43 protein-coding genes, 1 pseudogene and 1 riboswitch (1 of these 45 only partly in view) are annotated in these 57,671 nt (G+C 63.7%); of the genes and pseudogenes, 30 read left to right on the top strand and 14 right to left on the bottom strand.

The window, feature by feature from the left end:
* Positions 1 to 221 precede the first annotated feature (221 nt).
* The gene (dnaA, locus tag ACQCSW_RS01070; protein WP_111908388.1) at positions 222 to 1,643 is read right to left on the bottom strand and encodes a chromosomal replication initiator protein DnaA; all 1,422 of its coding nucleotides are present in this window, start codon (positions 1,641 to 1,643) and stop codon (positions 222 to 224) included.
* 469 nt (positions 1,644 to 2,112) lie between these two features.
* Between dnaA and rpmH the strand changes: the two genes are divergently transcribed.
* From rpmH to ACQCSW_RS01030, 8 genes are all read left to right on the top strand, one after another.
* The gene (rpmH, locus tag ACQCSW_RS01065; protein WP_003800212.1) at positions 2,113 to 2,250 is read left to right on the top strand and encodes a 50S ribosomal protein L34; all 138 of its coding nucleotides are present in this window, start codon (positions 2,113 to 2,115) and stop codon (positions 2,248 to 2,250) included.
* 41 nt (positions 2,251 to 2,291) lie between these two features.
* On the top strand, positions 2,292 to 2,702 hold the full coding sequence (rnpA, locus tag ACQCSW_RS01060; protein WP_426989128.1) for a ribonuclease P protein component: 411 nt from the start codon (positions 2,292 to 2,294) through the stop codon (positions 2,700 to 2,702).
* Positions 2,695 to 3,090: a membrane protein insertion efficiency factor YidD gene (gene yidD / locus ACQCSW_RS01055; protein WP_426989127.1), complete on the top strand. Its 396-nt coding sequence runs from the start codon at positions 2,695 to 2,697 to the stop codon at positions 3,088 to 3,090. Before rnpA ends, yidD begins: the two co-directional genes overlap by 8 nt.
* A gap of 16 nt (positions 3,091 to 3,106) precedes the next feature.
* Entirely contained in the window at positions 3,107 to 4,081 is a 975-nt protein-coding gene (yidC, locus tag ACQCSW_RS01050; protein WP_354252040.1) for a membrane protein insertase YidC, read from the top strand.
* Positions 4,081 to 4,647 carry a protein jag gene (locus ACQCSW_RS01045; protein WP_426989126.1) on the top strand — a complete coding sequence of 189 codons (567 nt, stop codon included), beginning with the start codon at positions 4,081 to 4,083 and terminating at the stop codon, positions 4,645 to 4,647. The genes yidC and ACQCSW_RS01045 overlap by 1 nt, the downstream gene beginning before the upstream one ends.
* Before the next feature lie 20 nt (positions 4,648 to 4,667).
* The gene (rsmG, locus tag ACQCSW_RS01040) at positions 4,668 to 5,318 is read left to right on the top strand and encodes a 16S rRNA (guanine(527)-N(7))-methyltransferase RsmG (RefSeq protein ID WP_111908383.1); all 651 of its coding nucleotides are present in this window, start codon (positions 4,668 to 4,670) and stop codon (positions 5,316 to 5,318) included.
* A gap of 86 nt (positions 5,319 to 5,404) precedes the next feature.
* Positions 5,405 to 6,472 carry a ParA family protein gene (locus ACQCSW_RS01035; protein ID WP_426989125.1) on the top strand — a complete coding sequence of 356 codons (1,068 nt, stop codon included), beginning with the start codon at positions 5,405 to 5,407 and terminating at the stop codon, positions 6,470 to 6,472.
* A 66-nt stretch (positions 6,473 to 6,538) separates the two neighbouring features.
* A complete protein-coding gene (locus tag ACQCSW_RS01030) occupies positions 6,539 to 7,849 on the top strand; it encodes a ParB/RepB/Spo0J family partition protein (protein WP_426989124.1) in 1,311 nt (436 codons plus the stop codon).
* 772 nt (positions 7,850 to 8,621) lie between these two features.
* Here ACQCSW_RS01030 and ACQCSW_RS01025 read toward each other — a convergent pair.
* The 6 genes and pseudogenes from ACQCSW_RS01025 to ACQCSW_RS01000 all read right to left on the bottom strand — a co-directional run bounded on the left by ACQCSW_RS01025 (position 8,622) and on the right by ACQCSW_RS01000 (position 19,856).
* A pseudogene (locus ACQCSW_RS01025) lies at positions 8,622 to 9,339 on the bottom strand (integrase core domain-containing protein).
* 4,468 nt (positions 9,340 to 13,807) lie between these two features.
* A complete protein-coding gene (gene trxA / locus ACQCSW_RS01020) occupies positions 13,808 to 14,134 on the bottom strand; it encodes a thioredoxin (RefSeq protein ID WP_426989123.1) in 327 nt (108 codons plus the stop codon).
* Positions 14,135 to 14,170: 36 nt separating this feature from the next.
* Positions 14,171 to 15,127, bottom strand: a complete 957-nt coding sequence (gene trxB, locus ACQCSW_RS01015) for a thioredoxin-disulfide reductase (RefSeq protein WP_426989122.1) — start codon at positions 15,125 to 15,127, stop codon at positions 14,171 to 14,173.
* 247 nt (positions 15,128 to 15,374) lie between these two features.
* Complete coding sequence (locus tag ACQCSW_RS01010) at positions 15,375 to 16,928, bottom strand: ABC transporter substrate-binding protein (RefSeq protein ID WP_426989121.1); 1,554 nt, start codon at positions 16,926 to 16,928, stop codon at positions 15,375 to 15,377.
* 181 nt (positions 16,929 to 17,109) lie between these two features.
* Positions 17,110 to 19,263, bottom strand: a complete 2,154-nt coding sequence (gene murJ, locus ACQCSW_RS01005; protein ID WP_426989120.1) for a murein biosynthesis integral membrane protein MurJ — start codon at positions 19,261 to 19,263, stop codon at positions 17,110 to 17,112.
* 92 nt (positions 19,264 to 19,355) lie between these two features.
* Positions 19,356 to 19,856 carry an NUDIX hydrolase gene (locus tag ACQCSW_RS01000; protein ID WP_111908377.1) on the bottom strand — a complete coding sequence of 167 codons (501 nt, stop codon included), beginning with the start codon at positions 19,854 to 19,856 and terminating at the stop codon, positions 19,356 to 19,358.
* A gap of 207 nt (positions 19,857 to 20,063) precedes the next feature.
* Between ACQCSW_RS01000 and ACQCSW_RS00995 the strand changes: the two genes are divergently transcribed.
* The 15 genes from ACQCSW_RS00995 to ACQCSW_RS00925 all read left to right on the top strand — a co-directional run bounded on the left by ACQCSW_RS00995 (position 20,064) and on the right by ACQCSW_RS00925 (position 38,782).
* The gene (locus ACQCSW_RS00995; RefSeq protein WP_426989119.1) at positions 20,064 to 21,572 is read left to right on the top strand and encodes a CCA tRNA nucleotidyltransferase; all 1,509 of its coding nucleotides are present in this window, start codon (positions 20,064 to 20,066) and stop codon (positions 21,570 to 21,572) included.
* Positions 21,569 to 22,153, top strand: coding sequence for a histidine phosphatase family protein (locus ACQCSW_RS00990; protein ID WP_252600859.1), 585 nt, complete (start codon positions 21,569 to 21,571; stop codon positions 22,151 to 22,153). The genes ACQCSW_RS00995 and ACQCSW_RS00990 overlap by 4 nt, the downstream gene beginning before the upstream one ends.
* Before the next feature lie 603 nt (positions 22,154 to 22,756).
* Entirely contained in the window at positions 22,757 to 22,900 is a 144-nt protein-coding gene (locus ACQCSW_RS00985) for a hypothetical protein (RefSeq protein WP_426989118.1), read from the top strand.
* 63 nt (positions 22,901 to 22,963) lie between these two features.
* A complete protein-coding gene (locus ACQCSW_RS00980) occupies positions 22,964 to 24,430 on the top strand; it encodes a glycosyltransferase family 87 protein (protein ID WP_426989117.1) in 1,467 nt (488 codons plus the stop codon).
* Positions 24,423 to 25,862, top strand: a complete 1,440-nt coding sequence (locus ACQCSW_RS00975; protein ID WP_426989116.1) for a phytoene desaturase family protein — start codon at positions 24,423 to 24,425, stop codon at positions 25,860 to 25,862. The genes ACQCSW_RS00980 and ACQCSW_RS00975 overlap by 8 nt, the downstream gene beginning before the upstream one ends.
* Before the next feature lie 55 nt (positions 25,863 to 25,917).
* Positions 25,918 to 27,906 (top strand): penicillin-binding transpeptidase domain-containing protein, encoded by a 1,989-nt coding sequence (locus ACQCSW_RS00970; protein ID WP_426989115.1) that lies wholly within the window; start codon positions 25,918 to 25,920, stop codon positions 27,904 to 27,906.
* A gap of 99 nt (positions 27,907 to 28,005) precedes the next feature.
* Positions 28,006 to 29,688: an ABC-F family ATP-binding cassette domain-containing protein gene (locus ACQCSW_RS00965; protein WP_426989114.1), complete on the top strand. Its 1,683-nt coding sequence runs from the start codon at positions 28,006 to 28,008 to the stop codon at positions 29,686 to 29,688.
* Between the two features lie 45 nt (positions 29,689 to 29,733).
* Positions 29,734 to 30,507: a DeoR/GlpR family DNA-binding transcription regulator gene (locus ACQCSW_RS00960; protein WP_426990591.1), complete on the top strand. Its 774-nt coding sequence runs from the start codon at positions 29,734 to 29,736 to the stop codon at positions 30,505 to 30,507.
* Complete coding sequence (locus tag ACQCSW_RS00955; protein WP_426989113.1) at positions 30,504 to 31,700, top strand: MFS transporter; 1,197 nt, start codon at positions 30,504 to 30,506, stop codon at positions 31,698 to 31,700. Before ACQCSW_RS00960 ends, ACQCSW_RS00955 begins: the two co-directional genes overlap by 4 nt.
* A 28-nt stretch (positions 31,701 to 31,728) precedes the next feature.
* A complete protein-coding gene (locus ACQCSW_RS00950; RefSeq protein WP_426989112.1) occupies positions 31,729 to 33,225 on the top strand; it encodes a bifunctional phosphatase PAP2/diacylglycerol kinase family protein in 1,497 nt (498 codons plus the stop codon).
* A 172-nt stretch (positions 33,226 to 33,397) separates the two neighbouring features.
* Positions 33,398 to 34,360: an ABC transporter ATP-binding protein gene (locus ACQCSW_RS00945; protein ID WP_426989111.1), complete on the top strand. Its 963-nt coding sequence runs from the start codon at positions 33,398 to 33,400 to the stop codon at positions 34,358 to 34,360.
* A 14-nt stretch (positions 34,361 to 34,374) separates the two neighbouring features.
* Positions 34,375 to 35,262, top strand: a complete 888-nt coding sequence (locus tag ACQCSW_RS00940) for an ABC transporter permease (RefSeq protein WP_426989110.1) — start codon at positions 34,375 to 34,377, stop codon at positions 35,260 to 35,262.
* A 20-nt stretch (positions 35,263 to 35,282) separates the two neighbouring features.
* The gene (locus tag ACQCSW_RS00935; RefSeq protein ID WP_426989109.1) at positions 35,283 to 36,632 is read left to right on the top strand and encodes a sensor histidine kinase; all 1,350 of its coding nucleotides are present in this window, start codon (positions 35,283 to 35,285) and stop codon (positions 36,630 to 36,632) included.
* A 49-nt stretch (positions 36,633 to 36,681) separates the two neighbouring features.
* Positions 36,682 to 37,317 carry a response regulator gene (locus ACQCSW_RS00930; RefSeq protein WP_426990590.1) on the top strand — a complete coding sequence of 212 codons (636 nt, stop codon included), beginning with the start codon at positions 36,682 to 36,684 and terminating at the stop codon, positions 37,315 to 37,317.
* 145 nt (positions 37,318 to 37,462) lie between these two features.
* Positions 37,463 to 38,782 (top strand): M18 family aminopeptidase, encoded by a 1,320-nt coding sequence (locus tag ACQCSW_RS00925; protein WP_426989108.1) that lies wholly within the window; start codon positions 37,463 to 37,465, stop codon positions 38,780 to 38,782.
* Between the two features lie 24 nt (positions 38,783 to 38,806).
* Here ACQCSW_RS00925 and ACQCSW_RS00920 read toward each other — a convergent pair whose 3' ends face one another.
* Entirely contained in the window at positions 38,807 to 41,047 is a 2,241-nt protein-coding gene (locus ACQCSW_RS00920) for a PKD domain-containing protein (protein WP_426989107.1), read from the bottom strand.
* 457 nt (positions 41,048 to 41,504) lie between these two features.
* Between ACQCSW_RS00920 and ACQCSW_RS00915 the strand changes: the two genes are divergently transcribed.
* The 7 genes from ACQCSW_RS00915 to ACQCSW_RS00885 all read left to right on the top strand — a co-directional run bounded on the left by ACQCSW_RS00915 (position 41,505) and on the right by ACQCSW_RS00885 (position 50,658).
* Entirely contained in the window at positions 41,505 to 42,320 is an 816-nt protein-coding gene (locus tag ACQCSW_RS00915; protein ID WP_426989106.1) for a glycosyltransferase family 2 protein, read from the top strand.
* Position 42,321: 1 nt separating this feature from the next.
* A complete protein-coding gene (locus tag ACQCSW_RS00910) occupies positions 42,322 to 43,320 on the top strand; it encodes a glycosyltransferase family 2 protein (protein WP_426989104.1) in 999 nt (332 codons plus the stop codon).
* Positions 43,317 to 44,627, top strand: coding sequence for a glycosyltransferase family 2 protein (locus tag ACQCSW_RS00905; protein WP_426989102.1), 1,311 nt, complete (start codon positions 43,317 to 43,319; stop codon positions 44,625 to 44,627). Before ACQCSW_RS00910 ends, ACQCSW_RS00905 begins: the two co-directional genes overlap by 4 nt.
* Positions 44,628 to 44,717: 90 nt before the next feature.
* Positions 44,718 to 46,934, top strand: a complete 2,217-nt coding sequence (locus ACQCSW_RS00900; protein ID WP_426989100.1) for a hypothetical protein — start codon at positions 44,718 to 44,720, stop codon at positions 46,932 to 46,934.
* 16 nt (positions 46,935 to 46,950) lie between these two features.
* Complete coding sequence (locus ACQCSW_RS00895) at positions 46,951 to 47,757, top strand: glycoside hydrolase family 16 protein (RefSeq protein WP_426989098.1); 807 nt, start codon at positions 46,951 to 46,953, stop codon at positions 47,755 to 47,757.
* Positions 47,741 to 49,648 (top strand): hypothetical protein, encoded by a 1,908-nt coding sequence (locus ACQCSW_RS00890; RefSeq protein WP_426989096.1) that lies wholly within the window; start codon positions 47,741 to 47,743, stop codon positions 49,646 to 49,648. Before ACQCSW_RS00895 ends, ACQCSW_RS00890 begins: the two co-directional genes overlap by 17 nt.
* A complete protein-coding gene (locus ACQCSW_RS00885) occupies positions 49,645 to 50,658 on the top strand; it encodes an aminoglycoside phosphotransferase family protein (RefSeq protein ID WP_426989094.1) in 1,014 nt (337 codons plus the stop codon). Before ACQCSW_RS00890 ends, ACQCSW_RS00885 begins: the two co-directional genes overlap by 4 nt.
* Positions 50,659 to 50,674: 16 nt before the next feature.
* Here the strand turns inward: ACQCSW_RS00885 and ACQCSW_RS00880 are convergent, their stop codons facing one another.
* The 6 genes from ACQCSW_RS00880 to ACQCSW_RS00855 all read right to left on the bottom strand — a co-directional run.
* Positions 50,675 to 52,126: a lipopolysaccharide biosynthesis protein gene (locus ACQCSW_RS00880; RefSeq protein WP_426989092.1), complete on the bottom strand. Its 1,452-nt coding sequence runs from the start codon at positions 52,124 to 52,126 to the stop codon at positions 50,675 to 50,677.
* Positions 52,123 to 53,289 carry a glycosyltransferase gene (locus ACQCSW_RS00875; protein ID WP_426989090.1) on the bottom strand — a complete coding sequence of 389 codons (1,167 nt, stop codon included), beginning with the start codon at positions 53,287 to 53,289 and terminating at the stop codon, positions 52,123 to 52,125. Before ACQCSW_RS00875 ends, ACQCSW_RS00880 begins: the two co-directional genes overlap by 4 nt.
* A 148-nt stretch (positions 53,290 to 53,437) precedes the next feature.
* On the bottom strand, positions 53,438 to 54,547 hold the full coding sequence (locus tag ACQCSW_RS00870; RefSeq protein WP_426989088.1) for a glycoside hydrolase family 16 protein: 1,110 nt from the start codon (positions 54,545 to 54,547) through the stop codon (positions 53,438 to 53,440).
* 3 nt (positions 54,548 to 54,550) lie between these two features.
* Positions 54,551 to 54,705: riboswitch (cyclic di-AMP (ydaO/yuaA leader) on the bottom strand.
* A gap of 148 nt (positions 54,706 to 54,853) precedes the next feature.
* A complete protein-coding gene (locus tag ACQCSW_RS00865) occupies positions 54,854 to 55,489 on the bottom strand; it encodes a NeuD/PglB/VioB family sugar acetyltransferase (RefSeq protein ID WP_426989086.1) in 636 nt (211 codons plus the stop codon).
* The gene (locus tag ACQCSW_RS00860) at positions 55,486 to 56,613 is read right to left on the bottom strand and encodes a DegT/DnrJ/EryC1/StrS family aminotransferase (RefSeq protein WP_426990589.1); all 1,128 of its coding nucleotides are present in this window, start codon (positions 56,611 to 56,613) and stop codon (positions 55,486 to 55,488) included. The genes ACQCSW_RS00865 and ACQCSW_RS00860 overlap by 4 nt, the downstream gene beginning before the upstream one ends.
* A 235-nt stretch (positions 56,614 to 56,848) precedes the next feature.
* Positions 56,849 to 57,671, bottom strand: partial view of a LuxR C-terminal-related transcriptional regulator gene (locus ACQCSW_RS00855; protein ID WP_426989084.1) — the 3' end only. Its footprint extends 1,844 nt past the window's final position; only the last 823 of its 2,667 coding nucleotides appear in the window; its start codon lies off the right edge, out of view; the stop codon is at positions 56,849 to 56,851.

The raw sequence follows: 57,671 nt of genomic DNA, 5'->3' as shown, positions 1-57,671 counted from the left end.
GTGGATAACTCGATCCGGCCGCAGGATCCAGCGGTTAAGCCCTGTTCATGGATTGTGGGCGAAGCACGTTTTAAACAGGCTGTGGATGGGGACAACAATTTTTGGGTTCTCGCTGATCCACAGGCGCCTTAAGGGTTTTAAGCCCATTAAGCGCGGTTGTCCCCTTAAGTATCCACAGGGTTATCCACATGCACCTGTTAATAAGGTATGGAGGGAGCGGCTCAGGAGTTGCGCTGGTGCTGCTTGATCCTGTTGGTGAGTTCGGTGACCTGGTTGTAGATCACACGACGCTCAGCCATCAGCTCACGGATTTTGCGGTCTGCGTGGATCACCGTGGTGTGGTCGCGGCCGCCGAGTTCCTGGCCGATCTTCGGCAGGGACATGTCCGTGAGCTCGCGGCAGAGGTACATGGCGATCTGCCGGGCGGTCACCAGAGTGCGCGTCCGCGACTTGCTGCAAAGTTCCTCCATGCTGAGCTTGAAATACTCGGCCGTCTGGATCAGGATCTGACTCGACGTGATTTCCTGGGCGCCGTCGTCGGTGATGAGGTCCTTCAGGACCATCTCCGCCAATGCAACATCGACCGGCTGGCGGTTCAGGCTGGCGAATGCCGTCACCCGGATCAGCGCACCCTCTAGTTCGCGGATATTGCTGGAGATCTTGGAAGCGATGTATTCCAGGGCGTCGTCCGGGGCGGAGAGGCCTTCGCTGAGGGCCTTCTTCCGCAGGATGGCAATGCGGGTCTCGAGTTCGGGCGGCTGGATGTCGGTGAGGAGGCCCCACTCGAAGCGGGACTTCATCCGGTCCTCGAATCCTGCCAGCTGCTTGGGCGGCAGATCCGAGGTGATGACCACCTGTTTGTTGTTGTTGTGCAGCGAGTTGAACGTGTGGAAGAACTCCTCCAGTGTCCGGTCCTTGCCGGCCAGGAACTGGATGTCATCGATCAGCAGCACGTCCACGTTGCGATACGTGGTCTTGAAGCTGGCGCCTTCGTCATCGCGGATGGAGTTGATGAAGTCGTTGGTGAACTCTTCGGAATTCACGTACCGGACCCGGATTCCGCTGTACAGGCGGCGGGCATAGTGGCCGATGGCGTGCAGGAGGTGGGTCTTGCCCAGCCCGGAATCTCCGTAGATGAACAGCGGGTTGTAGGCCTTGGCGGGCGCTTCGGCCACCGCGACGGCAGCTGCATGGGCAAAGCGGTTGGACGAGCCGATCACGAAGGTATCGAAGACGTACTTGGGGTTCAGCCGGCCGAATTCGTGGGAAGTGCTTGGCAGCATCGGCTGCGGCTTCTGTTCGATCAGCTGGTCCGGGGAGTAGGAAGGTTCGACGACGGGTTCCGGCTCTTTGTGGAGCGGGACCAAGTCGGTGTCTACGTCGATCGCGCAGCGGATGTCTTCGGAAAAGACGTTGTGCAGGGCGTCGTCCAGAGCGTCCTTGACCTGGGTCTGAAGGACTTCACGGGTCAGTTCGTTGGGAACGGCCACCAGGAGGGTGGATCCGATCAGGCCCTGGGCCTGCGCCAGGATGACAAAGCCCCGCTGCCGTGGTGAAACGCGGTCGTCCTGCTCGAGCAGGCTCACAACGCGACGCCAGGAACTTCCGACAGTATTGGCGTGGTTGGCTTCGTCTACTGTCATCAATTAGTTCCTCAAAACTTGCGTGTCTGCATTACGTGCAGCCCCAAGTCCCGAACCAGGATGCTGGTTCAGCTTCATCCACAGGGTTATGCACAGTCCGTGGATAATCGGCTACTGAGCCACTCTAGGGGATCAAAAGGCTAGAAGATAGCTGGGAAGTAGCTTGTGGATAATTACACGGTTGTGGTTCGAAAACAGGCCTTGTGAGCCACTTCATCCACAGGCTGTGGGGCCAGGTTAACCACAGACGGAAACAGGGACCCAGGGGTATCCCGGTTTGACTCTGGCAGGCATTTTGCCCTAACGTTGTGAAGTCCTTTGTGTACGCTTTTTGGCCCCTTCTGAATCTCTCCGACGCACCGCGTTTGAGCAGCCGGGGGAAGCGTGCACATACAAAACTTAGCGTCGGCCAGTTCTTCCCCTTTTACTGATCGGGTGGGCGCACCTTTGATCCACTGGAGTAACTAACGTGAGCAAGCGGACTTTTCAGCCGAATAACCGCCGTCGAGCCAAGAAGCACGGCTTCCGCCTTCGTATGCGTACCCGTGCCGGCCGTGCCATCCTGGCAGCCCGTCGTGGCAAGGGCCGCACCGAACTGTCGGCCTAGATAACTGACTCGTCGGTTAACTTTTCTTTGCGAGTTTAAAGGTGCTGGCCACCCGTAACCGTTTGAGGACTGCAACCGATTTTTCAACAACCGTACGTTCCGGTGTCCGCAATGGACGCCGGAACGTAGTGTTATATGCGGCAGCCATTGCTGCCGACGAACCCAGCCGGATCGGGTTCATCGTTTCCAAAGGTGTCGGGAACGCTGTGGTCAGGAACCTCGTTAAGAGGAGACTAAGAGAAGCCGGTGCTGTCTCGCTGCGCGAGTACGGTACCGGGTTCGCCATAGTGGTCCGGGCGCTGCCTGCGTCCGCTGCCGCCAGCTGGGATCAACTGCTGGCGGACTACGACGCCGCACTGGAATCAACAATGAGCCGGTTGGGCAGCCGCCTTCCGCGGGCTGCTGTAAACGGTTCAACCGGTACAACACAGGAAGGGACACAGCGTGCGTAAGGTAACTGCCGCCGTCGTCCTTTGTCTGCATCCCGTTGCTCTCGATGTGGGCACCTTCGTCTGGAACCTGCCCAGAAACATTCTTATTTTGCTGCTGATGGCCTACCGCAAGGTGATTTCCCCCTTGTACGGCCAAGTCTGCCGTTTCTTTCCTTCCTGCTCGGCGTATGCCCTTGAGGCGATCACAGTCCATGGCGCAGTGAAGGGCAGTTGGCTTGCGGCCCGCCGCCTTGTGCGCTGCCATCCCTGGAATGCCGGTGGTGTGGACCATGTCCCCGCCGGCCACCGCCACTGGCCCGATCACCGGACCCCCACAATTGTTGTGCTGAACAACCCGGACAAATACTTGGCTGCTCGGACTGATGGAGAAGGCCGCGCTGCGGCCTGACGAATAGGGATATCGTATGGACTTCTTTGGAACAATAATGGCCCCGTTCAAGTGGCTGGTTTCCATCATCATGATCGGATTCCATGATGGCCTGAGTACCATTGGCCTGCCTGCCGCCAATGGCTGGACGTGGACGCTGTCCATCATCGGGCTGGTGCTGGTGATCCGTGCCGCCCTGATCCCGGTCTTCGTCAAGCAGATCAAGGCCCAGCGCGGCATGCAGCTTCTGCAGCCGGACCTGAAGAAGCTCCAGGACAAGTACAAGGGAAAGACTGACCAGCTCTCCCGCCAGGCCATGGCCCAGGAACAGATGGCCATGTACAAGAAGCATGGGACCAACCCGTTCTCGGCCTGCTTGCCGATGGTGATCCAGATGCCGTTCTTCTTCGCGCTCTTCCAGGTGCTTTCCGGGATTACGGCTGCACGCCAGACTGGCATCGGCATTGGTGCGATGAGCCACGAACAAGTGGTGCAGTTCGACGAATCCAGCATTTTCGGTGCCCCGCTGTCAGCATCCCTGTTGCATGGCGGCGGCGGCGACCAGGTGGTTGTGTGGATTCTGTCCATCGTGATGATCGTGGCCATGACGGCCTCGCAGTTCATTACGCAGAAGCAGATCATGGCCAAAAACATGTCCGAAGAGGCCATGGCGAGTCCATTTATGCGCCAGCAGAAAATGATGCTGTACATCCTGCCGCTGGTGTTCGGTGTGGGTGGCATTAACTTTCCCATCGGTGTTCTCATCTACTGGACCACCACCAACCTCTGGACCATGGGGCAGCAGTTCTTTGTCATCCGCCGCATGCCGACCCCGGGATCCCCTGCCGCCAAGGCACTCGCCGAACGCAGGGCTGCCAGGGGCCTGCCGGCCCTGCCGCTTCTGGGCGGGAAGAAGGCCGACGCCGAAGCGGAGGCAGCAGCCGCAGCTGCGATCCTTGAGCAAAAGGGACAGCGCGTCCAGCCGCAACGTAAGAACAGGAAGAAGAAGTAATGTCAGCCGAGAGCACCGAACACGTCGTTTCCGACGAGGTCATTGACGATCAGGACGAAACAGAGACTGACGCCGACGCTTCCCCCAAGGGATCCGCTGCCAGCCGCCTCGAAGAGGAAGGCGACGTTGCTGCCGATTATCTGGAGGAGCTCCTGGATATCGCGGACATCGACGGCGACATCGACATCGAAGTCCGGAACGGCCGCACGTACATTTCCATCGTTGCCGAGGAAGAAACCGATGGTCTCGACAGCCTCGTCGGTGAAGACGGCGAAGTCCTGGAAGCCCTTCAGGAACTGACCCGGCTCTCTGTCCTCTCCGCAACGGAGAACCGCTCACGCCTGGTGCTGGACATAAACGGCTACCGTCAGCAGCGCGCCGGCCACCTCCAGAAGATCGCCGAGGATGCGGCAGCTTCGGTCAAGGAGTCCGGCAAAGCCGTGGCACTGGAGCCGATGAGTGCCTACGAACGCAAAATCGTCCACGACGCCGTCGCTGACCTGGGACTCGTCAGCGAGTCCGAGGGCGAAGGCGGCGGGCGTCACATCGTTGTATCCGCTGACTAGAGAATGCTGATCCGCTAATCATGGTTGACATCACGGCAGCAGAATTGCTGGCGGCTGAGAAGATTTTCGGCGACCGCCTCGACCTGGCAAAACGCTACGTAGAGCACTTGGCCACGTCCGGAACGGAACGCGGGCTGATCGGGCCGCGTGAGATCCCACGGTTGTGGAGCCGGCACGTTCTCAACTGTGCCGTCATCGAAAGCGAGATCGCGCACGGTAGCCATGTTGCCGACGTCGGAAGCGGAGCCGGACTTCCCGGACTCTGCCTCGCCATCGCGCGGCCGGACCTTGAACTGACACTGATCGAGCCGCTGGAACGCCGGGTGATCTGGCTCCAGGAAGTGGTGGACGATCTGGGCCTGACAAACGTCACGGTGATGCGGACCCGCGCTGAACTGGCAGTAGGCATGGTTGATGCTGATGTTGTGACTGCCCGGGCTGTTTCCGCGCTGAGCAATCTCGCCGGCCTGACCATCCCCCTGCTCGCCGGCAAGGGCGAGGTTGTGGCCATTAAGGGACGCAGTGCAGGCGAGGAAATCGAAAAAGCCGCGAAGGTCATCCGGAAGCTCGGTGGCGTCCAGACGTCTGTAGTGACCGTCGGTGAAAACCTCCTGGAGGAACCCACCACGGTGGTACGGATCGTCGTCAACAAGTCCCGAAAGATCTCCTAGTCCGGGCCCGGTAGCCTTGGTCTGCAGGGCGAAGCGGTTAGGCTAGACAACGGCAGCAAAAGCCGAACGAGAGTGAGTGTGTCCCAGTGACCAGTAGCGAAGCCTCCACACAACGGATACCCCCGTTTGTGTCTTTGGGGTCAGCACGATCAGTTGCTGGCATGGGTTCCGCGCCGGGACGAGGGGAAAGTCACCCCAATCCGGTTGCAGAAATGGCAACGTTTGCCTCTGTTTCACGTGAAACAACAACGGGTGGCAGGATCAACGTCATGGACACCATGGACGACTCCAGTCCTATCGCCCGGGAGCTCGCGCACGAGACCAGGCGCCGCGAACGGCTGGTCGGCCGGAAACTTCCCAAGCCGGAGAAGACGCGTATCTTCACGGTGTCCAACCAGAAGGGTGGGGTCGGCAAAACCACCACCACCGTGAACATCGCCGCTGCCTTGGCCGCAGCCGGCCTGAACGTCCTGGTCATTGACATCGATCCCCAGGGCAACGCGTCCACCGCCCTCGGCGTCGAGCACCACGCCGATGTGGACAGCATCTACGACGTCCTGATCAACGATTTCCCTCTTGCTGACGTGGTGGCCCCCTGCCCGGACATCAGCAACCTGATCTGTGCTCCTGCCACCATTCACCTGGCCGGCGCGGAGATTGAGCTTGTCTCGCTTGTAGCCCGCGAACAGCGGCTCCGGAGGGCGATCGATGTGTATGCCAAGACGCGGGCGAAGAACGGCGAAGAACGCCTCGACTACATTTTCATTGACTGCCCGCCGAGCCTCGGGTTGCTCACGGTTAATGCCTTCTGCGCTGCCGGTGAGGTCCTTATCCCCATCCAGTGTGAGTACTACGCCCTGGAGGGCCTCAGCCAGCTCCTTAAAAACATTGAGATGATCCAGAAGCACCTGAACGCGGATCTGGTGGTCTCCACTATCCTTCTCACGATGTATGACGGCCGAACCAACCTTGCAGCCCAGGTGGCAGCGGAGGTGCGCCTGCACTTCCCCGAGCAGGTCCTTGGCGCTGTAGTCCCCCGCTCTGTGCGGATTTCAGAAGCACCGAGCTACCAGCAAACCGTCATGACCTACGATCCTTCCTCCAGTGGAGCCCTGTCTTACCTGGAAGCCGCAGCCGAAATCGCTGAACGCTAGAATCTTCAAGAACTGCAACAACCGGAGTCCGGCAAGGTCTGACTCTTCCATCGGAGGGATTTATCCATGAGCGAAAAGCGACGCGGCCTAGGCCGCGGTCTTGGCGCACTCATTCCAAGTTCCGCCGGTAGTGCGTCGGGCAACGGCAGCGCTGTGTCGCGGCCTGTGGATCTCTTCTTTCCGGAAGGCCGTAAGAAAGTCGTTTCCTCCGACGACGCTTCAGGGAATGGTGGGGCAGCTTCGGATGCTTCCACATCTTCCGAGTCGGTTGCTTCCGAGTCGGTTGCGCCGGCTAAGGCCAACGACGCATCGGTAACCAAGAAAGCAGCCGCGCCGAGAACGGCCTCCCCCGCGAAGCCGCCCGCCAAGGCAGCAGTCACGCCGCCGGCCGCAAAAGCTTCGGCCAAGGCTCCTGCGAAAGCTCCCGCAAAAAGCCGTGCAGCTGCATCGGCGGTGGACGGTGCGCCCGCGCCGGTTGAAGCCGTGACTGACGTGTCTGTATCCGAGGCACCTGAAGCCCAGAGCAGTAAGCCGGATAACGGTGTAGATCTTGTGGAAGTCCCCGGCGTACGCTTTGCCGAGATTTCGGTCACCGACATCCATCCGAACCGTAAACAGCCACGCTCGGTCTTCGATGAAGATGATATGGCGGAGCTCATCCACTCTGTGCGTGAAATCGGCGTCCTCCAGCCAATTGTGGTTCGTACTTCAACCGAAGAGGGTGGAGAACCGTACGAGCTGGTGATGGGTGAGCGTCGCTGGAGGGCAGTACAGGCGGCCGGGATGGAAACCATCCCGGCCATCGTCCGGGACACCACTGATGATGACCTCCTCAGGGACGCACTGCTGGAGAACCTGCACCGCAGCCAGTTGAACCCGCTCGAGGAGGCGGCGGCCTACCAGCAGTTGCTCGAAGACTTCGGAACCACTCACGAGCAGCTTGCGGATCGCATTGGTCGTTCACGTCCCCAGGTTACGAACACGCTGCGTCTGCTCAAACTTCCACCCCTGGTTCAGCGTCGTGTGGCGGCCAGTGTTCTTTCCGCCGGCCACGCGCGTGCGTTGCTCGCCCTGCCGGATGCGGCAGCCATGGAACGCCTCGCCCAGAAGATCGTGGCTGAGGGCATGTCTGTTCGGGCAACCGAAGAGGCCGTCACTCTGTACCATGATCCAGCGAAGCCTGCCAAGAACAACATCCCTCGTCCGGGAGCCCGCCATGAGCGCCTGGACTATCTGGCATCCTCGCTGTCGGACCGATTGGACACCAGCGTCAAGATTTCCCTGGGTGTCCGTAAGGGGCGCGTCAGCATTGAATTCGCCAGTGTTGAAGATCTGAACCGCATCATGGAAGTCCTTGCGCCAGGATCTGAAAACTAGCGTTCACCGTTCAAAGAAGGGCCTGTTTCACGTGAAACAGGCTCTTCTTTGTGGTTGGAAAGATTCCAATCTTGCATCCCCTGAGTTGATACTGGTAGCGGCCATATTGGTAGTGAAGCATCCCCGTACCCGGAGTCCCCGGTTCGCATGGTGTAGCACCGGAGCCTGATGGAACAATTCCTGGCGGTGGGACGTGAACTTGGCACCGTCGACGGCCTTGGACTCCTCCAACGAATGGTGTCATTTGTTGCGCTCCCGCGGCAGCGGTGGACTTCTGTGGCGTCAGGATTGCTGGGCCACTGGAGGTGGGCCCAGGCTGAGATGTAGGTGGTCGGCGTCGCGAAGGATCAAGACTGCCGTCAGGCAGGAGTGCAGCTTTTGAAACAGCGCTGGACGCTTAGAAGAGACTCACGATGCTTTGCACCAGGATGTTCTTGTTGTTCCGAAGCAGGTGAAGAACGCGTAGATTCGGACAATTCCTCCCAGCTGGTGTTGGTGCCCAACCCGCGAAGCGGCGGGAATGCCGTGTTCGTGCCCTTGCCCCCACGCTGTTCCATGGAGCTGGTGTACCTGTTACTACCCGTGCAGGTGTTGACCTGAGGCTCTGCCTGGCTGGTTGACTATGATGGTGACGCCAGAATGGGCGTCTCCCCCGGACTTGTGGACTGGCTAGTTTGTGGCCTCCAAGCGTTCCGGCAGGGTCCGGTTCAGTTGGGGAAGGTGACTCCCACCGACCGTTTCACGTGAAACAGCTATAGGCCGAGTTCGAGATCTAGGTGTATTGACCTGAGAGGTTAGTGACGCGGCTGACGGGTGGCTGACCTTTGAGTGAGGTGTGGCCTCGGTGATGATTGTAGTGATGGAGCCAGTCGGTGAAGGCGGCAACACGCTCGGTTTCTGATGTGTAGGGTTTGGCGTAGGCCCATTCATCGAGCATGGTGCGGTTGTAGCGCTCGACTTTGACGTTGGTCTGGGGCCTGTACGGGCGGGTGCGTTTGTGCTTGATGTCCGGGCCCAGTGCGTCTTTGAATGCGTAGGAGCGGTAGCAGGAGCCGTTGTCGGTCAGGACCCGTTTGACGGTGATCCCGCAGGATTCGAAGTAGGCGTTTGCGCGTTCCCAGAATCCGGCGGCGGTTTCCTTTTTCTCGTCGGTCAGGATCTCGGTGTAGGCGAGCCGGGAATGGTCATCGATCGCGTTGTGCAGGAAGGCGTAGCCCGGTTGCCGGTTCGCTGCCGTGCCGGTCTTATTCCGGTTTCCGGCGGCCCTGCCGATGCTGCGGTGTCCGCCGCGGGGAGCTGACGGGCCGGCTGGACCGGTCATTCATCCCCTGCTCGCCGTGGACCCGGTAGCGGCCAGCCCAGCGTGAGGCGGGCGTGACCGATACCTGGAACCGTTCCGCGGCCCGGCGCAGCGGCCACCCGTCATCGACGACGCACTGGGCCAGCCGGAGCCTGCCCTTGGGCGTGAGGAGCGCGTTAGCATGGGACATTGAAGACCTTCTTGTGGATCGGACTCTTAGACAAGCCCCACTCCACCCGGAGCTCTTCTTTTTGTCACCTAACCACGCCGAGCGTTCCTAACGTCCGTGGTTAATACATCTAGGCGTCGGCTCTAGGTATGACGATCATGAGGTTGAGGTGGCCCAGGCTCGCGACGTATGATCTAGCCAACAGGTCACCTGACTTAGTGCTTGCGGAGGCGGTGAGGTGAGTTCCCTTTGGCAGTATCCGCGGGTTCCACCTCCGGTCAGAGTCGAGCAGGGACAGTCCTACGGAGATTGCGGATCAGGCCCGGCCGGCGCCCAGTGGTCTTCCAAATCGTTTCACGTGAAACATAGAGACGAGACGAGTGTGCCATGGCCCGGATATCCTGAAGGCGCCATCGAACTGGATGCATGTCAGATTGTGTCAACTCCAGCCCCGGTGCCCTCCATCTCGATCGCCGAGGGAACTGACGTTTTGTAGTCCTTGGCGTTCGCGGCTCAGATCCGGCGGTGGCCTTTCCGCTCCTCAAGGAAGACGTCCCCCACTTTACTGGGCGGCGATGGGTCCACGGCAGGCTACATGCTGCTGGCCCGGTGGATGCCTGGCCAGAACTCAGGAGGCCCATAGCAAGGGGTCAGAGGGCCAACATGCGGTGGAGGGACATGGCCGGAGGCCATCGTGGTCACGTCCGTCGTAGCTCGAATCTGGCGATTGTGGTCAGCGCCGGGCAGCCGACCTGAGCAGAACGGTTCCAAGCGCATCCGAGGACCGGTGAGATGGCAGCCAGCGTCGAGCCCTGAGTTTGGGGCAGCTCAGAAGTGACGGGCTAGGGTCGCGCTGCGGTCTGCGGTCTGCGGTCCGCATCCGTAGCTTCGGCTGAAACGGCAGGGGGCCTTGGACTCCCCCAATGCGGCCCGTCGTCGAATAGTGCTCTGCGGAGATGGTCTGCCTCGGCAGAATGGAATCTGCAGGGCGTCTCAGTTCACACCAATTTTAGGAATGTGCATCAATCCCCGGGCTGACCAATAGAGTCGCCGGCTACCTCATCCGGGATGACCATCCATCACCGGTCTTGTAACACTGTGGGCCGTCACAGCGCGTCCCTGGAGCAGCTCTTCGATTTGGCCTCGCCCCCGGAGGACGCAAGCCCGCAGCAAACCCAGTCCCGGAGTGTCCGGGAGAAGAATGAATTTGATGGTGGTCTAAGTCATCTGGCTGCGCGCCAGCTGGTGACGGGCTGGACTGCCCGAAAACGGTAGGTACCCAAGGGAGTAGCGACGCCAATAGCGCCTACCTCAGTCGATTGGCAGTCTGGACGTGAACCAGCATGCGGCCAGACTGGAACCACTCTGGCGAAAGGCCAAGAGTAGGGCAGAACGAGTGTGAGTCGCGGGCCTTCCTTGCATCATCTAGCGAGCCAACCTCACCACCACAGCAGCTGAAGCCAGCACGGCTGCGGGTCCGTTAGGTGTGTACAGCGCGGTGGATATCGCGGTGGATATCACTGTGGATAACTTTGTGGATAGACTGCTTGGTGGTAGGCATCACGAAGAGATTCGGCCCACACCAGCGCATTCAGAAACCAGCAGTCAGCAAGTGCATTCGATAGCGTCCGCCGACCTGTTTCACGTGAAACATCGGCACGCCCCGGCCGGGCGCTCTTTCGGGACGGAAAGCGACGCCAATAGTTGGATTTCCGGCAATATTTCCAGACCTACATGAGCGTCCGACTCTTCCGTGTTGTTTGTCTCGGGGCAACTTCCGACTTCGGTGTGATCGCTGATCTCAAGTTCGGACTCAGCCGTACTTCATCCAGGATTTACAGACCGGTGGATAAGCCTGTGGAAATCGATGTGGATAACACTTGGGGATAACTTCGAAGTCGGTGGATTACCAACGCGGCGGAACCCCCAGTCGAACCCAATAGTTGCGCTTCTGATGGATACGCTTCCCTCATCTGCTGACATCAAGTGTCACCTGGTCGAAGTCCACGCAGGCGGAGTTGGCCGGACAAGTAGCGCTCTGCCGTTTGACGTCGAGGGCCGGCCTAGGCCCTTTGGTTGGTGACATGCCCACTGGGTTCGTGTGCAACTGGGTGCCGGGCGTCGGGATCAGACGCCTACCTTGTCCGTGCGTCGACTATGTATGCCGCCCCGGCCGGAAACTGCGCCGGCTGACTTGTTGATGACAACGGTAGGCGACTCTGGCACCGTCATCTGTTGACTGGGCGACTGTCGTCGGCATCTGCGAATCGGGATGTGAGTGAGGTATGAATCCATAGCGCCAAGGCTACGGCGGCTGAGTGGCGGCCACATTCGTCTATTCTAGGTTCACGCGGGCGGTCCCCCGCCGGCGCAACAGACCGCGTTGATTGGACTGTGCTCATCTGTCACGCAAGCATGCATACGTCCAGGTGGGAACTGTGGATGGTGCCTAACGGTGTGGAGCCTTTCCTCGGGGTGGACGATATGCCTTCGGGTGCCCGGGTGTGCATGGATTTACGGTCTTGTCGTAAAGGGCTCGAAGTGGTGTTCACGATCAACTGCTAGCGGGCTGCCGAGGCTACCTGCCAGCCCTGGTGGGCATCGGATCCCGCGAGGGAGGGAGCATTTGTCGCTGGGTTCGTTTCACGTGAAACAATACGTCTGTGACCTCGTCAATCAGGACACCGTAGCCGGCACTGAACGTGTTTCACGTGAAACAGCGCGGCCTATAGAGGCGTCGGTGTTCTATGCCTCCTACTCAGGCCTTCCTCTCGTGGTGCGCGGGGAATCTCCGGGTACGGTCTCCTTGAGACGATCACGGGCGTTGTGAATGGAATGAGACCCCCACACTGGCATGTCAGGGCCGTCGATGAGCAAAGCCCAGGGCAATGTCAGGCATGGACGGACTACCCATGTGCTGCCTGTTCGGGCCAGGCGCATGGATGTACTCTGCGCTCGAGGCGACGACGCGCACGAATGGCTTTGCCCGGGAGTGCGACGATGGGCGGGCAGATCACGCGAGTGGAGGCCTCTCCGGTGCGTCCCCTGAATCCGTCCCGACGGCATCTGCTTTGTGCCGGCCGGTCTCCCACGCAGTGTGAGTATGCCCTGTTTCGCGGAATTTTGGGTTGCACGTGGCTGTGGGGTCGACATGGACAGACAACACTGGTCTGGTTGCAACGGGTCTGTCCACAACTGAGCTAACTACAATTGAGGCAGGTGCAATGGCCGCCGTGCTGAAGTTGGCGATCAGGATGGCGCGAGTTGAGGAGCAGGTCATCGTTTTCTGGGCGTCACCGCCATCCAACCCAGGATCTACTCCAACTAATCGGATACTCCGGCCAGCAGCGGCCCGGCTCCCCCGACCAGCTGCGCCGAGCCTGATCCAACCACCGGAACCGCCGCTTCTCGCTGCGGCAGCTCCGAGAATCGGTGTTTGATTCAATCCAGGGGCGGCCATCGTGACTGGAGCGTCCAGAATCCGGCCAAGTGTTCGGTTGATTCGATGCTCACCCCTAGTGTTGCCCGAGGGATTTTGGAATCTGGCCGTTTAGGGCTCTAGGCCGCGCAATTAAACTGGTTTACGTTGTCAAGTATTCTAGTGAATGTCCGCTTGGGAGGCAGATACTGTCCGGAGTGAACGAACGGGGCGCAGTACACAGGCAACCCGCGAACCTCATGCATGTCATCATTACAGGAATTGGCGACGAGAAGGCCATTTGCCAGCAAGAAGGAGTCGTCCCCTGCGGTTTTGGGCGGTGTTTCACGTGAAACAAAGCACGGGGTTCGGATCTGTGCGCAGAAGAACTCCCTCGCTGGGCTGGAAATTGGAATTGATTGAACTACTGTCAGCGAACCGGGGCGCTATCTCCGTGCATCAACTGAAGCGCCACTCGGATTGCATCATCAGCAAAGTAGCATTCACGACGGCGCCGGTAGTTTTGTCCGTCCTGCGAACGCTGACTCGCCCTGCGTCGCTCCGCTCAGCGAATGTCATTGTTTCACGTGAAACAGAGGAAGGGTTCACCGTCCGGGCGGAGAACTGGAGAAAAGCGTGTGGGACTGGAAAGTGGGTTCAGTTGGTCTGCTGTCGGCGAATTGAAGCAATCTTGCCGTGCGTCAACTGAAACGCCACTCAGATGGCACGGACAGCAAAGTCTCCACATCGGCGTGCGCCATTCGTCGCTTCGCGTTCCGATCGTCAATGTTTCACGTGAAACAAATCCTCCGGATCTGGAGACCCGGAGTTGGGTTAGCGGAAGATCGACTGCCCGGACTTCTGTTGCCAACCGGTCCTCACGGGAAGTTTCATAGTCTCGCTCTGGTCTCCAGGAGGAACTCTGATCAATTAGTGACGTCAGGGAACGGATCATGGTTGAATACGACTACACCCGAGGGGTTCGGTCTTAAATACCCGGGCCACCGCTTCGAGAAGCAGTGGCCACGGGCCGGTTGTCACCGGTCATGTTGGACCGGAGTCCGTAGGCTCTTAGGACAGGACGTCCGCAAATTCCTTTTCGAAGAACTGCTTCGGCCTCGCACCAATAACAGTGCTCTTCACCTGGCCGTCCAGGAAAAGGTAGACGGCAGGGATGGACGTGATGCCGTACTCGGCCGCGATGGCGGGGTTGTCATCGACGTTGACTTTGACGACATTAACCTTCTCGCTGTATTCGACCGAAATCTCGTCGAGGATGGGTCCCAGCTTGCGGCAGGGGCCGCACCATTCAGCCCAGAAGTCCACAATCACTGGCTTGTCGGCGGACAGTACGTCCGCACCAAAACTTGCATCTGTTACGTCTTTAGCGTTGCTCATAACCTTGTCTCTCTCTTCGAATGGCGGTTACGCGGATTACGCGTGAAGGTCTGCGAGGTAGTGTTCGACGTCGATCGCAGCAACACATCCGGAACCGGAGGCCGTGATGGCCTGACGGTACGTGGGATCAACAACATCGCCGGCGGCGAAGACGCCCGGGATGCTGGTCTTAGAACTCCGGCCTTCGACGGCGATGGTGCCGGCCGCCGTGATCTCCAAGGCGTCCTTGACCAGGTCGGTGCGGGGGTCGTTTCCGATGGCAACGAAGACGCCGGTGACGGCGAGGTCGGACACGGTCCCGTCCTGCAGGTTCTTGATCTTGAGCGCGGTGACTTTGTCCGCTCCTATGACGTCGTCAACAGAGCTGTTCCAGATGAACGAAATCTTGTCATGGGCCAGGGCGCGGTCCGCCATGATCTTGGAAGCTTTGAGTGTGTCGCGGCGGTGCACAACGGTGACGGACTTGGCGAACTTGGTCAGGAAGAGGGCTTCTTCCATCGCCGAGTCTCCCCCGCCGATAACCGCAATGTCCTGATCCTTGAAAAAGAAACCGTCGCAGGTTGCACACCAGCTGACACCGTGGCCGGAGAGGCGCTTTTCGTTCGGGAGGCCCAGCTCACGGTAGGCGGATCCGGTGGAGAGGATGATCGCCCTCGCCCGGAAGGTCTCCCCGGTGCCGATGGTGACAGTCTTGATGTCGCCGTCGAGGTCCAGTGCTGTGACGTCCTCGAACTGGATTTCGGTTCCGAACCGGGCGGCCTGCTTCTCGAAGTTCTCCATGAGGTCCGGCCCCATGATGCCTTCGGGAAAGCCTGGGTAGTTTTCGACGTCGGTGGTGTTCATCAGTTCGCCGCCGGCGGTGACTGATCCTGCCAGAAGCAAGGGCTTCAGGTTGGCGCGCGCCGTGTAGACGGCGGCCGTGTACCCGGCCGGGCCCGAGCCGACGATGATGACATCACGTACTTCGGACGCGGTGTTTTCTGCGTTGCTCACTGAACGGTGAACCTCTTCCTTAGTCGATGCGCCGGCTTTCGCGGCCGGCCACATGGCACAACTGAATCTTGGGGGTGAATATTCCGGGCGCCGCGCGCACGGAGGAACCATCAGCGGTCATGACCCTGTCACCTGGACGGGACGCCCTACCAGATTACCGTCTGAAGACAGCTGAGCCGCGTCTGTTACTGCGGAGCAATGCTCCGGGCAGAACAGCCGCGGCTCAACAGGAACGACGCCGGTGGCCCTACTGGATCTTGATCTCCGTCAGGCGTATGCCAAAGCCGTAGCGGGTCTTCGGTGCGGCCAGCTTGGGAAGCGTCTTGATGGACACGATCACGTACTGTGCTTCCACCGGCTCGGCCAGCGGCATGGTCAGATCTGTTGAAGTGAAGCTGTTGGTCCCCACCAGCTTGGCGCCGTCCAGTGACGGACGGTCATTGGTGAAGACACTGAGGTTGCCGCCCGAGGCTCCGAGCTGAGTCAGGGTGATGGACGAAACCGTCGCCGGGTTCTTCAGCTTGACGAACAATGGCACGCCATCGTTTGCGAGACCGCCCCAGCCTTCGGTGGCAAATTCCATGTCTGACCAGTAGCTGGCTGCGTTGCCGTCAAATGCCTTCACAAGATCCACGTCGTACGTGGCTGCGAAGTCAAAATTGCCTTGTCGGGTGATGTTGTCGATGGCCGGCGGTGCTGCTGGCGGTGCGGAGCTCTGGTTAGGGGAAGCCGACCCGGTGTTTGGCTGGGTGGAGCCCGTCGAGTTGGAGGATGGGGCGGCTTGCGGGCCCGTTTTGAAGAGACTGCCCAGGTTGGTGACCGCAAAGACCAACCCTGCAATCAGCACCACGGCAAGCAGACCGCCCACCAGCCAGCGCATGGAGCGGGGCTCACGCTCGGGCTCTTCGTCGTCGTAATAGTCATCCGTCCCGCCGGAAGGAGGTACTGCCGCCGCAGGAGACACTTTCCGGGCAAGCGACGGAAACTCACGCGCTGCACGATCGGAGCGCTCGGGCGTTCCGGAGCCCACGGCTTCGTCGTAGCCTGCGTCCTGGGGGCCGGTGGAGTAGTCGTCCTCAGACCACAAAGAAACCTTGGGCGTATCGGAGCCCGCGCCGGTCCTGGGCTCAGCGGGTCCGGGAACTGACCGGTTTTCTGCAGCCTGCACTGGCTGCGGCGCAGTTACGTGCTGATGTGCAGCAGTGGCCGCGGCGGCCCCTGCACCAGCGGCCCCGGCCTTGGCAGACCCCGATGCCGGACGGACCGCCGGGCGGAGCGGCGGACGGGCAGGAACAACCGGGGCTACAAGCGGCGGAACTACCGGCGCGGCAGACCGGAATGGGTCAACCTGGCTGGGGTGATTGTCCGAGTAGTTGATGTACCCGGCGTCGATGTTCTCTTCGTCCTCGTACGGTTCCGGTTCGTGGGAACGCGCCTGGCCGAAAATTTCGCTGCCTAGGGTATCCGTGAAGAACGGCTCGACGTAAGGCGCGTCGGAGGCAACCACTAGGTCCAGCAGGTCTGCCGCGGATGTGTGGTTGGTGATCAGGTACGTGGTGGCCTCGGTGACCCCGAGGTCCAGGACCTGGACGTTACCCGGGCGTTCACCGGTAGCCACCTCGCGGGCGCTCTGGGCCACTTGCTCGGTGTTGTCCGGGCCGGCGACCAGAATGCTGACCGGTCGGTTGAGAACCTGGTCCACCCCGTCCAGCACCAGATCCTGGTCGTGTGAGGTCAATACCGTGGCTGTGACCTTGTAGCGGCCGCCGAGTACTGATCCAACGTCGATCGGGTGGGACACGTGTTCCTCCTAGACTGTCCGGGAATGCCGGCGTAGATGATGCCACCGCCGGTCAGAAACCGGTCAAAAGCCGGCCGGCGAGCCGGTCTGCGCTTGCCTGCAACTACCCCTGTTCACTGTCGATCCTAGCCGATCGGCCATGGCCGCCGTGGTCGACAGGCAACCAAAAACCGCGCGAAGATCACTTTTTTCGAGGCCGTCGTGGCTTGAAATGGGGGTTCTGTCCGGCCTGGCCCTGGAACGTGCGCCGGCCGGGAAGGGGAATCTCGTCGCGCAGCAGCCCGCCCCGCGCTGTGCCGGGCACGTCCTCGGCGGGAAGGTATCCCGTGGCGGGTTCAGTGCCCCCGCCAGCGATCCCGTCAGTTTCCCCGTTGGCGCCCTCACCTGGACCCGAAGCGGCAGGCACTCCGGGATTCCCTCGAAGAGTTTCCGGCGCCCAAGGCGATGCCTGGGGTTCCGGCACGGGTCCTGCGCGGAATGACACGGCGTCGAATTCGCCGGAGATCCGGGGAATCAGGCCGGTGTCCACCGCGACCGTGGCGCGTTCCGGCGTCGGACGTTCCGGTCCGGTAACCTCGGCACCCGCAGCCGACGGCGGCGTTCCCCCGGCGCCGCCCGACGGTCCGGTACCGCGCCCCAGCCGTCCCAACAGGGGGCGCATGAGGTCGCGGAGTTCCGCGACGTGGAAGATCTTGAGCAGGAAGAGGTAGGCAACCAACATGATCGGTCCGACGACGATGACGGTCACCAGCGCGGCGGGCCGGCCGCTCCAGGCGAAGCCGTCCGCGCTGTAGCTGCCCATCAGCCACAGGGCACCGGCGCCCGCGATCGCGGAACCGAGCGCTGCATAGCCCATCCGGATATACGCGTTGGCGATCCGCGGACCGTCGAGGTGGCCCAGGAGCCGGCGCAGGAAGTATGCGCTGATGATCACCGAGAGAACGTTGCCCACCATGTACAGGAGGGCGATGGCGTAGATGATCTGGCCCACGGGCAGGAACTGGATCCCAAAGGCACCGGCCACGTAGACCACGGCGAGCAGCAGCTGGATATGGAAGGGTGTGCGGGCGTCTTCGTTGGCGTAGAAAACCCGCGACATCATGAAGTTGGCGCTCATGAACGGGGTGCTGAGCGCGAGGATGGTGAGCGTCTGGGCCAGCATGACGCCGTCCTGGCGCGGACCACCGGAGAAGAACATGCCCAGCGGCCCGGCCAGCGCAAAGAGTGCCAGCGCGCCAAAGACGGTGGCCACCGCCATGGTGCGGAGGCCGTGCGAGAGGGCGTCGCGAAGTTCTGCGCGGTTGCCATCCTGCGAAGCGCGGGTCATCCGGTTAAACAGGACAGTGGCCAGCGAGAGCGCAATGATGGAGTGCGGCAGCAGGTACAGCTGGCTGGCCACCTCCAGGACCGCGTTGCCGGGCAGCATCTCTGCCGCCGGATCCCCCGCCTCCTTCAGCCGGAGCCGCTCGGCACCGGGAATTGTGGCGATACGCATGACGTACAGGAACGCTAACTGCCCGACGGCGGCGGTCAGGAGCGTCCACACGCTCAGCTTCGCTGCCTCGCCCAGCCCCACTCCCCGCCAGCCAAACCGAGGCCGGAGACCCAGCCTCAGGCGGATGACCGGGATCAGCAGGATGGCTGTTTGGGCCACGACGCCTATTGTCGAGAAGCCGGCCACAAGCAGTGTCTGGGAGGGGCCCCAGTTGTCCAGCGTGTGCGGATTCATTTTATTCTCGCCGAAGATCCAGATGAACATGCCCAGGCCGCCAATGGCCACCAGGTTGTTCATGATGGGGGCCCACATGGCTGGCCCGAACGCGCCGTTGGCGTTGAGGACCTGCGTCAGCAGGGCATAGAGGCCGTAAAAGAAGATCTGGGGCAGGCACCAGAAGGCGAACGCAACTGCCAGGGCCTTCTGCTGCGGCGAATAACCCTGTGTGGTCAGCTCAATTACCCACGGAGCAGCAAGCGTGACCAGCGCGGTGAGGCCCAGCAGCAGGAGCACGGCGAGCGTCAGGAGCCGGCTGATGTAGTCCGCTCCCCTGTCCGGGGCCTTGCTCGCCTTGATGATCTGCGGCACCAGCACCGCGTTGAACACTCCACCGGCCACCAGCAGGAAAATCAGGTTGGGCAGGTTGTTGGCATTGATGAACGTGTCGTTAACCGTGGAGCCGAGGCCCAGTGCGGCACCCAGCATCCAGGTCTTGCCGAAGCCCAGGAACCGGGATACCAGGGTGCCTGCAGCCATGATGGCGCTGGACCGGGTTTCGCTCGCGGTTTCGCCCGGGGCGGCGCGGCCTGCTTTTTCGGAGGGGGGATTGGTAGCTGACATCGAGTTCATCGTCTCACCCGGACGCCGTTTGTACCGCAACGGACAGGCTGTATGCCGGTGCAGGCATATACGCAGTTCCGGCGGAGGCGGCCTTAGAGGTGTTCGGGCAGGACGTCCCGGGCCAGATCCGCGATGCGGCGCTCATTGGGGAACGAAAGCTTCCGTGCGAGTTCCTTGATGGGGACCCATGCGACGTCCACCGCTTCGTGGTCCGGATCGTTTTCGATGGTGAGTTCGCCGCCGGTGGCGCGCAGCAGGTAGTGGTGGACGGTCTTGTGGACACGGTGCCCGCTGACAGTGAACCAGTAGTCGATGCTGCCCAGGGGCGCCAGGATGTTGCCCTCGATGCCGGTTTCCTCGGCAATTTCGCGGACTGCGGCCTGCTCGTTGTCTTCTTTGCCTTCCGGATGGCCCTTGGGCAGGCACCACTCCAGCCGTCCGCCCCTGTTAAGGCGGGCGATGATCGCAACCCTTAGTTCGCCGTCGGACGTGTCCACCACAACGCCGCCGGCCGAAATTTCTTCCACTGTAGGAAGCGAGGCCGGGGCCGAGTGCAAGGCAGGCGCGACGTGGGCACCAATTGCCGACGGCAACGGTGCGTTTGTCCTCCTGCCGGGAGCGCTCGGTACGGGATGGGCCATGGAGTCCACTCTAACGACTCTTGTCCGATCTTGATGACCGGAACATGACATCAAGATGGACTGCGTATGACGCACTTTGAGGGGCTGCACGCGAATAGGCGCGATCTTGAGGAGATTTTGGCCTGCCAAGCCGCTGGTTTCTGACAAGCTTAAGTAACTATGGCGCACGCACATCACAAGATTGATTCCAACACCGTCGATTTCCAGGTGGACCCGGTGGTCCTGGAGCTCGGGCAGCGCTTTGTCGACGCCGGCTATGAGCTGTCCCTGGTAGGCGGTCCGGTACGGGATCTCTTCCTGGGACGCACCTCGCCCGACCTGGACTTCACCACGGACGCCACCCCGGACCAGACGGTTGCCCTGATCAAGAAGTGGGCTGACAACTTCTGGGAGATCGGCCGAGCCTTCGGGACGATCGGCATGCGGAAGGCCGGCTTCCAGATCGAGATCACCACCTACCGGGCCGAGGCTTACGATCCGGAGTCGCGCAAGCCCGTGGTGGCCTTCGGCAACTCACTCACCGACGATCTCCTGCGCCGCGATTTCACTATCAACGCCATGGCGCTGCGGCTCCCGTCCCTTGAACTCATTGATCCGTTCGGCGGCGTCCGGGATCTCAACGCCTCCGTCCTGGCGACGCCCGCTTCACCCGAGGCCTCCTTCTCCGATGATCCTCTCCGTATGATGCGCGCCGCCCGGTTCGCATCGCAGCTGGGCATTTCCGTGCACGACGACGTGCGGCTGGCCATGAGCCAGATGGCCGAGCGGATCAAGATCATCTCGGCCGAACGCGTCCGTGATGAGTTGGTCAAACTCATCTGCGGCGCCCACCCCCGGGTCGGTGTGGACCTGCTCGTGGAAACCGGCCTCGCCGAATTCGTGCTGCCTGAGGTGTCAGCCCTGCGGCTGGAATCTGACGAGCACCACCGCCACAAGGACGTCTACCAGCACTCCCTTCAGGTCCTGGAACAGGCCGCTGCCCTGGAAACGGATGCCGACGGCGCCGTGCCGGCCCCCGACTTTGTGCTGCGGTTCGCAGCGCTGATGCACGACGTCGGCAAGCCGGCTACGCGGCGCTTCGAACCGGGCGGCGCGGTCAGCTTCCGCCACCACGACATGGTGGGGTCAAAGCTGACGGCCAAGCGGATGAAGACCCTGCGGTTCGACAAGGACACCATCAAGGCGGTCGCCCGGCTGGTGGAGCTGCACATGCGTTTCTACGGCTACGGTGATGCCGGGTGGAGCGACTCGGCCGTGCGCCGCTACGTCACGGACGCCGGCCCGCTGCTGGACCGGCTGCACCGGCTGACCCGCTCGGACGTCACCACGCGCAACCAGCGGAAGGCTGAGCGTCTCGCCTTTGCCTACGACGACCTGGAAGACCGGATCGCCGTATTGCGCGAGCAGGAGTCCCTGGACGCGGTCCGGCCCGATCTGGACGGTGCCAGAATCATGGCCATCCTGAACCTCAAACCTGGTCCCGTGGTGGGCCGTGCCTACAAGTTCCTGCTGGAGGAACGGATGGAACACGGACCGCTGCAACCGGACGACGCCGAAGCGAGGCTGCTCGCCTGGTGGGCGGAGCAACACGAGGCAGCACCCCCGGTTCCGGAAGCAGCAGAGCCTCCCGCCGCCGTCGAACTTTCCCCGAACGAGGAGTCCAAATGATTAACCCGATGACCGCGCCCCGCCCCCAGCTCTGGATCCTGCGCCACGGCGAGACCGAGTGGTCCAAGAGCGGGCAGTACACAGGGCTCACCGACCTGCCCCTGACCGTGGAAGGCGAGCAGCAGGCCGTGGAGGCCCGGAAGGTGCTGGACCAGGTGGACTTTGACCTGGTCCTGACATCCCCGCTGCGCCGCGCCCGGCGGACCGCGGAGCTGGCTGGTTACCCTGACGCGCAGCATGAGCCGCTGGCGGTGGAATGGAACTACGGCGACTATGAGGGCATCAGTTCGGACCTGATCCGCAAGGACAACCCGGATTACCTGATCTGGACGCATGGTGTGCCCAACGGCGAGACCTTGGACGAAGTGGCAGCCCGCGCTGACAAGATTGTGGCCAGCGTGCTTGAATCCGGGCTGGACAACGTGCTGATCGTGGCGCATGGGCACTTCTCCCGGATTCTCACCGCGCGCTGGCTGGAACTCCCGCCTGCCGAGGGCCGCCATTTCATCCTGGGAACCGCGAAAGTCTGCACGCTCGGCTGGGATAAGCGGACCCCGGCCATTGTCCGCTGGGGACTCTAATGGCGCATTCATAAACTTTCTTGAAAAACTTTGCGAATTAAGTGGCGCATTGCCGCATTCGTAGGGTAATTTTATTCCTGACCCCAGAGCGTCTTTGCCGGGGTCGCGGCGCGCGTTGCCAGGCCAGTCAGCCGAGGCAGCGGCATAACAGAAAAGGAGGTTGGGAAAAATGATTACTTTGACTAGCGGATGGAAGATGACCATTATCGCGAACCCAGCCTCTGATGCTTTTGCGCGCCGTCGTAACGGAGTGCCTGCCTCCTAGCCTTCCCGCAACTGATCCCGCCCACGCGGCGGCGTCACTTGCAATGAGGTATATCCAGGCCCATCCTCCTTGGACGGCTCGCCTTAGGCGACGCCTGCTGGACGTCTCCTGTCGGCGTCCCTTCCAGGCTGGTCCGCGCGGCGACGCAGCATCCCCATAGTTCGGAACTCAGCTTCTTTGTTGGGGTCTGCACCGCCGCTGGAACACGGTCCGTCTTCGCCTTCGCGAACTATTCATAAACACCGGGTATTTCCCTGCCTAACTATGCCGTTATTTATTCGACATTCAATGGCTTTATTTGTTATGCCCAATTTCACGCCCGAAAGGAGGTGACCACCATGATCAAGAGAATCAAGAAAGCATTCTTCTTCCTTCGGAGATCTGTCCGGGATGACCGCCGGGAATTCAACGGGCAACTCCTGGACCGGCGACGCGAAGACGTATTCGTCCTGTTGCACCAGCAGATGGGCGGCATGAACTGAGGCGGGGGGGCCGGGGATGAAGACCACGGTCCGGCAGGGCACGTCCCGGGTAAGCTCTCAGACATGCAGGAGACGAAGCCACCGGCGCACCCACCGCGCGCCCGCTTGGTTGTTCCGAGCCGCAGCGACCTGTTGCTGAAGAACTTCACGGAACTGATCGGCGGGCCGATGGGTGCTCGGTCGGCGCCCGGCCTCATCTCCCCCGGCGTTTTTACCGTGGAACGTGTCCTGATCATCCTGACCGTAGTGGCGGCGTTGGCCGGCATCGCGATCAAGGGTTACTGCCGGGCGAACGGCTGGTCGAGTCCCGGCCAGTTCTATTCCACGTGTTATTCCGACTTCCCGGAGTTTTTCCGCAACCGCGGCCTGGGGGACGGCACCTTCCAGATCCTGAGCCCGGGATCACTTTTTGAAGATCCCGTCCTGATGGGACTTATTGCCGGAGTGACTGCCTGGCTGGTCCCCGGCGAGGGCGCCGGTGACGCGCGGATCCTCGGTTACTTCGACGTTAATGCCACCCTGGTTGCTGCCGTATGGATTGTCACTGTGCTGGCGACGGCCCGGATGTCACAGCGGCGCCCCTGGGATGCGGCCATGGTGGCGTTGGCACCTGGCATCGTGCTGGCCGGAACCATCAACTGGGACATGTGGGCCGTGGCCCTGTTGGCGCTGGGAATGCTGTGTTTTTCGCGTGAAAGGCTGATCCTGGCCGGCACCCTGATCGGCCTCGCCGCAGCGACCAAGCCTTACGCCGCCCTGGTTTTCGGAGCCATCCTGCTGCTGGCACTGCGGACCGGGCGTATCCGCGGGTTCCTTGTCACGGCCGGCGCCGGCGCAGCTGCCTGGCTGGCCGTTAACGTTCCTGTCGCCGTCTCCAATCCGTCCGGTTGGGGGTATTTCTTCAGGTTCACGGAGACAAGGGAAGCCGGCTACGGGTCGTTGTGGTTCGCCTACAACCTGGTGGCCCGGCGGCTGCGCTGGCCTGTGCTGGATCCCGCAACCATCAACTGGCTGGCCCTGGCCGTGTTCCTGTTGGCCTGCGCCATGATTGCCGCGGTGGCGCTGACAGCAGCACGCCGGCCGCGGCTGGCCCAGTTGGCGTTCCTCATCGTGGGTGCTTTCATCCTGACCAGCAAGGTCTATTCGCCACAGCATGTCCTATGGCTCATCCCTCTGGTGGCGCTGGCCAGGCCGCGGTGGCGGGATTTCCTGGTCTGGCAAGGCGTGGAGGGGCTGTATTGGGCTGCTATCTGGATGTACTTGGGCCAGGTGGCCAGCCAGGGCCCGACGCAGCACAATATTGATATGCCCTATTACGTCCTGGCGGTGGCAGCACATATGCTTCTAACGGCATATTTGATGATTCGGGTTGTGTGGGACATTTATGATCCCAACTATGACCCTGTTCGCCGCCACCACCTCGATGATCCGCACGGTGGGCCATTTGACGGGCAGCCCGACTGGTTGCGGTTCAGCCCCCGCCATCGCTCACACGCGGTCCTCCCCTGGCGGGCGAAGCACCATGCCTGACGTCGCCGTCGTTGGGTCCGGACCCAATGGGCTGGCTGCAGCAGCCGTGATGGCGCGCGCCGGCCTCTCCGTCGAAGTCCACGAGGCGGCAGAGACGATCGGAGGCGGTACCCGCACCGCCGAACTGATGCAGCCGGGGCACCTCCATGACATCTGCTCGGCCGTGCACCCCATGGCGCTGGCGTCCCCCTTCTTCCGTGACTTCGAACTGGCACGCCGGATAGACCTGGTGGTCCCGGAGCTTTCTTTCGGATCACCGCTCGACGGGGGACGGGCGGCCCTCGGCTACCACAGCCTCGAAAGGACGGTCCAGGGCCTGGGCAGGGACGGCGACGCCTACCGCCGGCTTGTTGGCCCGCTCGTTGACCGCATTGACGGCGTGATGGACCTGACGCAGCAGCAGCTGCTCAGAATCCCCATGGATCCGCTGGCGGCGGCGCTCTTCGGGCTGCGGACACTGGAGCAGGGATCGCGGCTGTGGAACACACGGTTCAACGAGGACCTTGCGCCTGCATTGCTCAGCGGCGTGGCCGCCCATGCGGTCTCGCAGCTGCCCTCGCTGGCCTCTGCCGGTGCAGGGCTCATGCTCACTGCCCTGGCCCACGCCCAAGGCTGGCCGATTCCGCTGGGCGGATCAGCCTCCATCGCGGCCGCGCTGGAAGCAGACATACGTGCCCACAGCGGAGTGATCCATACGGAAGCGCCGATCGAGAGCCTCCAACAACTCCGAGGCGCAAGGGCCACTCTGCTGGACGTCGCCCCCCGGGGCCTGCTGAACATTGCAGGCGACAGGCTCCCGGCCAAGTACCGGCAAGCCTTGGAGACGTTCCGCTATGGGAATGGTTCCTGCAAAGTGGACTTCATCCTGTCCGGTCCCGTTCCGTGGGCGGCAAAGGAGCTGGGCGACGCCGGTACGGTACACGTCGGCGGGACGCGCGAAGAGCTGGCGAGTGCGGAGAATGAAGTGTCTGCCGGAAGGCACCCGGAGCGCCCTTACGTGCTGGTTGCCCAGCCATCGCGTTTCGACAGTGGACGCGCGCCGGCAGGGAGGCAGATTCTGTGGGCATACTGCCATGTGCCCGCCGGATCAACCCGGGATATGGGCGAGGCCTTGACCGCACAGCTGGAGCGCTTCGCCCCCGGATTCCGGGATGTGGTGGTTCAGACGCACGTGACCACCGCCGCGGAACTGGCCAGCTACAACCGGAACTACGTGGGCGGGGACTTCAGCGCCGGGATCATGGACGTGCGCGGACTTATCCAGCGGCCGGTGGTCTCGCGCGTTCCGTGGCGCACGCCCGTGCCCGGCGTGTATCTGTGTTCGTCCTCCACACCGCCAGGCCCCGGTGTGACGGGGATGCCAGGGTACTTCGCCGCGAAACATGCCCTGAAGGACATATTTGGACTTAAGGTCCCCTCCCTCGGCCTCTAAGCCGGGTACGGATCTGTGACAGCCGGCGTGGTCCAAATCGGGGCATAATAGCGCGGTGGGGAACTCAAGAAAACTATCACTTGCCATAGCTGGACTCATTCTCGGCGCCTCCCTGGTTGCCTGCGACGACGGCAGAGGGGATGCTGAAAGTGCGGCCAAGCAGTTTGCGTCCGCGCTTTCCACGCTCGACGTCGGCTCGGTCGCCTTTGATGGCAAAGACTCCGGGGTGGCCAAACAACAGGTCCAGGATGTGTTCAAGGCCCTGGAACCGGACAAGCCCACGGTGGCCGCCGGCGACCTCACCCTGGACGGCGACACTGCAACCGTTCCGCTGAATTACGCGTGGAAGCTCGGCACCGGCGAGTGGAAATACACGGTCTCCGCGGAGTTCACGAAGTCCGGGGACAAATGGCTGGCTGTCTGGAACCCGGCAACCCTGGTTCCGGGACTCGCCGACAACGAAATCCTCAGCAAGGGCACCCAGTCGCCGCAGCGCGCCGACATCCTGGGCGCCGGTGACGCGAAGCTCGTTACGTACCGTCCCGTGATCAACGTGGGGATCGACAGACTGCTGGTGGGGTCCGCGGACGCCGCCGCGTCAGCCACCAAACTGGCCGAACTGGTGGGTGTGGATCCCGCTGCCTATGCCCATCAGGTTGCGGCCTCCGGCGCCGAGGCGTTCGTCCGGGCCATCACCCTCCGTGATGAGGGCCGCACCATCACCGATGCGCAGATCACGGGCATTCCCGGTGCCCGCGCCATCCCGGAAAGCCAGCCGCTGGCACCCAGCCGCTCGTTCGCAAGGGCAGTCCTCGGCACTGTCGGTGAGGCTACGGCGGAACAGATCGAGGCGTCGGAAGGCGTCCTGACCGCCGGAGACGTGACCGGCATCGGCGGGCTCCAGCAGCAGTATGACGCACAACTCCGCGGCACCGACGCCGTGGTGATCCGTGCGCAGCGGGCTGACCTGACCCGCGAACAGATCCAGGCCGCCGGAACGGATCCCCGCAAGGTGGTGTTCGAGATGGCCCCGACTCCCGGCACTCCCCTGAAAACCACACTGGATCCGAACCTCCAGTCACTCGCCGAGAGCACGCTTGCCGGTGTAGGCCCGGCGTCGGCAATCGTGGCGCTCCGCCCTTCCACGGGGGCGGTTCTCGCGGCGGCCTCGGGTCCGGGAAGCAACGGCTACAACACCGCAATGCTGGGCCAGTACGCGCCCGGGTCAACTTTCAAGATCGTCGATTCGCTCGCCATGCTTCGGAACGGCCTGACGCCCGATTCGAAGGTGGAATGCACACCCACCCTCACCGTGGACGGCCGGACGTTCAAGAACGCGGAAGGTTACCCGGAAACCTCACTGGGGTCGGTGGCACTCCGCGATGCCTTTGCCCACTCGTGCAACACGGCGTTCATCGCTGCGCGCGATACGGTCACGCAGGCCCAGCTTGAGGCTGCCGCCGTCGCCATGGGCGTGGCCGTGCAGGCCCCCTCGCTGGGTGCCGCGGCGTTCCTCGGGTCCGTTCCGGGCGAGGCTGCCGGCACCGAACATGCCGCCTCGATGATCGGCCAGGGCAAAGTTCTCTTGTCCCCGCTGGCGGCCGCCATCATGGCCGGCTCCGTGGGCAAGGGATCCCCCGTCTCCCCGCAGCTGGTGCTGAATCCCGACGCCGGCGCCGCCCCGGCAGACACCTCCGGCGGGACGACGGCGGATGCAGGTTCGCCGCCGTCGAGCGTTACGCCGGAAGCGCCGTCCCAGGCGTCCGGCCAGCCGATCACTGCCGCTGAGGCCGCGGCGCTGTCCGACATGATGCGGGCGGTGGTCACGTCGGGCCACGCCGGCTTCTTGTCGACCGTTCCGGGTGCCCCGGTGGGCGCCAAGACCGGCACTGCGGAGTTCGGCAAGGAGACCCCGCCCAAGACGCACGCCTGGATCGTGGCTGTCCACGGTGACCTGGCCGTGGCCGTGTTCGTCGAGGACGGCGGCCTCGGAGCCACCACGTCCGGGCCGCTGCTCAAGCAGTTTCTGGCTGCCGCCGGCTGACCCTCGGAGATTTTGTCCAGATAATGCGCGCGAAATGGCCTCTAAGGCAGATTATCTGGACAAAAACTCGTGTGGGGCGGCCATGGGAAGATTGTTGGCGTGGCCCACATAGACATTTCCGGTATTGACTACTTCCTCTCCGATGGCACGCAGCTGCTCAACGGCGTGACTTTTAAGGTCCCGGACGGTACGAAAGCGGCCCTGATCGGCCCCAACGGCACGGGTAAGACCACCCTCTTCCGGATCATCTCCGGCGACCTCGTTCCGGACGAAGGTGTGATCGGGCGCTCCGGAAACATGGGCATCATGCGCCAGTTCGTGGGCCAGGTCCGGGACGATTCCACCGTCCGCGATCTGCTGGTATCGGCCGCCCCGCCGGCCCTGGCCGCCGCGGCCAGGGAGGTGGACGAGGCTGAGCTTGCCATGCTGGAGCACGACGACGAACCCACCCAGATGCGGTACGCGCAGTCGATCGTAGACTGGGGAGATGCCGGCGGTTATGACGTGGAAACTGTCTGGGACGAAGTCTGCATGGCCGCCCTCGGACTGCCCTTTGACCGCGCACAGCACCGCCCGGCGTCGAGCCTTTCCGGCGGCGAGCAGAAGCGGCTGGTGCTGGAGGCACTGTTCGCTGGACCTGACGAACTCCTGCTCCTGGACGAACCGGACAACTATCTCGATGTGCCTGGCAAGCGCTGGCTTGAGGACAAGCTCAACGAGTCCAAAAAGACAGTCTTCTTCATCAGCCACGACCGCGAGCTGCTCAACAATGCCGCCGGACGCATCGTGACCCTCGAACCGGGCATCAACGGCGCAGGTGCCTGGGTGCACGGCGGCGGCTTTGGCTCCTACGTGGACGCCCGCGCCGACCGGAACGCCCGCTTCGAAGAGCTCCGCAAGCGCTGGGACGAGGAGCACGTGAAGCTCAAGGAACTCGTCAACATGTACAAGAACAAGGCGGCATTCCGGTCCGACATGGCCAACCGCTACCAGGCCGCCCAGACGCGCCTGGCCAAGTTCCTCGAGGCCGGCCCGCCCGAAGCTTTGCCGATCGAGCAGAACGTCCGCATGCGCCTGAAGGGCGGCCGGACCGCCAAGCGGGCCGTCGTGGCTGAAAAACTGGAACTGACCGGGCTGATGAAGCCGTTCTCCACCGAGGTGTGGTTCGGTGACCGTGTGGGTGTGCTCGGTTCCAACGGCTCCGGCAAGAGCCACTTCCTGCGCCTGCTCGCTACGGGCGGGACGGACCCGGAACGGGAGCACCTACCCGTGTCCGACGTCGATATCGCCGAAGTGCCGCACGAGGGCACCGTGAAACTCGGCGCCCGTATCCGGCCCGGCTTTTTTGCCCAGACCCACGTCCGTCCCGACCTCCTGGGCAAAACCCTGCTGGAGATCCTGCACCGCGGCGACGAGCACCGGTCCGGCTTGGGACGCGAGGCCGCTGCCGGCGCATTGGACGGCTACGGACTGGCATCGCAGTCGGAGCAGAAGTACGAGTCCCTCTCCGGCGGCCAGCAGGCGCGGTTCCAGATCCTGCTGCTGCAGCTCTCCGGCGCCACGCTCCTGCTGCTGGATGAGCCCACGGACAACCTGGACCTGCATTCGGCCGAGGCCCTGGAAAAAGCCATCGACCACTTCGAGGGAACGGTCCTGGCAGTCACCCACGACCGCTGGTTCGCCCGTACCTTCGACCGGTTTCTGGTCTTCGGTTCCGACGGCCGCGTCTACGAATCCCCCGAGCCCGTGTGGGACGAAAAGCGGGTTGAGCGGGCCCGCTAAGCGTCGAAATACGTTCATATGATCAAAAATTGCTATCATATGAGCATGAAGACAGAAGGGCGGCATCGCCTGATCGGGGAGCTGCTTCGCCGCAAAACCGAGGTCTCGGTGGAAGAGCTGACCCAGGCCTGCGACGCATCGGGCGCCACCATCCGCCGCGACCTCGAGCTGCTCGCATCGCATGGCGTGCTGCGCCGGGTCCACGGCGGTGCCAGGAGCCTCATTGCCGGCGGCGAAAACCCCGGCTATGGCCAGCGCGAACTCGAAGACCAGGCCGTGAAGGTCAGGATCGCCGCCGCCGTGGCCGGCCTGCTGGGAGAACGCGAACACGTGTGGCTGGACAGTGGCACCACAGCCACGGAAATTGCCCGCGTCCTCCGCGGGCGCGAACTGACGCTGATGCCCATGTCCATGCGCTCCCTGACGACGGTCACAGAGGACGACCCGCACGCCGGCCAGCGTCCTGCCTTGCTGCTCCCCGGCGGAAGCCTGGTCCCCGGCGAGCTATCCTTCCGCGGCCCGCTCGCGGAAGCCAACATCCGGTCCCTGCGCTTCGACACGGCGGTGGTCACGCCCTGCGCCTTGAACTTCAGGGACGGTCTCCTGGCCCATGATTTGGAAGATGCCGCAGTGAAGCGGGCCGGACTCGAATCGGCGCGGCGGGTGATTGTTGCTTGTACCGGTGCCAAATGGAATGCCACCGCGATGGCCCTGGTTGCCCCCTTGGACGCAGTGAACGTGATAGTCACGGACAAGGACCTGAGTGCGGACGAACTCGCACACCTCAACAAGCTCTCGGTGGAAGTAGTTAAAGCATGAGCATCAAAACCAGCACGACGGCCGGACCGTCCCTCAAGGCAGCAGCCGCCGCCACTTTTGTGGTCTTCGGAATCAACGGCTTTGTCTTTGCCAGCTGGGCCGCCAGGATCCCCGCCGTCACCGAGACGCTGCACCTGACCTCCGGCCAGATGGGCACGCTTCTGCTGTGCATAGCCGTCGGCTCACTGCTGGCCCTTCCGACGGCGGGACTTGTGGTGGGGAAGATCGGCACCGCCAACGCGGTGCGCGCAGGCGGACTGCTGTCAGCCCTGGCCGGGGTGGGCATTGCACTTTCCCTGTCGGCGGAATCGGTCCCGGGCACCGCCGTTGCGCTGTTCTTCTTTGGCATAGGCGTCGGGCTGTGGGACGTCTCCCAGAACATCGAAGGGGCCGACGTCGAGCACAAGCTTCGGCGCACCATCATGCCGCAGTTCCATGCGGCCTTCAGTGGCGGAGCCTTTGTGGGGGCGCTGATCGGTGCGGGCCTGTCAACGATCGGCGTCGGCCTGCCATTGCACTTGCTGGTCATCGCTGGCGTGGTGGTGGTAGTCGCCCTCGTGGCGCCCCGCTACTTCCTTCCGCACATGGCTCATGCCCTCCCGGTGGAGGGTGAACCGACGGCGGTGAAGGGGACATCGGCGTGGCGTGACAGCCGCACCCTTCTGATAGGCGTTGTGGTCCTGGGCGCAACACTCACGGAAGGCGCCGGAAACGACTGGATCGCCAAGGCCACCGTTGACGGCCTGGGCAGTTCGGAATCCACCGGCGCCCTGATGTTCGCCTTGTTTGTCCTGGCGATGACGGCGATGCGGCTCTTCGGCGGCCGCGTGATCGACACCTACGGACGCGTCGCAGTGCTCCGGGCCAGTATGGGCGCAGCCACGGCGGGTCTGTGCCTGTTTGTCCTCGCGGGGAACATCTGGCTGGCCGGGGTTGGTGCTGCGCTGTGGGGCGTGGGCGCTGCGCTGGCCTTCCCCATGGGCATGTCCGCGGCCGCCGACGATCCGAAGCATGCAGCCGCGAGGGTTTCGGTTGTATCCACTTTGGGGTATGTTTCCTTCCTCGCCGGCCCGCCGCTGCTGGGCTACCTGGGCGACCTCACGGGAATCCATCTGGCGCTCCTCGCGATCCTCGCCCCGATCCTGGTGGCCTTGCTCCTCGCCGGCGCCGCGAGGCCCCTGTCCTCCACGTAGGGAACCTCACCGGTTATAGGGTGGGGAGATGTACGGAGTGTGGCGCAAAGGACCAGGGTGGATCAGCCGATTTGACCGGCACCTTGTGCGCGGCGTGTCGTCGTTCCCGGGGGGAAACCACGATGAGTTCTTTCGCCGCCTCTCGGCGTCAGCCACTCACGGCAAACTGTGGATGGGGGCTGCCGCGATCATGGCCGCGTTTCCCGGCAAGCCCCGCCGGGCCGCCATGCACGGGCTGATCGCCCAAGCGGTGGCATCGGCTGTGACCAACGTGGTGTTCAAAACCCTGTTGCCGCGGGCACGGCCGCTCCCTGAGAACCTGCCGGTTTTCCGGTTCGTCCATCCGCAGCCCACCAGCTCGTCCATGCCATCGGGGCACTCGGCGTCCGCCATCGCCTTCGCGCTCGGCGCCGGGATGGTTAAGCCGGCTGTCGGTGCGGCACTTGCGCCGGCGGCACTGGGGGTGGCCTACTCACGTGTCCACACGGGGGCCCACTGGCCATCGGATGTGTTCTTTGGCTCGGCGATCGGCGCAGGGGCGGCGCTGGTGACCCGCAAGTGGTGGCCCGTCCGCCCACCGTTTCCCGAAGTGGCCCGCACCGCAACCCAGGCCCCGGAGCTGCCGGGCGGTGAAGGTCTCAGCATCGTGGTGAATACCCTGGGCGGCTCATTTACCGAACAAACGGCAGACGCACTCCAGGAAGTATTCCCAAAGGCGCATATAAAAACAGTCGAGCCGGGAGAGGGCCTGGGCGAGGCCATCCAGGCCACCGCCTCCCGCCCCGACACCCGGGCCCTGGGCATGTGGGGCGGAGCCGGAACGGTTGGCACCGCGGCCGCGGCCGCCGTCGATCATTCCCTTCCCTTGCTGGTGCTCCCGGGCGGAACACTCAACCACTTCGCGCGGGACACGGGGACTGCCAACCTGAAGGACGCTGTGGCAGCTGCAGCCGCGGGTGAAGCCGCGCGTGCCGACGTCGGCGTTGTGACCGTGGAGCGAGGGCTGGCGGGCAACCCGGAAACAGCTGACCTGGTCATGCTGAACACGGCCAGCATCGGTCTGTACCCCAACCTGGTCCGGCGCAGGGAGCAGCTGCAGCCGGCCCTCGGCAAACCGCTGGCCGGCGTGGTGGCAATGTTCCGGACCTTCGCCGTGGGAACACCCACCACCCTGACCGTGGACGGTGTCCGGCACAAACTCTGGATCGCCTACATCGGACGCGGGCGCTACTACCCCAGGGACCACGCGCCCTTGTCGCGGCCCGTGCTGGACGATGGCGTCCTGGATGTCCGCATGATCACCGCCGACGAATCCTTTGCCCGGCTACGGCTCCTGTGGTCAGTGCTGACCGGCACGGTAGCGACGTCCCGGATCACCCATCTGCGGGAGGCTACGGAGGTCCGCATTGAGTCGGAGGGCTCCCCCATGGCGCTGGCGGTCGACGGCGAAGCGCTGGCGGGCGTGCGCAGCGTCCGGTTCCGGGTGGAACCGGGCGCGTTGACGTATTACTCGCCCCGCACCTAAAGCGGCTGCATCCCGGAGGGGACCCCTAATCATCCGTGCGGACTACCCTGATTCGCCCCTGAATCATCCCTGAGACCGGCGAAATCCGGCCGTGCCGTCGGTAGCGTGGAGCGTACACACGAAAACTTCCCCGCATCCCAGCCACCTGGCTGCTGTTCTAAGGAACATTTCCATGATTGAGGCAACAGGCCTGACCAAGGTCTACGGCAGCAAAACGGCGGTTGACGGCGTCAGCTTCACCGTCAAGGCAGGGCAGGTAACAGGCTTCCTTGGCCCGAACGGCGCCGGCAAATCCACCACCATGCGCATGATCATGGGACTGGACCGCCCGACGTCGGGCACGGTCACCGTCAACGGCCTGCGCTACGCCGATCACAAGGCCCCCCTCCACGAGGTGGGTGCACTGCTGGACGCCAAGGCGGTCCACACCAGCCGCAGCGCCTACAACCACCTGCGGGCCATGGCGGCGACGCACAACATCCCCACGTCCCGCGTGCACGAAGTCATCGAGATGACCGGCCTGGAGGCCGTCGCCAGGAAGAAGGCAGGCGGCTTCTCGCTGGGCATGGGGCAGCGCCTTGGCATTGCCGCCGCCCTTCTTGGCGACCCACAGACCCTGATCCTGGATGAGCCGGTCAACGGCCTCGATCCGGAGGGTGTGTTGTGGGTCCGCAACCTGGTCCGCTACCTCGCCGGACAGGGTAAAACCGTCTTCCTGTCCTCACACCTCATGAGCGAAATGGCCCAGACGGCAGACCACCTGATCGTGATCGGCCGCGGCAGGATCATTGCCGACGCCCCCGTGCAGGACATCATTGCGGGCACCAGTCAGGTCAAGACCCTGGTCCGCACGTCCGCAGCCACCCAGCTGTCAGCCCTGCTGTCCGGCGATGGCGTGACGGTGGACCAGGGCCAGCCCGAAACCCTGGAAGTGACCGGCCTGGACGCGCGGCAGATCGCCCAGGTGGCACTGGATAACCGGGTCCTGGTCTACGAACTCACCCCGCAGCAATCGTCTCTGGAAGACGCCTACTTCGACCTCACCAAGGACGAAGTGGAATACCACTCACACCTGACCGGTGGCCCCGCCGGCGAGTTCGCTCCGGAAACCGCCCCGGCAACGGCAGGAAAGTAAGGACGATGACCACCATGACTGATACCCAAACTTCCCGGGTCCGTTCCACCGCTGGTACCAGGGGGGTGACCTTCGCCGGTGTGCTGCGGTCCGAATGGATCAAGCTGTTCTCCCTGATGTCCACCCGCGTCCTGCTGCTCCTGACCCTTGTGGCGATTGTCGGCGTCGGCGCCCTTGCCGTCCTGATCCGGTTCTCCTTCCTGGATTCCATGGCGCAGCAGGCGCGGGCACAGGGCCAGACCCTGACGCCGGAAATGATGGCGCAGTCCGTCCCGCCGGGGTCAGGTTTTGACCTGTACAACCTGCCCAATGCCGGACTGCAGATCGGCATCCTGGTGCTGGGCTCGTTGGCTGTCCTGTTCATCTCCTCCGAATACGCCACGGGAATGATCCGTTCCACCATGAACGCCGTCCCCCGCCGCACGCCGGCCTTTGTGGCCAAGGCGATCCTGCTCGCCGTGATCTCTTATGTCATCACCACCATCGCCGCCGTGGCCACGTTCCTGATTGCCGTGCCGGTCTTCCAGGGACTGGGCTTGGACCTGGATTGGTCCACGGACGGCGTGCTGTACAGCGTCTTCACGGGCGGCCTCTACGTTGCCGGGGTGGCCTTGATCGGCCTGTCGCTCGGCGCACTGCTGCGCAACTCCGCCGGCGGCATCACCGTGCTGGTGGGCCTGTTCTTCGTAGTGTCCATCGCGGCGAGCTTTATGACCTTCATCCCGGGTGACTTCTGGAAGTACGTGCCGCAGTACCTCCCCAGCGACGCCGGCGGACGGTTCCTGTCCATTGGCCACACCGACGGCGTCATCGATCCGTGGCAGGGCGGCCTGATTTTCCTGGGCTACGTTCTGCTGTTCCTGGTTCCGGCCATGATTGTGCTCAAGAAACGCGACGTCTAGGCGGACACTAGGCTCAGAGCATGAATGAGGCGTCTCTCGTCAGGGACGCGCCGGCCAGCCAGGCCGACGCGTCCTTTGCCGAAATCACGGCCAAGCGCCGCGGCTTGCTCCGGCGGTACCTTTACCATCGTCCCCGGGTGATGGACGGTGTGGTGGTGTTCAGCTACGCGCTGCTGGTGGCGCCGACCGTGGTGGATGCGATCATGTCCGGCGCCTGGCTGGCGGCGGCGCTCCTCTTCGCGGTCGCGGGGGGCCTGTTCTTCCGGCGCTCCCACCCCGTGGCGCTGGCAGCCTTCGTCGCGGTCATGGAAGTGGCGGTCACGCTGCTGCACCCGTGGGGCTCCAATGTATCGGCGGGGTTGTGGTTCTCGCTTTACGCTGTGGCCGTGGTGCACACGCGCCGGTTTGCGCTGGTGGCCATGGCCGCCGCCACGGCGCCGCTTGCCCTGCTGTACCTGCTGGCCGCCGTTGGTCCCATGGAGAATTCCTTCATCCACGATGCCGGCGGCAATCCCGGGGACTTCCACCTCCTGACCAGCATCGCTACCGGCGCCACGATCGCCCTGTCCAACGTCATCGCCACCGGGATCGGCATCTCGGTGCGGCAGCGGCGCGAGCATGAGCAGGAGATCGCCGCCTGGGCGGCGCGGACGGCCAGCCTGGCGTCCGTCAATGAACGCAACCGGATTGCCCGCGAAATGCACGACGTCGTGGCGCACTCGCTGACGGTGATGGTCAGCCTCTCCGACGGCGCCGCGGTCGTGGTCCGGAAAAGTCCCGACCGCGCGGGCGAGGTGCTTGGTGAGCTGTCGCGGACTGGCCGGACCGCGCTGGCTGACATGCGGCGTGTCCTGGGTGTACTTCGGGACGACGCCGGCGGGACGGCGCCACGGCAGCCAATCGCTTCCGGCGACAGCCTGGCGAAGCTCCTGGAGGGTTTCCGGACCGCGGGCCTGCCGCTGCACTACTCGCACACCGGCCCGGCGCTTCCCGATGACGCGGCCTTTCAGCTGACGGTCTACCGGATAGTTCAGGAGTCACTGACCAATGTGCTCCGCTACGGCCGGTCGCTGGGTCGGGTGGACGTGGGAATCGTCCGGACCGGCTCCACGGTCACCATTGAAGTGCTCGACGACGGCGCGGGAGTCCCAGGTCCGGGCACCTCCGACGGCGGCGGGCCGGGTTCAGGCGGGCCCGGTTCCGGCCAGGGGCTGGCGGGCATGGCCGAACGGGCGCGCATTTACGCTGGCACCGTGGTGTCCGGGCGGCGGGGCCGCGGCTGGCGGGTGTGTGCCGTCCTGAGCTGGCCGGCCGACGAGCCCGCGGAACCTCACAACCATCCACCCCAACTGCAAGGTACACGTGACTGATACACAACCGATAACCGTCCTGCTGGTGGATGACCAGCCGCTCCTCAGGATGGGCTTCCGACTCATCCTCGAGGGCGAGGAAGACCTGCATATTGTGGGCGAGGCCTCCGACGGTGCCGAGGCGGTGCGGCGGGTCCGCGACCTCAACCCCGACGTGGTGCTGATGGACGTCCGGATGCCCGTCCTGGACGGCATCGAGGCAACCCGCGCCATCACGGCCTCCGGATCCTGCGCCAGGATCATCATCCTCACCACCTTCGATGTGGACGAATACGCGTTCGCCGGGCTCCAGGCAGGCGCGTCCGCCTTCCTCCTCAAGGACGTGGCGCCGTCGGACCTGGTCAGCGCCGTCCGGGTGGTGGCCAGCGGGGACGCCGTGGTGGCCCCGCGTGTAACGCAACGGCTGCTGGAGACCTATGTCCGCGGTGCTGCCATGCCGGCCCCCTCCGCCGCACCGCGGGACCCCCTGCTCGAAGACCTCACCCCGCGCGAAACCGAAATGCTCGAAGCCATGGCGGAGGGCCTCTCCAACGCAGAAATCGCGCACCGGTATTTCCTGTCCGAAGCGACGGTGAAGACCCACGTGCGCCGGATCCTTACCAAGCTCCACCTGCGCGACCGGGTCCAGGCAGTGGTGTACGCCTACGAGACCGGCCTGGTGGTCCCGAGCAATCCGGATTACTGACGCTGGCGCGGTCGACTGACGCACAGGTTCCGCACAGCATTCGAATCCATGAGCAACGCCACGGCGGCCGGGATGGTGCTGGCGGTATCGCAGATCGCGCTGACCTGCACCGCCGGGCTCAATGTGACCATCTAGACTCGGAACCATGCCTTCCCTCTCCAGTGCCGACGACTCCAGTGCCGTTGACCACATCCAGGACCTTGGCGCGTACGTCAGCGCATCGCCGTCGAGCTTCCACGCCGTCCACGAGGCCGCCCGGCGGCTGGACGCCGCAGGGTTCACGGGCCTGGACGAGCGTGAGCCCTGGGCCGGCGGGGCTGGTTCGTTCTACCTGGTCCGCGACGGTGCGCTGATCGCCTGGGTGGTCCCGGAAGACGCCGGACCCACCACCGGGTTCAACATCCTGGGTGCGCACACGGACTCCCCGTCCTTCAAGCTCAAGCCCAAGCCCACCACGGGAGCGTCCGGCTGGCTGCAGGCCGGAGTGGAGGTCTACGGCGGTCCGCTGCTCAACTCCTGGCTGGACCGCGAGCTGCGGCTGGCAGGCCGGCTGGTCATGCTGGACGGTACCGAGCACCTCACCGCCACCGGGCCCATGCTCCGCTTCCCGCAGCTGGCCATCCACCTGGACCGCGCCGTGAACGACGGCCTGACCCTGGACAAGCAGCGGCACATGAACCCCGTGTGGGGCCTGGGCGACCCCGCCGACGTCGACCTCCTCGCCGTGCTCGCTTCGCACGTGCCTGGCGGCGTTTCGGTAGATCCGGCCCGGATCGGAGGGTACGACGTCGTCATTGCAGACACGCAGGCGCCTGCGGTTTTCGGGGCCAACGGTGAGTTTTTCGCCTCCGGGCGTCTGGACAACCTTTCGGCTACGCACGCCGGGCTGGCGGCGCTGATCGCTCATGGCTCTTCTTCCGTGTCGGGTGGGCCGGTCGCCGTCCTCGCGGCGTTCGACCACGAAGAAATCGGATCCAACTCCCGTTCCGGAGCCTGCGGACCCATCCTCGACGACGTGCTTGTGCGGATCTCCGACGGCCTCGGCGCAACGGTGAGCCAGCGGCGGCAGGCGCTGGCGGCGTCGTTCTGCGTTTCCGCGGACGCCGGCCATGCCGTCCACCCCAACTACCCGGAGCGGCACGATCCGGCTAACCACCCGGTCCTGAACGGCGGCCCGCTGCTGAAGATCAACGCCAACCAGCGGTACGCGACCGACGCGCCCGGCGCGGCATTCTGGGCAAGGCTGTGCGGGAAGGCGAAGGTGCCGTACCAGGAATTTGTGTCCAACAACGTGATGCCCTGCGGCTCCACCATTGGCCCGCTGACCGCCACACGCCTGGGGATCCGGACTGTCGACGTCGGCGTGCCCCTGCTTTCGATGCACTCCGCCCGCGAGCTCTGCGGCGTGGCGGACCCGCACAGGCTGGCTGCTGTCACGGAGCTGTTTTTCCGGACTGCGGCGTAGCCAGCCAGTGTCAGGCTCGCCGGCTCAGCTAGCGGGTTTCAACGCGGTGCGCCACACAGCCACGCCTCGTGCTGCCCTCATGGTCCACGTCGCTGTGCCGCTGGCCCCCGCTGTCGCTTGGACCATGTCCGCTTCTTCGGCCAACTGGTTGGCGGCTGCCTCCCAGCGCTCCGTCCAACCCGAGGGAGGCGAGAAGACGGGAGTGCCGCAGTCACAGGCTGCCCCGCCGATCAGCATGGCCCCGTTGCTGGCGGTGTTAATGCTGCCCACGGTAATGCTGGTGGCCGTGTAAGTGGTATCGACTGCGGTGATCACGGGGGAATCAAGCGGGGTGGTGTTGTTCACGCCGCGGTAGGCCGTGATGCCGGCCCCCCACTTCGCTGCGGAACTGAGAGTCCAGGAGTAGCTGGACGGGTCCGCCGCGCCCACCACGTGGTAATAGGCAAACGCACGTGCATTGGTCCTGATGGCCAAGCCGTTCACCATCGGTGTCCAGCCCGCGGGGACCGAGGCCATGGTGGGACTCAGGTCGGCGGTGATCGCCGCGACCAGAACATCCCCCTCATGAGTGCCTACGGGAGCAGCCAGGGTTACAACCGTTGTGGCCGCGGAGTTGGTGGTGCTGGAGCCCACCACGGAGATCGCGCCGGCGGGAGGGGGAGGAGGTGCCACTGAACTGGCGGTGATGGTTGTGGTGGCCGAGGTTGATCCGGAGCTGTTGGCGGCTGTGAGTTCCGCTGTGTAGGTGCCGGCGGCCGCGTAGGTGTACGAGGGGTTCTGCACGGTGGACGTACCGCCGTCGCCGAAGGTCCAAGCCCAGGAGGTTGGCGTATTCGTGGAGGTGTCAGTGAAGCTGACGCTCAGCGGGGCGGTGCCGGAAGTGGGCGTCGCAGTAAAAGATGCCACTGGCGCGGATCCGGCAGGGGGCGGGGGCGGCGTTACCGGTCCGAGCGGCCGGTCCGAGAACCAGTAGCGCTTGGCGACGTGGTCGCTCGCCAACACCACAATGCCGGTGGAGTTGTTCACGCTCTGTTTTGAGGTGGTCACGTTGTTCATGTTCGACGACGACGCGCTCTGGATGACAGGCGTCCCACGGCCGGCCGCGAACACCGGATTATCCATGGACGCCGTCTTCTCATAGATGCTTCCGGCAACACCGGAATAAGCGCACCCGCTGACAGACGTCGGTGGTGCCGTCTGGAATGCCCGCACCAGATTGTTCTGGGTATCCAGCACAATCTGAGGGCGCGTCACGCAGTCACCGGCCACAGAGATCGTGGACTGGGTAAAGGATGCGGTTCCCGGCTTGAAAACCAGCAGGTACAGCTGGGGGAGGGTCGGATCGGAGGAGGTGTCGTTGAGGCTGGTCTTAACCGCCGCGAACACCCTGCCCGACGGATCCGCCTGCAGCGACTTGAGGTTCAGGTGGTCATCGGCCTGGCCCTTACCCCTAACCGCCGGTTGGAGCTTCCAAGAGTCCGCGGGAGCGTCGCCATCCTTGTGGGTGGCCCACCAGACGGTGCCCGTGAGGTGATCGCTCCATATCACGCCGATCTGGCTCTTGCCAAAGGCCACCACGGCAGAGATGTCATCAGGTCCCGGATTGGGGCTCGCGACGGGGATGACGAAGGGGGAGTCCCAGGACGCCCCGCTGTTCGCGGAATAGTTCATATAAACCGTGTTGGTAAAGCCCGAAGTTGAGTCCCCACCGACCTGCGTCCAGGTGGCCCAGACTCCACCCAGGCTATCAACGTCGACAGTCATGGATTCGCTGGAGTTGTCGGTGATCTGGGTGGGAAAGCCACTGTCCAGCGTGTACTTGCCGGCTGAGTAGCTGAACCGGTAAAGCTTTGCTGGCTGTCCCGAGAGTGAGGGATTGGGAGTCCCGTCACCAGTTATCGTCACCACATGGGATGCGATGTACAGATGGCTGCCATCCCATATCGTGTCCGCCAAGGTGTTGCCGCGGGTGTCGTTCACTACCCCGGTGTTAATCCAGGTGCCCGTGGGGCGGTCCAGCCGATAGATGCTCCAGCCTGTACCGGATTTCCACATGTCCGCCCACCAGGAGCCGTCGTTCCACCACAGTTTGCTCTGCGGTTTATCCGAGGTCGGCGGGTTAGCCACACCGTAATAGCTCAGGCTCTGAGTGCCATAGACCGGGTCCGCCGCAGCCACCGGGGATGTAGCCAGAAGGGAGCCCGCTACGATCATGGCCACGACGAGTGTTTGACCCAGCCAGCTGACGGGTGGTCGAATCTTCATTGCAGACTCCTGGGCACCTCGCTATAACCGGCCTGAAGTGCGTTGTTTGCGCTGGCCCAAACCAGCGAGCGAACCCCAGCTAGACGGCCAGCCTAAACCCGAAGAAGGGGCTGAGACGGAATCCCCTATACCTAAAAATGTGGTCTGAATAATAACCCCTATACCTAATATTTGGACCGGCGGATAACCCCCGTACTTGGATCGGATGCGGTGATCCGCCCCCTCAAAAGTGAGTACCTACTACTGGTGACAGCCTCATCAGTACCCCAATAGGCTCTTGCTTGCGGCCAGAGTCGAAGGCTAAATGAGAGCTGGGGCCAGAGACCAGACCCATGACCGGATAAAGCGCTATAGTCGCGCTCGACTTCACGGCCGAGCGGGGCATTGACTAATCCGCAAACGTCATGAAGTGGTGAGGCATTTGTCCATTTCCATCCAGCTCCCAATTACATTTACGATGTCAGCCGTCGAAGCCGCCAAGGCCTCAGTCAGCGTCGTCATTCCGACCCTGAACGAAGCGAAGAATATTCCATGGGTTCTCCGCAGGATGCCGTCGTACGTTGACGAAGTGGTCATCGTCGATGGCCGTTCCACCGACAACACGGTGGGCGTAGCCCAAGCAATCCGCGACAACCTTGTCATCGTCAATGAGCAACGCAAGGGAAAGGGCGTGGCCCTTCGCTCCGGGTTTGCTGCAGCCTCGGGAGACATCATCGTCATGCTGGACGCGGATGGCAGCATGGATCCCCAGGAGATTGGCTGGTTCGTTTCCCCGCTTCAACACGATTACGACTTCGTCAAGGGCTCACGCCACGTCACCGGGGGAGGCTCCGAAGACCTCACCCGCCTCAGGAAGGCAGGCAACCGCGCGCTGACCGGGCTGGCCAACGCGGTACTGCACAGCAACTACTCCGACCTTTGCTATGGATACATAGCGTTTCGACGGGAATGCCTGGAGATCCTGCAGCTGGAATCCGACGGCTTTGAAATTGAGACCGAGCTGATTGTCCGGGCGGCCCGGGCCGGTCTTCGGATCGCGGAAGTGCCCAGCATCGAGCTTGACCGGATCTCCGGAGCCTCTAACCTGCAAACCTTCCGCGATGGTTGGCGGGTCCTCCGCACGTTGGCCCGAGAATGCACCATGTGGGAGGCACCCACGGCAGGAGCCAGGCCGGAAGCCCTTCGCCGGGTGAAATACGCGTACGCCAATGTCAGCGTTCCGCGGACGCCTACCGACCCCCAGACAATTCTCTCCCTGGTTCGGGGAGGCTAGCATGCTGGATCGTATTGGACGTCCGAGCGTTTCGATTGTTATTTGTGCCTATACGGAGAGGCGTTGGGACCTTTTGCTGGACGTCATCGAGTCCGTCCGGGCCCAAACAGTCACCCCCCAGGAGATCCTGGTAGTGATTGACCATAACGAGGACCTCTACGAGCGGCTCATTGAAATTGTCGACGACGTGACGGTGGTGGAGAGCAGCGGCCCCCGCGGGCTTTCCGGAGCACGCAACACCGGCGTCGGCCTGGCGGACTCAGACATTGTGGCCTTCCTAGACGATGATGCCGAGGCCGCGCCGGACTGGCTTGAACGGCTGCTTGTCTTTTACGACGATCCTGACGTGCTGGCCGTCGGCGGACGCGTCGAACCGGTGTGGGAAACGGGCCGGCCGGGCTACTTCGGGGAAGAGCTCGACTGGATCGTCGGATGCAGCCACCGCGGAATGCCCAAGGTGGCTTCCGAAGTCCGTAATGTCATTGGGGCAAACATGTCTTTCCGGCTTGAAGTCCTCCGTCAGGTTGGCGGCTTCAACATCTCGCTGGGACGCCAGGGCACCTTGCCCTTCGGCTGCGAGGAGACCGAGATCTGCATCCGCTCGAAGATGGGCTCACCCGGATCGCGGATCGTCTACGAACCCGCGGCCTTGGTACGGCACCACGTGCCGGCGGACAGGGGAACCTTGCGCTACATGCTGTCGCGTTCCTGGTCCGAAGGGATCTCCAAGGCCCAGGTCAGCCGGGTGGTAGGCCACAAACGTGCTCTGGGACCGGAACGGCGTTACGTGCGCAGCATCCTGCCACGGGCCGTATTTGCGGGAGTGCGCGATTGGGGCCGGGGCGACAACCCACAGGGGCTGGGTCGGGCGGGCGCTGTCATTGCGGTCCTGGCATGCACCGCAGCCGGGTACGTACGCGGACGCCGGATAGCCCACGTTGAGGGCCGCCCGCGGTCCGGGACTGCCCTCGTAGGCGCACCGTGGAGGGAAGTTCAGTGAGTGAGCGTGTTGACGAGCTTATGCCTGTCGAGGAGCGGACTGCCTTTCAGTTGGCACCGGCTATGGACAGTGCCGCCCCGCCGGAGTGGTCGGGAGCCCGGTGGATCGGCGCCGTTGATCTGGATCGACTCTCCGATCACACCCAATTGCAGTTGCTCAACCACGCAGGCTACGACCGTGCACGGCTTTTGGTGCGCCAAGGGACCGCGGTCCGAGGCTTCGTGGATGTGGAGGCCACCGGAGGGATGCTTGAGAGGGCGGTTCTGGAGGAGGCTGTCGCGGGCCTTCCGGCCGTTACACCAGTGGCCCCCGGAGTGTCATCAACTCCTTCCGTCACGGTTGTCGTCTGCACGCGGGACCGGGCCGCACTGCTCCGGGGGGCCCTGACTGCCATCCTGGATCTTGGCTACCCAAATTTCGATGTCCTGGTGGTGGACAATGCGCCAAGGACTGCCGAAACCGCCAATATGGTGCGCGACGAGTTTGACGACCCCCGAATAACGCTCATCACCGAGCCCGCCCCGGGGCTCTCCAAGGCACGGAATGCGGGCCTCCGTCGCGCACAGGGCGACATCGTCGCCTACACCGATGACGACGTCGTTGTCGACGAGGCGTGGTTGCGCGAAATCGCCGCTGGTTTCGATCGCATGCCAGGCGCGGCCTGCGTCACGGGACTCGTGCCGGCCGGCGAACTGCGGTCGCCGGCGCAGGGATACTTCGATGACCGCGTCAGCTGGTCCAAAAGCGTTGCGCCCAAGATCTACTCGTTCGCCGACCCGCCCAAAGGGCTTCCGAAGTTCCCCTTCTGTCCGGGCGCTTTCGGAACGGGTGCGAATTTCGCGCTGGATCGCCGCACGGCACTGAGCCTGGGCGGCTTCGACAACGCTTTGGGAGTCGGAACCCGCACCGGCGGGGGTGAAGACATTGACATGTTCACACGGGTGATCCTTGGGGGATTCAGCCTGGTGGTTCAGCCGTCCGCGATTGTCTGGCACCGCCACCGTGGTGGCCTGGACGAATTGCGCGCCCAGGCGCGCGGCTACGGCAGCGGACTCGGTGCATGGCTCACAAAGATTCTCCTGAACCCCAACACGGCCCGGCTGGCACTGGCCCGCGCCCCGGGCGTCGCCTGGGAGTTGCTGCAAAGCGCAAGCACATCGCGACAGCCTGCAGCCACTAAGGGCCAAAGCCATGATTCCTGGGATCGGCAACTGGCCCAGGTGTTGCGTCTTGAGCTGATCTCTGTGGCCTGTGGACCGCTCAATTACCTTCTGGGGCGTAGGCCTTTCGAAAAACGGGGCTTATGACCCGCTGCCTGCTTCGCCGAGCCATCCCCTCGGCCGGAATTTGCACAATCCCATATCTGACCGTTGTCCGGTCAAGGAGGTCTTAGTCCCATGGCGCTGCTATTGAAGGATCCGCTCCCCGCCCCGAAACCACGTGTCTCGCAGCGACACAGACTCACTGCACCAAGGGCCTTGGAATATACCTTGGCGGCCTGTGGGCTGGTGGCCGCTGGCCTCATACTTTTCGATGTTGGCGGACTACCCTTGGCGGTCTTCAAACTCGCTATCTGCCTAGTTCTTCCGGGATGGGCCTTGGTGCGGAGGCTTCGCGGCGCGGAATCGGCAGCACGCCTGGTCTTGACGGTCGCGGCAAGTGTGGTGACGTACTCGATCTTCGCTCTGGCCATGGCCTGGCTGCAGTTGTGGAATCCGCGCCCTGTAGCTGCTGCCGTGCTCGTTGCGGCAGCATTCTACGTGCTGACTGCTCCGGGGCAGCGCCTTGCGATGAACTTTTCGGGCCTTCGCCGGCCCACGTTCCGGGAATCAGTACCGTGGGTGACTCTCGCCGCTGCCATGGTGACGTGGGGCGTTGCGCTGATTTTGACCAGCGACGAACAATTGGGCAGTTTCGGCCTGCTTCCCGTGTTTCCGATCATGTGGTACGTGGCTGCGGCCGTTGTTCTGGGCCTATGCATCCGGGGCATTGCAGCCCGCACCGTAAGCTCACACCGGTTCCTGAGCACCTCCGTGGCAGGCCTCGTCCTCATTCTCTATTCTTCGGCGAGCCTTCTTGCTGAAGTGCCCAGACTGCCGTGGACGTACAAACACATAGCAGTGACTGACCTCATCGGCGCCACCGGCCAGATCGATTCCATGATCGACATCTATAACCGTTGGCCCGGGTTCTTCGCCCTCAGCGCGTTTCTTGGTGAGGTGATCGGATACCGGAATGCCCTGTCATACGCCGCCCTGGCTGAGACAGGATTCGCGCTTATCTCAGTTGTGCTCGTCCTCGCTATCGCCCGTACGCTTTCAAGGAATCCGCGGATCTACTGGACTGCCGCGCTGGTCTTTGCGCTGGCCAACTGGGTCAACCAAAACTACTATTCCCCGCAAGCCTTCGCCTTCACGTTGCACCTGACCATGTGCCTGATCATCCTGACCTATCTGCGCGGTACGCCGGCCGCCTGGGTGATTGCCCTCGAAGGTCGCCTGACGAGGTGGGGGAAGAGGACGAGTCCGCGGTCCCCGAAACAAATACAGAGCAGTGGCCGTGCGGTGCCGTCCTGGGCAATCGTCGCAGTGCTTGCACTGCAGATTGTCATTGTCGCGAGTCATCAATTGACCCCCTACCTGGCCATCTCGGGACTTTTCCCGCTTCTCATCGTGGGGTACTTCAGGCCCAAATGGTTGGCACCGGCACTGTTGGTGATCGCGCTGCTCTACGTGCTTCCCCACCTCGACTTCATTGATGGTAAGTATGGGTTCGGCGGTGGCTTCGACTTCTTTTCCAACATCGGGTACAAGAAGTTAGGGGCAGATCCGGGCGAGTGGCTGTTGACAGGTCGCTGGGTCGCCAGGGAAGCGGTGGCTCTATCAGTCCTGACGGGATTGCTCGGCGTGGCCGGTTTCGTCCGCCGCCTCTTGCAAGGGAAGGTAAGGACAGCACTGATTGTTGGTTTGCTGGCCACCGCGCCGATACTCGGGATGTTCGGGACGTCTTACGGCGGCGAGGCGCGCCTGCGCGTCTATCTGTTCGCCCTGCCGTGGCTCGCGATCGGCGTTGCCTGGCTATTTTGGTCCGGACCTATCCGCACTCGGGCAACCGCCATCGGCGCCACCGCCACCCTTTCCGTGATGGCTGTCCTGTTCACAGGTGTCTACTTCCAGCCCGAAGCGAGCGTTCGCGTCTCGAGCCAGGACGTGGCCGCCAGTACGTTTCTTGACGCGCGCATTCAAGCCAGTGACCTGATCGTGGAGACGAACTACCACCTGCCGCTCCTCATCGGCCCGAATTACCCCAACTATCTTGACTCGGGAAGGGTAACGTCAATCGCCCGCATGTTGAAGAATTCAACGGTTGCCGTCACTGTGCAAGACGTGATAGCACGCGCAGATAAGGTGCGGGAATCGAACCATGTGCGGCCATGGGAGAGGATTTATGTCGTAATTTCTGATCACGAGCAATATACCGTAACGGCCAACCACAAGCCGGTTCCTCCCGAGGCTATTTCTCAACTTGAGCACGAATTGGCAATGAGTAATGAGGTAATGCGGGTTTTTGATTCTCAATCGATCAGGATTTACCAGATTACGCGAATCGGCTAGGCTGCAAGAGGCCTTGATGATTGTGTCGAAACTGACCCTGCTTGGTTCCGCAGCGCTTCTCACTGGTGCGATTTTTGCCCTCACCTATGTAATTTGGAAAGATACCAGCGAAATGCCCGCGGGTGATCTTCCAGGCTGGCGGCAGACTGTATCGCAGGACTTCACGACATCCGCTGCTATGGGAGAGGTTGGCAAGGTGTATAGCGAGGAAATGCGCGGATACTCGGGATTTCCCGATACCTCGGGACATGGCATCTATACTCCTGATTCCGTGCTTTCGGTCGCAGACGGAGTACTTGACTACTACCTCCACCACTATGAAGGTTCCCCCCGCGTTGCTTCTGTCATACCCTTCGGCTACGCCGGTCAGACATACGGCCGGTACTCCATCAGATTCAGGTATGATTCCATGCCCGGCTATAAAATTGCCTTTCTGCTGTGGCCTGTCAGCGATAACTGGAATGAAGGTGAAATTGACTGGCCCGAGGGTGGACTCGATGGGCCGCTTTATGGCGGCTCAGCGATAAAAGGGTCTTTAGCGAAAGGCCCCATGAAGTTCGATCCTCCGGAGCGCATCTTTACGCCGACAGGACCGGGCGATTGGCATGTGGCGACGACGGAGTGGACACCCGGGAAGGTCCAGTGGTTCTTCGACGGCCGACTCATCGATCAGACGACGCTGCCGTCAGGAGTTCCCGATACTCCGATGAGGTGGACATTGCAGGCTGAGACCTCGGACCGCGCCAACGGAACCTATCCCGCCGCAAGAACTTCCGGGCATTTGCAGATCGATTGGGCGGTGCAGTATGCCTACGCGCCCTGATGCCATGGAACAGGCACCGGCAATTGAACCCAATCTCGCTGCCGCCCTGAACGCCCTCGACGGGACAGCCCTACCGTGGCTCCTGCTCCGGGGGGAAGATGACCTGTCCCGTCCCGCCGGCGATGTGGACATTCTTGTCGCCAGCGAGTTGCTCCCGGTTCTGGACAAGCTGCTGGAAGCCGCCGGCTTCCGCCGTATCCTGGCACCGGGCCACGGCAGCCATCGCTTCTACTTCTGCTATTCCGCCAGGACGAACGCCTGGGTGAAGCTGGACATTGTTTCGGACATAGCTTTCGGGCCATATCAGCAATGGCGGACCCCATTGGCTCGGCGCTGTTTGGGCGGGCGCGTGCGGAGCGGCCCGTTGTGGCTCCCTGCGCTGCCGGATCAGGCCTGGCTGCAGTTGCTCCACCTGTTCCTGGACAAAGGGCAGATCGCGCCACCCCGAATGAAGGCTGCCCGGAATGCGGCCGCCGCCGCTTCGGCCCATGATTCCCTTGCCGGCTTTGTTGACAGCCGCGTGGGGCCGGGCACAGCCGCGAACGTCCTGGAGTTGGTCCGGACGGGCAGGTTCGACGACGTGCCGGCCGCTGCGGCCGCGATCACGGCCAGGTGGGCCTGGGCCCCGGCAGTACCGCGGCTGGTCGCCGCAAGGCACCGGGGTCTTCGGCTGCTCGGCGCCCGGCTCCAGGACAAGGGGCCAGTGGTGGGGGTGATGGCTCCCGACGGCGCGGGTAAGACCACGCTGCTCCGCGGACTTCAGGCAGCCTTACCGCTGCCCACCAAGTATGTGTACATGGGCATGTGGGGGGCGGGTCCCTGGGACTCCTGGCTCGGAAAGGTTCCTGGCGGACGCACCGTCAAGAAGATCTACCGGGCGGTCCGCGGCGGGTTGCTGGCCAGGTTCTGGAGCCTGCTCGGCCGGCTGGTGCTGATGGACCGGGTGCCCTATGACGCCCTGCTGCCCGGGGCCGCCACGGGCGGTGCCTCGAACGGCGCCGTGGGCGGCATCCTGGCGAAGGCCACGAATGCCATTGCCTTTGCGGTGGTGCGGCCTCCTGACCTCTTGCTGGTCCTCGATGTCCCCGGCCAGGTCATGTTCGACAGGAAGGGTGAGCACTCACCTGAAATCCTCGAGGGCTGGCGGCTGGCGTATCGGAACCTTGCCGCCCAGCTGCCGGGCAGCAACGTCATCGACGCCGCCCAGGCCCCGGAGCGCGTCCTCGGCCAGTCGACCGGGCTGGTGTGGCGCCGGCTCTCACCGGCGCTGGGGGCCGGGCAGCGTCCCGGCGCCGGGCCCGACGAGGAAGGAGCCGACGCCCTGTCATTGCACCTGTGGCGGCTGCTGGACTGGCGGTTCCTGCTCCCTGACCTGCAGCCCCGAAGCGTGGCGTATGGCGGCGCGACCGGCCCCGATATGGCGTCCGCCCTCCATTTGCTGGACCCCTCAGCGGCGGTCCTTCCACCGGACCAACACGGGGACCATGACAGGACCTACGGCGTTGTGCTCCTCACCGTCCCCGATCTGGCGGCCTTCAGGTCTGCCTCGGCCGCGGTGGAACCCGGCGGCTGGATGTGCGTCGAGGCCCGGCGTTCACTGTTCCAAAGGTCCGGGCCCCGCACCCTGAAAGGCTGGAAAAACACGTTCGTGCGCAGCGGCTACCAGGACGTCAGCGTCTACTGGAATGCGCCGTCACTGGACCAGACCACCCGCATCGTTCCTGTGGCGTCAGCAGCAGCGATCAGGAACACCCTGGCATTGCACAAGGATGTCCGCTTCGGTGCAGCCAAGGCCTTTGCCGCGCGGCTGGCATTGCTCCTGGGCGTGTTTGACCTGGCTGTTCCGGAAGGAACCGTCACAGGCCGGCGCCCACCCGCGGAGCCGCAGTGACTTTCGTCGACCGTTTCCTGGCGGAGCGTTACGAGGAGCTCGAGCTGGACAAATACGGGATAGGCCCCCGCTGGGAAAGCGTCCTGCTGACGCCCAGGTTTGTCACATCCAAGCATGTGGTGGCCCTGGTTTTTGCGGCTGGAGCCAACGAACCCAGCCTCGTGGTCAAGGTGCCGCGGCAGCCTGGCGAGAACGACAGCGTGCGCCATGAAGCCGACGTTCTGAGGCAGCTCAACACGGGTGCTGCAGGGTCCGTCATCGGCGTCCCGCAGGTGGTGACCGTCTGCGACGTCGGCGCCCACACGGTGCTCGTCGAAACCGCGGTGACAGGAGTGCCCCTGGACCCCCGACAGGTGGCGGCGGATCTGGCCGGCGCCGTCAGCGCGGGCACTGCCTTTGTGGACGCCTTGCCGTGCACGCAGGCTGCCGCCCGGAACGACGGCTGGTACGACCGGACCATCAGCCACCCGCTGAAGGCGCTCACAGGACTGGTGTCCCAGGAAGTCGAGATCATGGCACTGGTGGAACGGACCCACGAGATACTGGCGCCGCTGCGTCACATCCAACTGCCCGCCGTCGTCGAGCATGGCGATTTGAGCCACCCCAATCTCTTCCTCAAGCCCCACCAAGGGTTGCAGGTGGTCGACTGGGAACGGGCCCGCACCGACGGCGTTCCCGGGCATGACCTGGTCTTTTACCTCCAGTACTTGAGTGAATCAAGCGAACTGGCTTTCGACCGCGGCAGCCAGCTCGCGGCGTTTGAAAAGGCGTTCGGCCCGGGCGGGTGGGCACTGGCACACCTCGCCGGCCACCTGGACCTGCGCGGGGTGGATGCTGCGCTGATTCCGCTGCTGGTCATCGCAACCTGGGCCAGATCCGCGGCCACGCTGGCGTTCAGGCTGGCGGGTCAGGCCGAGGCCGCCCACGGAACAGAAAAGCTCCGTCAGGCCGTGGCGTCCGATCGGGACTTCTGGCTCTGGCGCCACGCCGTGCAAGGCCAGCGGCCATAGAGCCCAAGCGTGCGTATCAGACACGCCCTAGGAACTGCAGCAGCTCACGGTACAAGGACGGGAATCCCAGGCGCAGAATCGCGTAAACCTGGCCGACGGACAGAAGCACCACGACGGCCGTCGTTACCAAGGGACCAAGGATCGGGAGGGCCAACGTGACCAGGCCGGCCCCTGCCACAGCAGCCCCACAGACCACGCCTGGCACGGCGGCGCGCACCAGGCGCCGTGCCCTGATCTTGATCACCCGGGCCGCGACCGCCTGCATTCCGCAGGCGAAAACAAAGGCCGTGGCAAGCTGCGCAGCTGCCACTCCAACGATGCCCCACTGCGCGGCGACCAGCAGGACTGGCACGAGAATCACGAGGCGGACGACGGAGATTGCGATGGAGAGCCCGGGCCGTCCGAGCGCCTTGTACACGTCGTTGGCACCCGCGCCCAGCGACCGCACTGCAGCGTACAGGGCCAGCAAGACCAGTGGCAGCACAGCGTCGGTCCATTTCTGGCCGAAAAGGAGAGGGACCAGGACCGGTGCCAGGACGGCCAGGCCCACGCCGGCAGTGAACCCATACAGGGACTGGATCTGGACGCTTTTCAGGTAGCCGTCGCGGAGCCTGTCCGGATCCGTGCGCACCTGCGCGTAGAGCGGGAAAAGGACCGTGGACAGTACAAAGAAGACGTTGAGGATCAGGGCCTCCGGAAGCCGGAAGGCCAACGTGTAGTAGCCCAGAGCCTGCGCTCCCAACAACAGCCCGATAATGAGGTAGTCGACGTCGAAAATCAGCCGGGCCAGCAGGCTGCTTCCCGCCACGGGTGCCCCGTAGGCAATGTTTGCCCGAAGAGCGTCCCTGCCCACCCGCCAGATCTGCCAGGGCGCATTCCTGCGGACCAGGAACCAGCACGTGAGCGCATACGCCACGGACCCCGCGGCTGTGCCGACGGCCAGTGACAACGCGCCGTGGCCCGTGAACGCCAGAACCAGGGTCACCGATCCCATGGTGGCGGCCCGGATCACAGGAGCTGCGGTCAGCGGTTTGAACTTCAGGTCCCGTCGCAGCAGGGCTTCCGGGACCGCCCCGAAGGACGTGGCCAACACCGAAACCCCCAGCACCTGGACGAGGGGCGCCGCGTCCGGAAGGTTGAAAAGGCCTGCGATCCAGGGCGCGGCCAGGACGGCGGCTGAGGCCAGGACGGCTCCGAGCAGCACGGAAATGAACAAGGCGGAGCGCGCAATGACGCCTGTACGCGGCAAATAGACCAGCGCCTGTGCCACACCGGCGTCGGCAACGGTTTCGGCGTAGGCCATCAGGACCAGCGCCAGTGCCACCAGGCCGTACTCCTCGGGGGACAGCAGCCGGGCCAGGACGATGGCGGTGCCCAGGACGATCATCTTTCCGGTGACGAATGCCAGCCCCTGCCACGCTGCGCCGCGGACACCGGTCCGGGTCAGATCCCCGGGTGCGTACGTCATGCTGGTGACTTTCCGGACGGGAGGCCGGTGCCGCCGGACCGGATCGCGCCGCCCACCTCGTCCAGATAGTCCTCGGCGACAGTCCGCCACGTTCTGACGGACCCGCCAGCGGGTGGGGTCCGGTGCCGTCCGGGCGCGGTCAGCCGCCGCACGACGTGATCCACGAACCCCTCCGTGTCCGGTTCGACGGCCAGCAAGGGGTGGGGTTCCTGCTCGCGGGCGGCCACCGGCGTCGCTACCACCGGGAGGCCGGCGGCAAGGGCCTCGCGCACGGAGTTCCGGATGCCGACACCGTGTTCGTCGGGAAAGACTGCGACGTCCGCGGAGTGGAAGACCTCCAGGACTGACGGCACGTTGGCGAGGACCTCCACGCGGGGGCCGGCCAGGGCTTGTACTGAGGCATCGGGGCACCGGCCCGCGAGCACAAACCTGGCATCCGGAACCTGCTGCCACACGAGTGGGGCGATCTTTCTGATCAGGACGTTTGCGCTGTCGATGTTTGGACCGTAGTTCAGGCTGCCAACAAAACAGGCCACCGGACAGTTCTGTCTGGCGGCTTCGCGCACCGACTTCTCGGCCCCGTTGGGAACGCTCCTGACGGGCCGCGCCAGCCGTTCCGACCACGTCAGCGCATCGGCGGCGCCCACAGTAAGGAGCCGCGCCCGCGACGGCAAGCGCCGTTCGGCAAGCAGGGCAAGGAACTCACGGGCGCGGTAGGCCGGGCGGAGGGTGCCGGCAATGGCAGTGTCCATCGCGGCGCGGACGGACCAGGGATCCACAGTCTGCAAAACCAGTGGGCCGCTCACCGACTTGGCCAGGAACAGGGCGTGCGGACCATGGATCAGGGTGGCGTCGTGGAGGCCGGAGAGTTGTGCCGCGACGGCAATAGCTTTGGCGGTGGACCGCTCGTGCTTTCCGAGACCGGTCAGGCCAAAGACGGACAGGACGGTGGCCCAGGCGCGGCTGCGCGTGGGCATCACATGCACGGCGTTACAGCGCGACCTGATTTCGGCCGGCACGCCCACCGGTCCGGCGAAGGTCAGAAGTGTCACTGCCACTTCTCCGGGAAGGTTCCGCAGCACCTCGAACGGAATCATGGAACTGCCGTCCCCCAGCATGGGGTCCCGGTTGGGCACGCTTTCTGTGATGTACAGAAGCTTCATTGCAAGAGTTTACGGGAGCCGCGGAACGTTCCGCCGGTCCGGCACCGACAACTGCGGGTTTACACAGTATTAAGGGAAGCAGGCGATTAATAGAAAGCGGACGACGGCGGGAGGTCCCGCCGTCGTCCGCTCACCGAAGTGACGCTGTTTACTTCCAGGCCCGCACGTAATCAACCTGGACCTGCGACGCAGCTCCGTATGCCGCCGGGCTGCTTCCCGACGCGCCGACATTGAGGACGATGTACTGCGGTGCGCCGCCGTCGTCGGTGGAGTAGGACTTCACCTTGACGCCGTCGAAGTAGACGTCCGCGGAGTTCGCCGTCCGGTGCAGGCCGAAGGTGTGGAAATTGTTGCCCCAGTCGCCGGGAACGGTCCCCTGGTTGTGGGCGCCGGATGTTGAGTGATAATTCACGGTCATCTTGCCGCTCAGGACCTCAGCGATGTCATTCTCGCCATTGGTGGGCCACGACTGGCCGTTTGTCCAGAACGCAGGCCAGTTGTAGAGGTTCGTGCCGTCGCCGGGGAACTTGATCCGGGCCTCGACATAACCTGTCGTGAACTCGTAACCGGTACCGGCTCCGCCCTTGGGGTTGGTTGAAACCAGCGCACCCGAGGTGGACGAATTGAGGGAAAGGGCAAGGTTGCCGCCGCCGACGGAAACGTTGCCGGGGCTGGTGGCGACCTTGTTCATGCTGCCGCAGCTGGGAGAGAACCAGCAGTTGGACCATTTGGCCGTGTCAAGGGCCGTGCCGTTGAATTCATCGGCGAAAGCCATGGTCCACGCGCCGGGGACTCCAACGGGCATGGTTCCGGTTGTGCCGGATGATGCAAGGGGTGCCAGGGCCGGGGCCGGCGCTGGTGCAGCCGTTGTCGTCGTTACCGGGGCGGGTGCGGGAGCAACCGCCGGCGCTTCAGGTGCCGGTGCCGGAGCCGTGGTCGGCTCGGTGGAGGGGTCCGTGGCCGGCAGTGGTGCCGGCGCGGGGCTGGTGTTGCGCTTGACCTGCCCCGGTGCCTGGGCACGGCTGGACGTGTCCGCGACGCGGCTCAACTCGGCGCTTTGTGGCGCCTGTTCGGTGACCTGGCCTAGGGAGACAACACCCAGCAGTGCGACCAGTGCGGCCGCTGTCAGCGACATGGTGCGCCGGGTCTTTGCACGGTCCGCGGACTTCTTCAGCGCGGACCGTCGCCGGGTGGGCGCCGCGGCTTCCTCGGAATAAGGGCGCGCGTCCGAGCGCGGCTGATCAGGGGATGCAGACATGAGTGATTACCTCTCAACGCCTGCGGAGTTAGCTGTCGGGTTCGGAGGAGGTCATCCGGCCGCATTGGAATGCGCGGCTTCACCCCGAGGGCATGTTTGTGCCATGCCCGAGACACTCGGGTCCCCCGCCTCTGCCTGAAACCTAGTGGATCCCGAAGGTGGCAGAGTTAGACGTCATCCGGGATTGGGGCCGTCTGGGGCGGCCCACCGATCGACCGTACAGGACCGGACGCGAATAATCACAATCGTGTAACGGAAGTTACTTCTGCGGAGCGCCCCCTTGCGCCCGGCGCTTCTGGCGCTCGCCTATCCGTGTTTGATGGGGTGGGCCGGCACGCCGACCCACGTTTCGCCGTCGGGCACGTTGCTCAAAACTGCCACCCCCATGCCCACCGTGGCGTAGGACCCCACCGACGTCCGTTCACGGACGCTGCAGTTCAGCCCCAGGTAGGCCGCCCGGCCGATCCGGACTCCCCCGCCCAGCGGCACACCGGCCGCGAACGTCGCGAAATCCGCCACGTGGTCGTCGTGCGTAAAGGTCACTGACGGCATGGCCACAACATGGGCCCCGAGCGTGACGGAGGCCGTCAGAGTCGCGTTCTTCAGGAGAATGCTGCCGCGGCCGATCCGGCAGCCTTCGGGGCACTCCACGGTGGGATCGATCGCGGTGGCGTAGCGGGCATCGCGCAGGCCCAGGGCCGCCAGCCGTTCCACTACGGCTTCCCGGGACTTTCCCGAGGCCAGGCACACCAGCACCAGCGCATGGGTGAACTTGGGGGCATCGTCGATGGTCCCCAGCACCGGCGCGCCGTCCACGGTGACGCCGGCCATTTCCTTGTCGTCGTCGAGCAGCCCGACGACGTCGTACTGCCCGCTGGCCCGGACCATGGTCAGGACTTCCCGGGCTAGCCCGCTGGCTGCGATCAGCACCAGGTCGCTCACCGGCGTACCCCGGCGGCCGCCCGGACGCTGTTCATGACCCGGTTCAGGCCCACGTTGTCCAGGCCGTGGAAAATCGGGAGAACCAGCGTCCGGTCGGTTAGCCGTTCGGTGGTCTGGAGCCCTGCGTTACCCGTATCGCGCCACCGGTAGGCAGGCTGCCGGTGTGCCGCCATGGCGCCGCGGCGCGCCGAAATTCCGGCATCGGCCAGACGGGCCAGGAGCCCTTCGCGGTCCGTGGCGAAGCCCGGGAGGACTTCGAGCCAGAAGGACTGGAAGTTGGTGGTACCGTACGGTGGGTCGGCCACGAACCGGAGCCCGGCCAGGCCGGAAAGGCCTGCCTCATAACGTGCGGCGATCTCCCGGCGGCGCGCCACGATCTCGCGCAGCCGGCCCAGCTGCACGATGCCGATGGCGGCCTGCAGATCCGTCATCTGGCAATCGAAACCAACTTCGACGTACACCTCCGGCGCGGCCATGCGGGATCGGCGGCGGTCCGCCGCGGGCACGTTCACGGAGTGGCTGCGGAGGCTCCGGGCCCGTGCTGCCCAGTCCGCCCGGTGGGTTGTCAGCATGCCGCCTTCGCCCGTGGTCAGAACATTGTCCGGGTGGAACGACCACACGGCAACGTCCGCGCCGGTACCCACTGGCCGGCCCTTGTATTGAGAACCCACAGCGCAACCGGCGTCTTCAATCACGGTGATTTCGTGACGTTCACACAGCTCGCGGACCGGTTCCAGGTCAACGGGTACACCGCCCTGGTCCACCACAATTACTGCACGGGTGTCAAGGGTCAGCGCCGCCCGGATCGTAGATCCCGTCACCGTGCCGGTTACGGGATCTACATCGCAGAACACCGGCCGCGCCCCGACGTACGTGACAGCATTCGCTGTAGCAATGAAAGCCAGTGACGGAACAACGACGTCGTCGCCTGGGCCGATTCCGGCCACTACCAGCGCTAAATGAAGTGCGGTGGTACCGTTGGAAGTCGCCACGGCGTGGCGCACCTCCTGCAGGGCGCTGAACTGCGCCTCGAACGCCTTCACTTTCGGCCCCTGCGTCAGTATGCCGGAGGCGAGGACGTCCGCTACGGCGCGGGTTTCGTCGTCGCCGAGCCAGGGTTCCATGACGTTGATGCGGGCCAGGACGGTTTCCGCTGTCACCTGGCACCGGCCTTTCTGGTGACCGTTCTCATGTGCGCGTCCTTCCCACTTTTCGCTGCCGGGGTCTGTGCATTCCGTACTCCAAAATTAGCGGGATGCATGCCGTTCCGGCGGGGAAAGGAGGCGGTTGTGTGGGCACCGGCAGGGAACAATGCGGGAATTGCGGGTACCTGCAGCGCCCGGTGCCCCAGCCGGTGTCCTAGAGGATGGGAAGGACGAATTGTTCCTTGGCCTGCGTGGCTTCCTTTCCCGTTGCGAGGGCTGTCAGCTGGGCGCGTGATTCCACTCCGAGTTTCCGGTAAATCGCGGTGAGGCGCACTTCCACGGTCCGGACAGAGACATACAGGGTGGCCGCGATTTCCTTGTTCCGCATCCCGCGGGCCACCATGCGCACCAGCACACGTTCGTGCTCTGCAAGCATCACGATCGCGGGGTTGCCGGGGGCACCTGCCGGTTCCACACGTTCGTCGAGCAGCAGCGAGTCGACGTGCTGGGCCCACGCGTGGGCCCCGGCTTCGTCGAACATCACTTTCGCTCGAAGCAGACCGTCCCGGGCGCTCCGGAGGCGGCCGAAGGCGCCGAGACGTTCGGAGTAGCACAGCAGTGTCCTGGCGCGTTCCAGCAGTGATTCCTGGGGGTTTTTGCCGGCGAGGGCGTCACTGAACAGCTGGAGCGACTGCTCACCGTCGGCCAGCATCGCCCGGCTCCGGGCAACAGCCATCATGAGCCAGGGCGAACGCAGGCCAACTGCCTGGCTTTCCAGGTGCCACAGCGCCTGGGTGGCCTCCCTGTGCCGGCCCAGCCGGACCAGGACTTCCACCAGATCGGACTCGCAGCGCAGCAGCGTGGGGTTGCTGAAAGCCTGGCCTATCTCCCCTGCCCGCGACAGCTGCGCGAAGGCCTTGGCGAGGTTTCCCCGCATGAGGGCAAAATGCCCCTGGCACGCGGCCAGCTGCGCCGTAATCGCAGGGTGGCTTTCCGCCCCTGAGAAGTGCTGGGCGTCCGTCGCGTAGGCGCGGGCG

Source organism: Pseudarthrobacter sp. Y6, assembly GCF_050156205.1.
In the GTDB taxonomy this organism is placed as follows: domain Bacteria; phylum Actinomycetota; class Actinomycetes; order Actinomycetales; family Micrococcaceae; genus Arthrobacter.
The sequence above is the reverse complement of the archived record's forward strand: the minus strand, read 5'-3'. Positions and strand labels throughout refer to the sequence as shown.

Bases quoted from the DNA above. Each gene is read 5' to 3' on its own strand.
- ACQCSW_RS00900 (WP_426989100.1), top strand. From the start codon at position 44,718: ATGGCGCTGCTATTGAAGGATCCGCTCCCCGCCCCGAAACCACGTGTC.
- ACQCSW_RS00960 (WP_426990591.1), top strand. From the start codon at position 29,734: ATGAAGACAGAAGGGCGGCATCGCCTGATCGGGGAGCTGCTTCGCCGC.
- ACQCSW_RS00875 (WP_426989090.1), bottom strand. From the start codon at position 53,289: ATGAAGCTTCTGTACATCACAGAAAGCGTGCCCAACCGGGACCCCATG.
- ACQCSW_RS00990 (WP_252600859.1), top strand. From the start codon at position 21,569: ATGATTAACCCGATGACCGCGCCCCGCCCCCAGCTCTGGATCCTGCGC.
- ACQCSW_RS00870 (WP_426989088.1), bottom strand. From the start codon at position 54,547: ATGTCTGCATCCCCTGATCAGCCGCGCTCGGACGCGCGCCCTTATTCC.
- ACQCSW_RS00940 (WP_426989110.1), top strand. From the start codon at position 34,375: ATGACTGATACCCAAACTTCCCGGGTCCGTTCCACCGCTGGTACCAGG.
- ACQCSW_RS00910 (WP_426989104.1), top strand. From the start codon at position 42,322: ATGCTGGATCGTATTGGACGTCCGAGCGTTTCGATTGTTATTTGTGCC.
- rsmG (WP_111908383.1), top strand. From the start codon at position 4,668: ATGGTTGACATCACGGCAGCAGAATTGCTGGCGGCTGAGAAGATTTTC.
- trxA (WP_426989123.1), bottom strand. From the start codon at position 14,134: ATGAGCAACGCTAAAGACGTAACAGATGCAAGTTTTGGTGCGGACGTA.
- murJ (WP_426989120.1), bottom strand. From the start codon at position 19,263: ATGTCAGCTACCAATCCCCCCTCCGAAAAAGCAGGCCGCGCCGCCCCG.
- yidC (WP_354252040.1), top strand. From the start codon at position 3,107: ATGGACTTCTTTGGAACAATAATGGCCCCGTTCAAGTGGCTGGTTTCC.
- ACQCSW_RS00935 (WP_426989109.1), top strand. From the start codon at position 35,283: ATGAATGAGGCGTCTCTCGTCAGGGACGCGCCGGCCAGCCAGGCCGAC.
- ACQCSW_RS00980 (WP_426989117.1), top strand. From the start codon at position 22,964: ATGCAGGAGACGAAGCCACCGGCGCACCCACCGCGCGCCCGCTTGGTT.
- ACQCSW_RS00860 (WP_426990589.1), bottom strand. From the start codon at position 56,613: ATGGAACCCTGGCTCGGCGACGACGAAACCCGCGCCGTAGCGGACGTC.
- ACQCSW_RS00975 (WP_426989116.1), top strand. From the start codon at position 24,423: ATGCCTGACGTCGCCGTCGTTGGGTCCGGACCCAATGGGCTGGCTGCA.
- ACQCSW_RS00880 (WP_426989092.1), bottom strand. From the start codon at position 52,126: ATGACGTACGCACCCGGGGATCTGACCCGGACCGGTGTCCGCGGCGCA.
- ACQCSW_RS00930 (WP_426990590.1), top strand. From the start codon at position 36,682: ATGGGCTTCCGACTCATCCTCGAGGGCGAGGAAGACCTGCATATTGTG.
- ACQCSW_RS00950 (WP_426989112.1), top strand. From the start codon at position 31,729: ATGTACGGAGTGTGGCGCAAAGGACCAGGGTGGATCAGCCGATTTGAC.
- ACQCSW_RS00985 (WP_426989118.1), top strand. From the start codon at position 22,757: ATGATCAAGAGAATCAAGAAAGCATTCTTCTTCCTTCGGAGATCTGTC.
- dnaA (WP_111908388.1), bottom strand. From the start codon at position 1,643: ATGACAGTAGACGAAGCCAACCACGCCAATACTGTCGGAAGTTCCTGG.
- ACQCSW_RS00945 (WP_426989111.1), top strand. From the start codon at position 33,398: ATGATTGAGGCAACAGGCCTGACCAAGGTCTACGGCAGCAAAACGGCG.
- ACQCSW_RS00895 (WP_426989098.1), top strand. From the start codon at position 46,951: ATGATTGTGTCGAAACTGACCCTGCTTGGTTCCGCAGCGCTTCTCACT.
- ACQCSW_RS00890 (WP_426989096.1), top strand. From the start codon at position 47,741: ATGCCTACGCGCCCTGATGCCATGGAACAGGCACCGGCAATTGAACCC.
- ACQCSW_RS00915 (WP_426989106.1), top strand. From the start codon at position 41,505: ATGTCAGCCGTCGAAGCCGCCAAGGCCTCAGTCAGCGTCGTCATTCCG.
- ACQCSW_RS00995 (WP_426989119.1), top strand. From the start codon at position 20,064: ATGGCGCACGCACATCACAAGATTGATTCCAACACCGTCGATTTCCAG.
- ACQCSW_RS00925 (WP_426989108.1), top strand. From the start codon at position 37,463: ATGCCTTCCCTCTCCAGTGCCGACGACTCCAGTGCCGTTGACCACATC.
- ACQCSW_RS01030 (WP_426989124.1), top strand. From the start codon at position 6,539: ATGAGCGAAAAGCGACGCGGCCTAGGCCGCGGTCTTGGCGCACTCATT.
- ACQCSW_RS01045 (WP_426989126.1), top strand. From the start codon at position 4,081: ATGTCAGCCGAGAGCACCGAACACGTCGTTTCCGACGAGGTCATTGAC.
- ACQCSW_RS00955 (WP_426989113.1), top strand. From the start codon at position 30,504: ATGAGCATCAAAACCAGCACGACGGCCGGACCGTCCCTCAAGGCAGCA.
- ACQCSW_RS00920 (WP_426989107.1), bottom strand. From the start codon at position 41,047: ATGAAGATTCGACCACCCGTCAGCTGGCTGGGTCAAACACTCGTCGTG.